This window comes from Lentzea sp. NPDC004782 (assembly GCF_040609115.1).
Lineage (GTDB): Bacteria > Actinomycetota > Actinomycetes > Mycobacteriales > Pseudonocardiaceae > Lentzea.
In genome coordinates, this window is record NZ_JBEXJN010000054.1 from 1 (window position 1) to 57,671 (window position 57,671).

The window sequence follows — 57,671 nt, forward strand, 5'->3', positions numbered from 1 at the left end:
GGTGAGGCGGTCCACGCCTACCTCCTGCCGGAAGTGCTGATCGGACGACGGATCGGCGACTGGCCGTGAAGGTGCCGCCGGTCAGGTCGCCGGCGGCAGGCGGCATCCGCGGGCTCTGGCGGCGCGTGTTCGATCACCACGTGCCGCGGCCGAAGATCTGGTACGCGGTGGCGAACCCGATGCTGTTCTCGACGACCGGGTTGATCTTGCCCGGCATGACGGTCGAGCCCGGTCGCACCACGGGCAGCCGGATCTCACCGAACCAGGCCCGCAGTCCTTTCAGACGCAAAGGTCACCACCGGAGATGACCGGTGCCGGTCTCGGCGAGTGAGGCTTCCTACCCGGTCCGGTACGGACCAGCGGCACTGCGACCGGTGCGCACGACCGCCAACACTCGACAGCGTGAGCACCATCGACCGAGCGACCTCAGACCAGCCCCGCACGCGTCAACCTGCTGTGGACGACCTGAAGACGGTGCTCGTCGCATGGGTCATCGGTGGTCACGCGCTGCTGGGCTACTCCGCCGTCGGCGGCTGGCCCTACGACGAGGTCCGGGAGACCACGCTGACCCCGCAGGTCGAGCTGGCCCTGATGGCGGCGCTGGGCCCGTCCGGGTTGTTCTTCATGGGAACGTTCTTCTTCCTGGCAGGTCTGTTCACTCCCGGATCGCTGCACCGGCGCGGGCCGCGGCGCTTCGCCCGCGAGCGGACGGTGAGGCTGGGTGTGCCGTTCGTCGTCTCCGCCGTCGTGCTGTGGCCGGCGAGCATGCTGCTGGCCTACCGGTCAGCGGGCCACGACGTGGGGTACTGGTGGGTGCTGACCCAGCGCGACCACGTGCTCGACAGCGGGTCGCTGTGGTTCGCCGAGGTCCTGCTGCTGTTCTCGCTCGGGTACGCGGCGTGGGCGCGCTACGGGCACCGGTTGCCGGTGTGGCGAGACCACTGGTTGCCGGTCGCAGTGGTGGTGATCGCGGTGACCACCTTTCTGGTCCGGCTGGCGTTCCCGGCGCGCAGCGGTCAGCCGGGGGACCTGCACCTGTGGCAGTGGCCCCAGCTGGCCGGGATGTTCGTGCTCGGGCTGCTCGCGGCGGACACGGGCATCGTCGGCCGGGTTCCGGAGGCACTCGCCCGCCGGTCCAAGAGCATCACGGCAGCCGTGCTCGTGTTGATCGCCGTCGTGGCCCTCGGCGTGATCGTGGTGCGCGGTGGCATGCCCGATGTCACCCCTTTCCTCGGAGGACCGCACTGGCAGGCTTTGGCCTTGGCGGTCGCTGAGGCCGTACTCGTGGTGTTCGGCTCGGTGGCGCTGCTCGGTGTGGCGCAACGCCTGCCGGGCCGGTGGAGGCTCTCCCGGTCCACCCGCCGGGCAGCCTTCGCAGCCTTCGTTCTTCAAGGCCCTGTGCTGGTGGCCACGTCGGTCGCGCTCAGGCCGCTGGCGCTGCCCGCCGAGGCCAAGGCCCTGGTGGCTGCGGTTGTGGGGATCGTGGCCTCGTTCGGCATCGGCCACGTGCTGGTGACCAGGACACCGTTGCGGCAGGTCCTCGGTGGTTGAGCCCTTCGGGGTGGTCTCCGGTTACCTCGTCGCGGGGGCGGGTAGTCGCTGGGCATGGGCTCCGACTCCGATGCCGCGCCTACGCCCGAACCCTCGCCTTCGCCGTCAGGTGGTCCCCGCCTTGGGTGACCTGTCGGGACTGCGGCTCGGCGAGCTGCTGCAGGAGGTGACGGATCGGCTCAACCAGATCGCCTACCGCCAGGACAAGCTTCAGGCGTTGCTGGACGCGGTCATCGCGGTGGGCTCCGGGCTGGAGCTCGATTCGACGCTCAAGCGGATCGTGGAGGCCGCGACCGAGCTGGCCGACGCCCGGTACGGGGCGCTCGGAGTGCTGGGGCCGGACGGCAGGCTGTCCAACTTCGTCTACGTGGGCATCGACGAACAGACCAGGCAGCAGATGGGGCCGCTGCCGACCGGACACGGGTTGCTCGGGCAGCTGATCGCCGACCCGCGGCCGTTGCGGCTCACCGACCTCGCCACCCACCCGTCCTCGGTCGGTTTCCCGGAACACCATCCGCCGATGCGCAACTTCCTCGGCGTTCCCGTCCGTGTGCGCGGTGCCGCCTTCGGCAACCTCTACCTGACCGACAAGCGCTCGGCCACGGAGTTCACGGCCGATGACGAGGTCGTGGTGCTGGCGTTGGCGGCGGCCGGGGTGGCGGTGGAGAACGCCCGGCTGTTCGCCGACGCCACCCTGCGGCAACGGCGGCTGGAGGCCACCAGCGAGGTCATCACCGAGTTGCTGTCCGGTGCGGACCAGCAGCACGCGTTGCGGCTGATCTGCCGCAGGGCCGTCGAGCTCGCCGACGCCGACTGCGCCCTGGTGCTGGTGCGCGACGAGCAGGACGACTGCGTCCGCGTCGATGCCAGCGACCTGGACTCCATACCGCGCGGCAGCGTGATTCCCTTGACCAACCCGGTCGTCGGCCAGGTCTTCAGCTCGGCGACTCCGGTGCTGGAAGCGGACCTGGACCAGAGCGCACATCCCGTGCTGACCCGGCTCTTGCCGGGTTACCGGCACGCACTCGGCGTACCGATGCGTTCCGGACAGGACGTGGTCGGGGTCCTGCTGGCCGTGCGGCGCAAAGGCCGCACTCCCTACTCGCCGGAGCAGGTGCCGACCCTGGCGTCCTTCGCCGACCAGGCATCTCTGGCGCTGGAGCTGGCCGAGAAACGCCAGGCCGCCGAGGAACTGGCGGTCTTCTCCGACCGCGACCGGATCGCCCGGGACCTGCACGACCACGTCATCCAGCGGCTGCTCGCCGCCGGCATGAAACTGCAGGGCAGCCTCCGGCAGCTGCGAGGTCACCCCGCAGAGCGCCGCGTCAACCAGACCGTCACCGAACTCGACGGCGTCATCAGCGAACTCCGCATGGCGATCTTCAACCTGAACACTCCCCCCGACGAGGCCGCGACGAGCCTGCGCCACCGCCTGCTCGACATCGCCACCTCACAGGCCGGCGAGCTGACCTCGACGGTCAAGATGTCCGGGCCGGTCGACACCCTCGTCCCCGACGACATCGCCGCACACGCCGAGGCGGTCCTGCGCGAGGCGCTGTCCAACGCCGTGCGCCACGGCTTGGCCACCAAGGCGACGGTCACCGTCGACGCGACCACCGACCGCTTCACCCTCGACGTCGTCGACAACGGCGTCGGCATCGACCTGGGCGCGGCACGCAGCGGGCTCCGCAACCTGGAACGCCGTGCCGCCGAATCGGGCGGTCACCTCACCGTCGAACCCGTTCCGCACGGCGGCACCCGCTTGAGATGGCAGGTCCCGCTGAACTGAGCGGATGTGCCGTCGCGCCCGGGATCCTCCACTGGACCATTCGCATGAATGACTGGCGGTCGGAGTGAGTCAGGACGGGGTTTCTGGTTCGCTGTTCGCAGTCGAATGACCGTGAGCGCCTGTCCGGGCCCGACTTCATCAGGGGATCCGGATGACGTTCTCCCTGGTCGGTGAGGTGTCACCCATGGGCGAGCTGGACCACGACGATTTCCAGGTCACCGTGCGCTCATCGCGGTGCGATGATGTACAGGTCATCGGGGTGTGCGGTGAACTGGACCACGACAGCCTCGAACCCCTGCGCAACGCGCTCGATGATGCACCGGCGGCTGGGCTGAGCAGGACAGTGGTCGATCTGCGTGACGTGACGTTCTTCGGTTCCAGCGGTCTCAACCTGCTCATCCACGCCCACCAGCAGGCCGCCTGCCGCGGTGGTGCCATCGCACTCGTGGCCACTCACCGCGCGGTGCTGCGATCACTGGGCGTCACAGGAGTCGACCGGGTGATCGGCTGCTACTCGTCGTTGAGCGACGCCGTCGCGGCCTTGCGGCGGACTCCCAGCCGCATGCTCCACGAAAGCGACGACTGACGCCGACCCGTCGAGCAGCACGACCTGTGGTCTCCGCGTTGGCCGGCGAGTGCCCGCCAGGACTCGGGGACGTAGGTCATCCGGGATGCGGGACGTTCGCCTGGTGGGTCGCCGGCGATGCTTCGTGATCCTTGGTGGTGCCTGGCCGGTCCCCGCCTTCGTGGTTCTGGCCTGCAGTTCAGCCAGAACCACCCGAAGGAGCCGTGGACCGTGCCTTCCCTTCCTGAACTACCTGCGAAGCTCGGGAACGATCACGTTCCGGGCCACGGTGCACTGCTCGGTGTCCGGCGGTTCCTGACCGAGGAGACGGTCGGCGACCACGGGCGGACGCTGCACCAGATCGACTCCGGAGCCTGGGAGTCGTTCTACCGCGACCGGTGGAGCTACGACCGCGTCGTGCGATCGACCCACGGCGTGAACTGCACCGGGTCGTGCTCCTGGAACGTGTTCGTCAAGGACGACCTGATCACCTGGGAGCACCAGGCGACCGACTACCCGACCACGGGTCCGGACAGCCCTGACTACGAACCTCGGGGCTGCCCCCGTGGCGCGTCGTTCTCCTGGTACGAGTACTCGCCCTCCCGCGTGCGGCATCCCTACGTGCGCGGCTCGCTGATCACGATGTTCCGCGCCGGTCTCGCGCGGTTCGGGGACCCGGTCGCGGCGTGGGCCGACATCGTCGAGGACCCCCGCAAGGCGGCTGTCTACAAAGGACAGCGAGGCCGCGGCGGGTTCGTGCGCGCCTCGTGGGACGAGGTGACGACCATGGTCGCCGCCGCACACGTGTACACGACCAAGAACTACGGACCTGATCGTGTCGTCGGGTTCTCCCCGATCCCTGCGATGTCGATGGCGTCCTTCGCGGCCGGCACTCGCTACCACGCGCTGCTGGGCGGCACGTTGCTGTCGTTCTACGACTGGTACGCCGACCTGCCGATCGCCTCGCCCCAGGTGTGGGGCGACCAGACCGACGTCCCCGAGGCCGCGGACTGGTGGAACGCCACCTACCTCGTCATGTGGGGCTCGAACATCCCGGTCACCCGCACGCCGGACGCACATTTCCTCGCCGAGGCCCGCTACCGCGGCACGAAGGTCGTCGCGGTCAGCCCCGACTACGCCGACAACGTCAAGTTCGCCGACGACTGGCTGGCCCCGCACCCCGGCACCGACGGGGCGCTGGCGATGGCCATGGGGCACGTGGTGCTGACCGAGTTCTTCGCGAAGCGGCAGGTGCCGTACTTCACCGACTACGTGCGGTCCTACACGGACCTGCCGTTCCTGGTCACGTTGCGGGAGCGCGAGCCGGGCGTGTACGTCGCCGACCGTTTCCTCACCGCCGCCGACCTCGGCGACGAGGACACCGGCGCTCAGCACAAGACGGTGCTGCTCGACGACGCGTCCGGCGAGCCGGTGGTGCCGGGCGGGTCGCTCGGGTTCCGGTACTCCCCCGAGGGCGAGGGCCGGTGGAACCTCGACCTCGGCGACGTCGTGCCCGCGCTCGGCGTGCTCGGCCACGGCAGCGGATCCGTCGAGATCGACCTCGCGCGGTTCGACATCGGCGAGACCGAGGGCGGGACGACCATCCGCCGCGGTGTCCCGGTCCTGCGCGTCGGCGACCAGCTCGTCACCGGCGTCTTCGACCTGGTGATGGCCCAGTACGGCGTGCGTCGCGGCGACCTCCCCGGCGAGTGGCCCTCCGGCTACGACGACGCGGAGTCCCCGCACACCCCGGCCTGGCAGGAGCGGATCACCGGTGTCCCGGCGGCTTTGGCGGCGAAGATCGGGCGCGAGTTCGCCCGCAACGCCGAACGCAGCCGCGGCCGGTCCCTGATCGCGCTGGGAGCCGGGGCGAACCAGTGGTTCCACTCGGACATGACCTACCGGGCGTTCATCGCGCTGGTGACACTCACCGGCTGTCAGGGCGTCAACGGCGGCGGCTGGGCGCACTACGTCGGTCAGGAGAAGGCCAGGCCGATCACCGGGCAGCAGCACCTGAGCTTCGCCTTCGACTGGCAGCGCCCGATGCGCCACCAGGCCGGCACGCCGTTCTGGTACCTGCACACCGACCAGTGGCGCTACGAGAAGGTGCCCGCCGACGAGCTGGCGTCCCCGCTGGGGCAGGGCCTGCTGGCGGGCATGACGTTCGCCGACACCGTCGCGGCCGCCCAGCGGATGGGCTGGTCACCTGGCCACCCGGCGTTCAACCGCAACCCGCTCGACCTCACCGACGAAGCCGCCGCGGCGGGTGTGAGCACGGCCGAGCACATCGTCGCCGAACTGCGCGCCGGACGCCTCAAGGCCGTCGCGGACGATCCCGACGACCCCGCGAACTTCCCCCGCTGCCTCACGTTGTGGCGGGCCAACCTGCTCGGTTCCTCGGGCAAGGGCAACGAGTTCTTCATGAAGCACCTGCTCGGCGTGGACTCCCTCGCCTCGGCGGACGAGTGCGGGCCGGACGAACGGCCCCGGGACGTGACGTGGCGGGACGAGGCGCCGACCGGGAAGCTCGACCTGCTCACCGCGATCGACTTCCGGATGACCAACACCGGCCTGCACGCCGACGTCGTGCTGCCCGCCGCGACCTGGTACGAGAAGCACGACATCTCCACCACCGACATGCACCCGTTCGTGCACGCGTTCTCCCCCGCGGTCGCCCCGCCCGCCGAGGTGCACACCGACTACGACGCCTTCCTGTCGATCGCCGACAAGGTCAGCGAGCTGGCCGTCACGCATCTCGGGACCCGCCGCGACGTGCTGGCCGCGCCGCTGCAGCACGACACCCCCGACGAGCTGGCGACGCCGTCGGGCCGGGTGCGGGACTGGAAGCGCGGCGAGTGCGAGCCCGTGCCGGGCGTGACGATGCCGAAGCTGGTCGAGGTCGAACGCGACTACACCCTCATCGGCGCGAAGATGCGCGCGGTCGGCCCGCTGCTGGACAAGCTCGGCACGACGACCAAGGGCATCACGGTCGACGTCACCGCGGAGCTCGAGTACCTGCGCCACCAGAACGGTGTCGTGACCGGCGGCCCGTTCGCCGGCCGCCCGTCACTGTCCACAGCGGACCGGATGTGCGAGGCGATCCTCGCCCTGTCCGGCACGACCAACGGCCGGGTGGCGCACGAAGGCTTCCAGCAGCTGGAGAAGCGCACCGGGCAGCGGTTCACCGATCTGGTCGAGGGCCACGAGACCGACCACGTCACCTACGCGGCCACGCAGGAGGCGCCGCAGCCGGTGATCACCAGCCCGGAGTGGTCCGGTTCGGAGAAGGGCGGGCGCCGGTACTCGCCGTTCACCATCAACGTCGAGCGCCTCAAGCCCTGGCACACCCTCACCGGCAGGCAGCACTTCTTCGTCGAGCACGACTGGGTGGCCGAGCTCGGCGAGCACCTGCCCGGCTACCGGCCGCCGCTGAACATGGCCCGGCACTTCGGCAAGCCCGGCGACGTGGCCGACGGCGGCGTGACGGTCCGGTTCCTCACCCCGCACGCGAAGTGGTCGATCCACTCGATGTACCACGACAACGAGCTGATGCTCGCGCTCTCGCGCGGTGGTCCGGTGATCTGGATGAGCGTCGAGGACGCGGCCAAGACCGGTGTGGCCGACAACGACTGGGTCGAGGCCGTCAACCGCAACGGCGTGATCGTGGCCCGCGCGGTGGTCAGCCACCGGATGCCCGAGGGCACGGTGTTCCAGTACCACTCGCCGGAACGCACGGTGAACGTGCCCAAGACCGAGAAAGCCGGTCGCGGCAAGGGAAAGCGCGGCGGTTACCACAACTCGATGACGCGGCTGCTCGTCAAGCCGACGCACCTCGCGGGTGGCCACGCCCAGATGACCTACGCCTTCAACTACTACGGCCCCATCGGCAGCCAGCGCGACGAGATCACCGTCATCCGCCGCCGCACGCAGGAAGTGGAGTACTGACATGCGGATCCGCGCACAAGTCGCCATGGTGATGAACCTCGACAAATGCATCGGCTGCCACACCTGTTCGGTGACCTGCAAGCAGACCTGGACCAACCGCGAGGGCACCGAGTACGTCTGGTTCAACAACGTCGAGACCAAGCCCGGCATCGGCTATCCCAAGCACTACGAGGACCAGGAGCGCTGGAAGGGCGGCTGGAAGCTGGACGCCAAGGGGCGGCTGGTGTTGCGCTCCGGTGGCCGGGTCAAGCGGCTGTCCCGGATCTTCGCCAACCCCGACCTGCCGACGCTGGAGGACTACTACGAGCCGGCGACGTTCGACAAGGACGTCCTCGTGTCCGCACCGGCCGGGCTGGCCGACACCCCGGTCAAACAGCCCCGTTCCGCCCTCACCGGCGAACCGATCAGCCTGGAGTGGGGCGCCAACTGGGAGGACGGTCTCGGCGGTGCCCACGAGCGCGGCGCCACCGACCCGAACATCACCGCGATGGCCCCCGACGCGGCGGCGCGGGTGAAGTTCGAGTTCGAGAAGACGTTCATGTTCCACCTGCCGCGCATCTGCGAGCACTGCCTCAACCCCGCCTGTGTCTCGGCGTGCCCGTCGGGCGCGATGTACAAGCGTGAGGAGGACGGCATCGTCCTGGTCGACCAGGACCGCTGCCGCGGCTGGCGGATGTGCGTGACGGCCTGCCCGTACAAGAAGGTCTACGTCAACCACGCCACCGGCAAGGCGGAGAAGTGCACCTTCTGCTTCCCGCGCATCGAAGCCGGTCAGCCCACCATCTGCTCGGAGACCTGCGTGGGCCGGCTGCGCTACCTCGGCCTGGTCTTCTACGACGAGGACGCCGTGCTCGCCGCGGCCTCCGTGCAGGACGAACAGGCACTACTTGCGGCACAACGGAAGGTGTTCCTGGACCCGCACGACCCCGAGACCGTGCGGCTGGCCACCGAGGCCGGTCTGCCGCAGGAGTGGGTGCTCGCCGCGCAGGCGTCTCCGGTGTGGCGGCTGATCAGCGACTACCAGATCGCGCTGCCCCTGCACCCGGAGTACCGCACCCTGCCGATGGTCTGGTACGTCCCGCCGCTCTCCCCCGTGCTGGACGCCGTCGGCGCCGCGGGCCTGGACGACACCGACGCCGACGACGTCTTCCACACCATCCGCAACCTGCGGATCCCCGTGGAGTACCTCGCCGAGCTGTTCACCGCCGGCGACGCCGACGCCGTGGCCGGTGTGCTGATGAAGCTGGCCGCGATGCGCTCCTACATGCGGGCCAGGACCCTCGACGGCACCGTCGCCGAGGAGCTGTGCGAGGCCGTGGGCATGACGGGCCAGGAGATCGAGGCCATGTACCGGCTGCTCGCCATCGCCAAGTACGACGAGCGCTACGTCGTTCCCACCGCCTACGCCAAGGACGCCGCCGCCCTGGAGGCACAGGCGGCATCCACTTCGGACTGTTCGCTGGACTGCGCCGGCGGTCCGGGGATGACCGGGGCCACCGCCGAGCAGTTCCACCTCGTGGCCGACGGTGCCCGGGTCCGCCCCGGGCGCACGAGTCTGGTCTCCCGCCGCGACGACGGCAGGATCGGCCTGTCCATCGACCCGAGCAGGAGGCGACCGTGACCGAACAGTCCACTGTGGCCGGTGCCGACCGGACCCGCCTGTTCGACCTCTGCGCCGCGCTGCTCACCTACCCGGACGCACGCCTTCTCGCGGCAGCGGACGAGTTGCGCGCGGCTGTCGCCCAGATCAGCCACGACGAGGTGCGGACGCGGCTCGCGGCGTTCCTCGACTGGTTCCTGACCACCGGCGCGGTCGAGGTCGAGACCCACTACGTGCAGACCTTCGACCTGCGCCGCCGCTCCGGGCTGTACCTGACGTACTACCTGCACGGCGACACCCGCAAGCGCGGCATCGCCCTGCTCACCCTCAAACAGCGCTACCGCGCCCACGGCTTGCGTCTGGCCGACGGCGAGCTGCCCGACCTGCTGCCGGTCGTGCTGGAGTTCGCCGCCATCGCGGGTCCCGGCGACGGCGAGGCGCCGCTGCGCCAGCACCGCCGCGGTGTGGAGCTGCTGCGCGCGGCCCTGCGGGAGAACGGGTCTCCCTACCGCCACCTGCTCGACGCGGTCGTCACCGCACTGCCCCCGCTGACCGAGACCGACCGCGAGGCGATCCGAGCCCTCGCCGAGGACGGCCCGCCCGTCGAGTCCGTCGGCCTGGCGCCCTACGGCACGGACGTCGACGCCATCGGCTTCGGCCCGTCCCTCAGCACCGAACCGTGCCCGACGCTGGAGAGCGCCCGATGAACACTCTCATCTGGATCGTCGTCCCCTACGCCTGCCTGGCGGTGTTCCTCGTCGGCCACGTGTGGCGGTGGCGGCACGACCAGTTCGGCTGGACCACCCGCACCAGCCAGCTCCTCGAAAGCCGTCTCCTGCGGCTGGGCTCGCCGCTGTTCCACCTCGGCGCGTTCGGCGTCATCGCCGGCCACGCCCTGGGCCTGCTCGTGCCGGCCTCGCTGACCGAGCAGATCGGCGTTCCCGAGCACGTCTACCACGCAGCCGCGGTGTGGGGCGGCGCCATCACGGGCGTCGTGCTCGTCGCCGGTCTCGTCCTGCTGATCGCCCGCCGCGTCGTCAACGGCCGGGTCCGCCGCGTCACCACGAAGATGGACAAGGTGCTCTACGTGGCACTCGCGGCGATGGTGGTGCTCGGCATGACCGCCACCGTCGGGACGAACCTGCTGGGCGACGGCTACGACTACCGCGAGACGATCGCCGTCTGGTTCCGCGGCATCTTCTGGTTCTCGCCCCAGACCGACCTGATGACCACAGCGCCGCTGGTCTACCAACTGCACGCGATCGGCGGCTTCCTGTTCCTCGCGCTGTGGCCGTTCACCCGGCTCGTGCACGTGTGGTCGGCACCGATCGCCTACCTGTGGCGCCCCTACGTCGTCTACCGCGCCCGCCGCGGGTCACCCGCCGCCGCTGCTCCGGCCCCGGCCACCGTGCGGGACCGCGGCCTGCACCACCTCCGACACTGACCACTCTCACCGAATGGCCACACCGTGACCGCTCCCACCGCGCTGGCGCTGATCGGCAAGACCGTCGGCGACGTACTGGTGCGACACCCGAAGACCTCGCCGATCGACACCTCCGTCGGCCAGGCCCGCGCCTGCTTCACCGACGACCACGTCCACCTGCTCCTGCTCACCGAGTCCGGACGCCTCATCGGCACCCTCGTGCGAACCGACCTGCGCGACGACCTCGACGACGCGGAACTCGCATTGCCGCACTCCCACATGTCGGGCCGCACGATCCCGGCGGACCTGCCGGCCGAACAAGCCCGCGAGCTCCTCGTGACGAGTGGGCAGCGCCGCCGCGCCGTGATCGACGACAACGGCACCCTGCTGGGCCTGCTCTGCCTCAAACGCCGCCTGACCGGATTCTGCAGCGACGCCGACGTCGCCGCGCGGGCAGCCGAACGCGCCGCGTTGGAGCAATTCAGGGGACGGTCCCCGTCGCCGCATCGGTAGGTCCCGGGCCCGGACGGCCGACCGGCAGCCATCCAGGCGGTGGGGTGCCGCAGACGCCGACGTGAGCCCTTGGCAGCGCGCTGCCAAGGGCTCACCAGGTCACCGCTGACCGGCCGCGCTCAGACCATGCCGCGCCAACGGGACGGGATCTCCTCCGGCTGGATCGTGCCGCCACCGCAGCTGTCCTGGTAGAACCACTCGCGGAAGCCGTCCGGGTCGGTGATCCGATTCTGGTAACCCCAGCCCCGCGCGCGGTCCTTCTCCGCCCTGGGGAAGGCCGCGCGGTTCTTGTGGCGGTCCAGGCAGATCTCGTAGTCCATCCGGTGCAGGTGCAGCAGGTACAGCAGAGGGTCGACGTTCCTGCGCTGGTCCAGTCGTTGGTGGAAGCCCAGGTTCCACAACGACGGGACCCGCGCGATCAGCGACTTCGAGTAGATCTCGTTGCGATACCAGTGCTTGCGCTGCGCCAGCACGGGCTGCCCCGGGTCGAACGCCGGTTCGCTGTCGGCGAGGTGCAGGACCTCGTACCCCTGGCAGGTGACGAAGTCCTCGTCGAAGTTGTCGAGGTAGTCGCCCAGGTCGCCGGTGCAGGGCTCCGGCGCGATGATCTCGTCGGCGTCGGCGAACAGCACCACGTCGTAGCGGTCGAGCAGGTCGTGCTGGTGGCGCTGGATGGTCTCCCGCTGCCACTCCGCGCCGAACACGGGCTGGTCGATCGCGATCCGGGTGAACCCGTACTCGTCGGCGAACCGGTCGGCGCCACCGTGGTCGAGCACGTGGATGTCCTGCGGTGCGAAGAACCGGCTGTAGTAACGCAACCAGATCGGCAGGAAGACCTCTTCGTCGCGCACCAACGTGAACACCGCGCGCGTCGGGCGTTCGGCGTGGCCGGCCGTGATCTTCCAGCGCTGCCGCGGGTCGTGGTAGTACGACGAGTCGTCGACGGCGCTGCTCAACGCTCGACCGGTCGCGGCCGAGACGATGGCGAACTCCCGCTCTGCCACCGGGATCACGCGCCACCGACCGGCCACCCCGTCGACGGCCAGCGTCATGTCCTCGGTCAGGCTCGCCCTGGTGTCGACGTTCGTCAGTTCCCACAGGTGTTCGCGACCGTCGACCCGGCTGAACCGCCACTGCTGGGACGCGTCGTTCGCGGAGCGGCGCCAGGTGTCGGCCAGCGCGCCGCCTGGAGCGGCCTCCAGGACCTGCCCCGTGCCGGCGTTCACCAGCTTGACCGGCCGGTCGTCCGGCACCGACGTCCTCATCAAATCTCCTTGTGGGTCGAGGGGCGGTCCGATCATCGAAGGGGAACGGTACCCGGACGGGTGCGTGGCCGGGCAATTCGGTCAGCCGCAACGAGTCTGCCGCACCGGGAGAAGCGGTGAACGCACGCACACCATGCGACGGGCCGAAAGTCCCGTCGATCGCGGGCAACAGGAACAGTCCGGCGCACGCCCTCGACGTGGAGGGCGGTCGGGGCCGTGCTCGGAACTGTCCGAACAGCACACAACGACCGAAGGTCACCAGCGGACAGGACCTCCGACCCCGCCGCGATGTCACGGGAACGCAGAAGTATCGACCCGGTGTACCACCGGTGGGCGAGCGGCAGCTCGGGAGCGAGACCACCGATCTCCGGGTGCCGTGGTCCGCGCGGCAGGAAAGGGCAGGCGATGCTGGGAGCGCGGGAGGCGGGGAGCGACCCGACGGGACTGCCGTCGATCATCCAGGGCGGGATGGGTGTCGGTGTGTCCGGTTGGAGGCTGGCCCGCGCGGTGGCGGTGACCGGGCACCTGGGTGTGGTGTCCGGGGTGGCGTTGGACACGGTGCTGGCGCGGCGACTGCAACGCGGCGACCCCGGTGGACACGTGCGCGCAGCGCTGGCCCGGTTTCCGGTCGCCGGGGTCGCGGAGCGGATCCTGGCGCGTTACTTCGTGGCCGGTGGTCTGCCGGCGGGCACCCCGTTCCGGCCGGTACCGCGGCTGGGGTTGCGCGCCAACCGCCACCGCGACGAGCTGACCGTGGCGGGCAACTTCGTCGAGGTGCACCTGGCCAAGCGCGGCCACTCGGGCCCGGTGGGTGTCAACTACCTGGAGAAGATCCAACTCGCCACCCCGGCCGCCGTGTACGGGGCGATGCTCGCCGGCGTGGACTACGTGCTGATGGGCGCCGGCATACCCGCCGGGATACCGGGACTGCTCGACGCGCTGGCCTGCGGCGAGCCGGGCGAGTTGGGTGTGACCGTGGCGGGCGCGACCGCCGGGGAACACCACACCGTCGTCTTCGAGCCCGCGTCCCTGACCGCCGGCGCACCACCCGCCCTGGTCCGGCCGAGGTTCCTGGCGATCGTCTCCTCCGCGGTGCTGGCCGCCTACCTCGCCCGCGACCCCGCCACCACGCCGGACGGGTACGTCCTGGAAGATCATGGCGCCGGCGGGCACAGCGCACCGCCACGCGGGAAGCTGTGCCTGGACGCCGCCGGTGAGCCGATCTACGGACCGCGTGACCACGTCGACCCGGCTCAGGTGGCGGCGCTCGGCCTGCCGTTCTGGCTCGCCGGCGGGCACGCCGACGCGGGCGCGCTGGCCGCGGCGCACGCTGTGGGCGCGGCCGGCATCCAGGTCGGCAGCGCCTTCGCCCTGTGCCGGGAGTCTGGCATCGATCCCGGCCTGCGCCGCCGGTTGATCGAGCACGCGCTGGCCGGTGCTCTCGCGGTGCGCAACGACCCGCGTGCCTCACCCACCGGTTTCCCCTTCAAGATGGTCCAGCTGGCCGGCACTCTGGCGGCGGACGACGTCTACACCGCCCGAACGCGGCTGTGCGACCTGGGGTACCTGCGTGTGCCGTACCGCACGCCCAACGGCGCCATCAGGTACCGGTGCCCGGCCGAACCCGTCGACACCTACCTCCGCAAGGGCGGCACGGCACAGGAGACGGAAGGCCACCGGTGCCTGTGCAACGGCTTGACGGCCACCGTGGGCCTGGCCCAGCACCGCGACGACGGCACCACCGAGCCGCCCCTGATCACCCTCGGCCAGGACCTCGGCTTCCTCCCGGACGTGACCGCCCGCGCCGGGACGGACTTCACCGCCGCTGACGTCATCACCCACCTCACCCGACCGCGCCAGCGCTGACGGCCGCGGGCGCCGTGCCGGTGCCGGCGACATCGCCCTCCTGGAACCGTCCGCGATCCACTGTGGACTTTCGCGGGCGGTGACCGGGCAACGCTGCGCGTCTCGCACCAGGCCCACCGGTACGACCGCACACCCACCTGCCCCCTGGGGATCCCGCGGGGCATGTGGGTGTTCGAGCGCTACGTGCCGTCGCCGATGTACTGGCGCGGAATGTTCAAGTGCTACGCCTGGCCGCTGGTGGTCTGACCACTGGTGCGGACACGACCGGAGTCGATCAGCACGGAGGCGGTCCGCTCGGCGTCCGCCACGCAGGCGGCCACGCCCACGCCGCGGTACGCCGCGCCGGTGAGGTGGATTCCGGGCAGTGCCCGCAGGGCGGTGTCGATCCTCCCGAGTCGTCCACTGTGGCCGACGGTGTACTGGGGCAGCCCGTGCGGCCACCGCTGCACGTGGCTGTGCAACGGTGGCGCCGACAACTCCAGTGCCGGGGCCAGTTCGCGGTGCACCCGCGCCACGAGTTCCTGGTCGTCGAACACCGTCCACCGGGTGTCGCCGTGCCGGCCGACCGAGCAGCGGATCAGGACGACCGACGGATCGGCGAGATGCGACCACTTCGCGGGCAGCCACGTGCAGCCCACGATCAACCGGCCCTCGGCCGGCGGCACGAGGAAGCCGGTGCCGTCGAGCGGGCGGCGCACTGCCTGCTGGGGGTAGGCGAGGACGACGGAGGCGACATCGGCGTACGGGATCTCGTCCAGGGCGACGGCAGCGTCCGGGGCGAGCGGGGCCAGGAGACGGGCGGCAGCGGGTGCGGGCACCGCCAGCACGACGGCGTCCACGTCCAGCGGCCCACCGGGGTCGAGGTGCACCCGGTAGCCGTGTGCGAGGGGTTCCACGGCGATGGCGGCGGTGCCGAGGCGGACGTCGTCCAGGGTCGCAGCCAACGCGTCGACCAGCCCGCTCATGCCGGTCTCCAGGGTGGCGAACGCGGGGCCGGAGCTCGCCCCGTTCGCCCTGCGGCGCAGCGCGAGATGCAGGCTGCGGGACTCGCGCGCGAGTCCCTCGATGTCGGGCACCGTGCTGCGGGCGCTCAACCGGTCGGCCCGTCCGGCGTGGATCCCTCCCAGGAGGGGGTCGACCAAGCGGTCCAGGACCTGGTCGCCGAAGCGGGCTCGTACCAGTTCGGCGACCGTGGGATCGTCGGGCAGCGCGGTCGCGGGCAGCACCAGGTCGCCCGCGGCGCGGAGGAGCCCGGCCGGGGACAGCAACCGGGACTCCAGCAGTGGCCGGATCCGGTGCGGCAGCCCGAACTGCGCGCCTGCGGGCAGCCGTCGCAGTGACGACCGCGACCACAGGTACGCACCGGCCGACGCCGGCGTGACCAGCGCGGGGCGGAGGCCGAGCGAGTCGATCAACGCCCGCATCCCGGGGGTGCGCAGGAGGAATCCGTCCGGCCCGGTGTCGACCCGGTGGCCCGCCACTTCACGGGTGAGGACCTTGCCGCCGAGCCGCCCGCCGGCTTCCAGCAACACCACCTCGGGCGCGGGCCGACTGGCGTGGAGGAAGTACGCGGTGGCGAGGCCCGAGATCCCGCCGCCGATGATCGCGACCCGCTGCGGACCCGCCACGTCGATTCTCCTTTTCCTCGAACAGGGCCGATCCTCTGCCGACGAGCAGCGTCGCAGCAGGGCAGGAGGTCGGGGCCGGAGCGGGACCAAGGTCATCCGGGCTTCCGTGACCATCGGATCCTGTGCACCACCGACGACAGACCCAGGACTCCGGCAAGGGAAGCGTTGCTTTGACCGGACGACGGAGCCATGACGCTGATCGACTGCCGGGCCGGGGACGAGGTGCTGCTCCAGGTTCTTCACCCGCTCCTCCACCGGTCGGCACCTGTCCGATCACCATCACGGCCACCTGGTCCGACGGGAAGACCGGCAGGATCACGTTCACGCTGACGTCACGAGGATCGGCCTGCAGCGGGGCGCTCACTGGTTCGTCCCTCGAGGTTCGGGACGCATAGATGACGAAAGCGCGGGTACTGCCTGACTGACGTCGTCGCTCCGAGGAGGATGCAGTGGCCAACCGCAAGCCCGGCAAGCTCGTGAAGGCGGCACTCGAGAAGGCGGTGGACAAGGTCACCGAGATGGTGAACCCGCCGATACCGGGTGTCCCGAACAGCGAGTCGCCGTCGCTCGAAGAGCCGACCGAGCCGCGCGGCCCGTTGCCTCCCAAGCACGACCAGACCGGCCCCGAGACGGTGTCGCCCACGGGCGCGCCGACCGGTGCGCCGCAGACCACCAACGCTCAGCAGGGCGAGTTCCTCACCACCTCGGCGGGAGCCCGGCTGTACGACACCGACCACTCGCTGAAGGCCGGTGAGCGCGGCCCGACGTTGCTGCAGGACCACCACCTGCGCGAGAAGATCATGCACTTCGACCACGAGCGCATCCCGGAGCGCGTCGTGCACGCACGCGGCTACGGCGCTCACGGCGTGTTCGTCGGCTACGGCACGGCGGCGAACGTCTGCAAGGCCGCCTTCCTCGGCGACGGCGTCGAGACGCCGGTGTTCGTGCGGTTCTCGACCGTGCTGGGCTCGCGCGGCTCGGCCGACACCGTGCGCGACACCCGCGGGTTCGCGACGAAGTTCTACACGCAGGAAGGCAACTTCGACCTCGTCGGCAACAACATCCCGGTCTTCTTCATCCAGGACGGCATCAAGTTCCCGGACATCATCCACGCCGGCAAGCCGCACCCGGACCGGGAGATCCCGCAGGCGCAGAGCGCGCATGACACGTTCTGGGACTTCGTCTCCACGCACACCGAGGCCACCCACCACGTCATGTGGAACATGTCCGACCGCGGCATCCCGCGCTCCTACCGGACGATGGAGGGCTTCGGCGTCCACACGTTCCGGCTGGTCAACGCGGACGGCGAGACCGCGCTCGCGAAGTTCCACTGGAAGCCCAAGCTCGGTGTGCACTCCCTGGTGTGGGAGGAGGCGCAGATGATCAACGGCTTCGACCCGGACTTCCACCGCCGCGACCTCGCCGACGCCATCGAGTCCGGCGCCTACCCGCAGTGGGAGCTCGGCCTGCAGATCTTCCCCGACACGCCGCGACAGACGTTCGAGGGCATCGACCTGCTCGACCCGACGAAGATCGTGCCGGAGGAACTCGCGCCGGTGCAGCCGGTCGGGATGCTGACGCTGAACCGCAACACCACGAACTTCTTCGCCGAGACCGAGCAGGTGGCGTTCCACCTCGGCAACCTGGTGCCCGGCATCGACGTCACCGACGACCCGCTCTTCCAGTCCCGGCTGTTCTCCTACCTGGACACCCAGCTGACCAGGCTCGCCGGCCCGAACTTCAACCAGATCCCGATCAACCGCCCGCACGTGCCGGTCAACGACATGTTCCGCGACGGGTACCACCAGCACGCGGTGCACGCGGGCGTCGCGCCGTACCGGCCGAACACGCTGGACGGCGGCAACCCGTTCGTGGCGAAGGCGCAGGACCGGCCGTTCGCCGAGGTGGCGCAACCGGTGGCGAAGTCGGTGAAGGTGCGGCAGGCGCCCGCGTCGTTCGCCGACCACTACACGCAGCCGCGGCTGTTCTGGCTGAGCCTCTCGCCGGTCGAGAAGGAACACCTGGTGCGCGCGTTCACCTTCGAGCTCGGCAAGTGCTACGAGCAGGCCATCAAGGAACGGCAGCTGCGGGTGCTGGCCAACGTCGACACGGTGCTGTGCGCGGAGGTCGCCCGCGGCCTCGGCCTGCCGGCGCCCACCGCCACCGTGCGCCCGAAGAAGGTCATGCCCAGCCCGGCGCTGTCCCAGGTCGGGCAGACCTGGCCGACCGACGGCCGACTGATCGGCATCGTGGTGGACCCGGCCTCGCTGGACGGTGTGCGGACCGTGCGGGAGACCGTCCTCGCCGGTGGCATGGTGCCGTTGCTGATCGCCCCGACCGGTGGCCCGATCGGCGACTCCGGTCTCGTCGCCCAGCGCACGTTCCTGACGGCGCGCTCGATCGAGTTCGACGCCCTGCTGGTAGCGGGCTCCCCGCCGCCCGGCCCGGACGCGACGCCCGCGAGGGACGCGAAGGCGGGAGCACCGGGCGAGGCGGTCGACCCGCGCGTTCTGCTGATGGTCGAGGAGTGCTACCGCCACGCGAAGGCGATCGGTGCGTGGGGCAACGGCCGGCTGGCGGTGGAGACCGCCGGTGTCGCCGCCGCTGCGGGGATCGTGACCGGGGACGACGCGACGAAGGTGTTCGCCGAGCTCATGACCCTGCTCGGCGCCCACCGGGTGTGGGACCGCTTCCCGGCGACGATCGCATGACCAGCGCGCTCACCGAGGAGGAGCTGACGTTCCTGCGCTGGATGTTCGACCTGGCCCGCGCCGGTGACGGTGAGCGGCTCGCCGAAGCGGTCGACGCGGGCGTCCCGGTGAACCTCACGAACAGCGCGGGCGACACGTTGCTGATCCTCGCGGCCTACCACGACCACCCGGACACCGTCGCCGCGTTGCTGGAGCGCGGCGCGGACACCGGGCGGGTCAACGACCGCGGGCAGACGGCGCTCGGGGCGGCGGTGTTCCGCCGTTCCGAGCGGTCCGTGCGGTTGCTGCTGGCGGCGGGTGCGGATCCGGCGCTCGGGGCTCGGTCGGCGTTGGACGTGGCGCGGTTCTTCGAGCTGCCGGAGATGTTGGTGCTGCTGGAGGCGTCGGTTGCTCCGCGGGTCGGCGGCGCCGGTCCCAGGTGAAGATCACCGCGCGGTACCGCGCTGGTGCGGCGAACGCAGCGACCACGGCCAGGACGGAGACACCGATCACCGCACGGCTACGGGGCGTGCGGTGATCGGCCGTCCTCAGCCGATGCCGACGACGGACTTGGCCGTCGTCCAGTCGGTCGCGATCGCGTTCTGCGCATCGACGAGGGCGACCTGGCCGTTGCACACGGCCCTCTTCAGGGCGTTCTCGATCGAGTCCTTGTTGGCGGCGGTCCGGTCGCCGTAGTGCGGCTCGGGCCACAGGTTGCGCGGGTCACGGGGCGCGCCACCGAGCTCGAGCGGGATCAGGTGGTCCTCTTCGTAGTCGGCGGTGCTGGTGTCGTCGTAGCCGTACTCCGCGATCTGCTTCACCTTCAGCGCGTTGGTGTAGGAAGCCGGTGGCCGGACCGTGCGCGTCCAGCCGGACACGCAGATGGTCTGGTCGATCGTGTCCTGGGTGACGTCGGGGTTGGTGGCGCCGGGTGTGCAGGACGGGTCCGGCAGCGGCAGATAGTCGGTCGAGCAGGACAACGCCACCGCGTGCGGCGCGCTGGGCGCCGCGGACGCAGGGGTGGTGACCAGCGTCGCGGCACCGGTGCAGACGACTGCAGCCAACAGGAAAGATCGGGCACGCAGGGAGGAATGACGCATCAGGAGTTCCTTTGATCGACGGATCGAGCACGACGAGGGCCGGCCACGAAGGACGCGTGAGCACATGGCCAGATCGCACGGTAGGCAGGTCGAGACGTGCGCGAAACCGTTGGTAATTAACAAAAGCGTGGGCTCATGTGTGAATCCGGGATTCGTTCACGCGGTGTTTCGGGTGACTCGGCGAGTTCCCGTTTCGCGATTCACCACGCGTTCGGCAGCGCGCGGTACGGAGTCGATCGAGTCACGACTGTTCGCCTTGCGACCGGCGGCGGCTGTGTCGAGATCACCGGCGCTGACTGGAAGACCGTTGCGCCGCCGGACGTGCGGGCACCGCTGCCATCGGAGATGAGGTCGAGGCAGTGCCGGCGTGGTACATCGAGCCGCCGCTGTCCCTGGGGCTCGGCGGAGATGTCGATCAGGCCGAGAGGTGGAACCGGTCGGGCGGCCGACTCCGGCGACGTGAGGATCGGCTGTGCCGGGGCGCGGCGCCGCTTGCCGGTCGGTGACCGAGGCCGCTCGCCGAGAATGTCGATCCTGCGCGGCACAACGTGCGGCGCGAGCCGGGCCCGGCACCACTTCACCAGCTCGCGCGCCGGTATCCCGACGTGCAACACAACCCGCGCCACCGGTATCTTGTGCCGCTCGAAAAGCCATCGCCGCACGTGCCGTTGCCGGATCTGATTGCCGGCGTGAGGTCAGTGGTGTCGCAAGCGGACCCCAGCCACCTGGTCGTGTTCGACGTCGGCGGCGTGACCAGGCGTCCAGATCACCACCGCGTCACCCGGGCAGCGCTGGCAGCGGCGGCGGACCTGGACGTGGCGGCCTTGAACGGGCAGTTCGGCAGGTCGTTCGCTGGGCGTTCAGCCGATCACATCATGCGGCAGCGGCTGCTGGGGAACAACGAGTACCTGAGAGTGCTCCGCAGTAGCACCGCCCCGGACGCGCGGTGAGCCTCAGGTGAAGATGATCTGTCCGCCCGCGGCCAGATCGTAGAACTCGCCGACCGTGATCACATCCTGAACCTGGTCGATGAAGTCCTCTTTGGACAGACCGAACAGGTCCACGGACGCCTTGCAGGCGTACAGACCCGCCCCGGTGTCCGCGATCATCTCGATGAACTCGGGGATCGGCGGGATGTCCAGTCCGTCCATCTTGCGCGAGAGGTAATGCGTCATCACGGCGGACATGCCGGGCAGGCCGCCGGCCCAGGTCGCGAGGTGCAGGCCGGGGTTGCCGACGGTGGCGAGCTTGATGTGCTCGTGCCGGGCCTTGTGCACGGCGTCGAGCCCGAAGAAGGTGAAGAACAGGTTGGCCTCGATGCCTTCCGCGCGGGCGCCGTTGGCCATGATCAGCGCGGGGTAGATCCCCTCCAGGGAGCCCTTGGAGACGATGATGGAGACCTTCTCGATCTTGTCCGACATCAGCAGCGGTCCTTTCGTCCGAGGTCAGATGCAGCCGCGCGGTTTCGGGATGCCCGCGATGCGGGCGGCGAGCTTCGCCGGCCCCTTCGGGAACAACCGGTAGAGCTCCTTCACGCTGACGCCGGAGGTCTTGCCCAGGGCGCGGACGGTGGGGCCGGTGCCCTTCTCCGCGAACTCCGTGCGCATGAAGTTGATGACCTGCCAGTGCCGGTCGGTCAGGTCGCCGACGCCGGACTCCCGAGCGATCTCGGCCGCCATGTCCTCACGCCACTGGCCGGGGTCGGTGAAGAAGCCCTCGTCGTTCACCGACACCTCGGTTCCCGCATACACCTTTGTGGACATTCAGGTTCCCCTCACCGGGTTTCGAACCGCTTGCCGGCCGCGGGCATGGCGGTGGACACGCCGGGCAGGTCCCGGCCGGGCAGGAGGCTGTGCCAGTACAGCCAGGCGAACATCAGCTTGCCGAGGTGGTTGAGCCGGGACTCCTTGAGCAGCGGCAGTCCCACCGCCGACGGGTAGTGGCCGGGCAACGGCTCGGTCTCGTAGTTGAAGTCGATCAGCAGCGCCTTGCCGAAGCCGCTCTCGATGAAGCAGTTGGTGTGGCCGTCGAAACTCGCGTCGAGCTCCTCCCCCGCGAGGAACCGCACCACGTTGCGCGCCAGCACCTCTCCCTCGAAATGCGTCACCGAACCCGCCTTCGAGGTGGGGACCGCGGCGGCGTCGCCGATGACGAAGATGTTGTCCCTGACCTTGGACTGCAGGGTGTGCTCGTCGGCAGGCACGAAGCCGAGCGCGTCGCCGAGTCCCCAGGACCGCTCGACGCATTCGGCTCCTCCGTGCACCGGCACGACGACGGCCAGGTCGAAGGTGACCTCGCGCTCGTCGAACGAGATCAGCTTGCCGGCCGTGCCGTCGACCTCGCCGGTGTTGAACTCGGTCACCAGCTCGATGCCCTTGTCCTGCAGCATTCCGCCCAGCGTGCGGGCGGCGACGGGTTTGGTGAACGCGGCGTCGAGCGGGGTGACGCAGGTGAGCTGGACCTGGTCGCGGATGCCGCGCTCCTGGAAGTACCAGTCGGCCAGGAAGCAGAACTCCAGCGGCGCGACCGGGCACTTGATCGGCATGTCCACGACGTCGACCACCAGCCTGCCGCCGTCGAACTCCCGCAACGCCCGTGCGAGTGCGGTCGCACCCGCCAGGTCGTAGAAGCTGAAGACCGTCGACATCCAGCCGGGTCCGGTCAGGCCGTCGGTCTCCTCGGGCACGAGCCGGGCGCCGGTCGCGATGATCAGGACGTCGTAGTCCAGCGTGCCGCCGTCAGCGAGCTCGACGCGGTTGGCCTCGATGTCGACGCGGCCGGCACCGCTGTCGCGGTAGGTGATGCCTTCGTGCAGCTGGCGGCGCCGGGACCGCACGAGGTCGTCCTGGTGTGCGAGCCCGAACGGCACGAACAGCAGGCCGGGCTGGTAGACGTGGTCGTCGTCGCGGTCGACGACGGTGATCTCGCACTCCGCGCCCAGCTCGCGGCGCAGCCGGTTGGCCGCGAGGGTGCCGCCGGTACCACCACCGAGGATCACGATCCGCCTGGTCATGTCCTCGAGTCTTCGGCTCGGCGCGGCCGGTCCCCAGGGGCCTTCGTCCCCGCACACGCGGGCCCATCGACCGGGTTCCCCGACGGACACCCCGATCCACGATGGACTGGTGACCAGCAACGTTCCCGACGTACCGGACTCGCCGCTGCTGGACCGCATCCGGCGCGGCCTCATCGGTGACCACGAGGTTCTCGACGGACCTTACGGGCCGCGCAGGACCGTCTACGCGGACTACACCGCGTCGGGCCGGGCACTGGACTTCGTCGAGGACTTCATCCGCGCGCACGTGCTCCCCCGTTACGCCAACACCCACACCGAGAGCTCCGGGACGGGCTTGTACACGACGAGACTGCGCGAGCAGGCCCGGCGGCTCATCCGCGACTCGGTCGGCGGCACGGACGACGACCTCGTCATCTTCTGCGGCTCAGGTGCGACCGCGGCGATCAACAAGCTCATCGGGATTCTCGAGATCCGGCTTCCGGCGGGGTTGAACGAGAAGTACTCGCTGCTGGACCGGATCCCGCCCGACGACCGTCCGGTGGTGTTCGTCGGGCCGTACGAGCACCACTCCAACGAACTGCCGTGGCGTGAGTCGATCGCGGACGTCGTGGTCATCGGCGAGGACGTCCGCGGTCACATCGACGTCGCCGAGCTGCGCAGGCAGCTGGTGCGGTACTCCGGCCGTCCACTGCGGATCGGCAGCTTCTCCGCCGCCTCGAACGTCACGGGTGTGCTCACGAACACCGACAGCATCGCCGCGCTGCTGCACGACCACGGCGCGCTGTCGTTCTGGGACTACGCGGCGGCCGCGCCGTACGTGCCCATCCGCGTCAGCGAGAGCGCACCGGGCCGCGGCGACCACAAGGACGCGATCTTCCTGTCACCGCACAAGTTCGTCGGCGGCCCGCAAACCCCTGGTGTGCTCGTGGTGCGCCGGGAGCTGGTGGCCAACGCGGTGCCGACGGTGCCGGGCGGCGGCACCGTGGCGTTCGTCCGGCCCGACGGCCACCGCTACCTCGACGACCCGGTCGCCCGTGAGGAAGGCGGCACACCCGCCATCGTCGAGTCCGTCCGCGCCGGCCTGGTGTTCGCGCTCAAGGACGCCGTCGGCACCCGGCTGATCCAGGCACGCGAAGAACGCCTGTGGCGGCACGCCCACGCCGTCTGGGAGGACGAGCCCGGCATCGAGATCCTCGGCCACCACGACGCCGCACGGCTGTCCATCGTGTCTTTCCGCCTCCGTGCGGGCGAGCGGTTCCTGCACCACAACTTCGTGGTCGCCCTGCTCAACGACCTGTTCGGCATCCAGTCCCGCGGCGGTTGCTCGTGCGCCGGGCCGTACGGGCACCGGCTGCTCGCCATCGACACCGAGCACTCGCGCGGCTACGACCACGAGGTCGCCGTCGGCTGCGAGGGTGTCAAGCCGGGCTGGGTGCGGCTCAACTTCAACTACTTCATCACCGACGCCGTCCGCGACTACCTCGTCGAGGCGGTGCGGCTGATCGCCCGGCACGGCCACCGGCTGCTGACCGACTACACGTTCGACCCGCACACCGGACTGTGGCGGCACCGCGCCGCGGCTGCCGTCCCGCTGGGGCCACCCGATCTGCGCTCCGTCGCGACCGCACGCTCCTCCGTCACCTCAGCCCAGGCAGACGACGCAATCCTGGCCTCGCAACTGGACGACGCCCGGTGCCTGCTCGCCGCACGCGCCGACCTGATCGACGACGGACCCACCGGACTGTCCGAGGACTTCGAGGCACTGCGGTGGTTCGTCCTGCCGCCGGTCTGCCTGCTGGCGCCGTGACCGGGTCAGACCAGCGCCAGGAAGAGCTTCTCCAGCTCCACCCGCTACCTCCTCCAGTACCCCCCAGGGTACCCAGAGGCGGGAACAACCGGGCGGCGACAGGCGTTGGAACAGATACCCCCAGGGGTACCATGCGGGAGGCGCGACATGCGGGACAGCGGCGAACCAACGGAGATCACGACGCGGTGCGGACGCCGCATCATCGTCAGCCACGCGGCGATCCCGTCCACATCCATCCGCTGGGTGACGGTGCGGGTCTCGTCCGGGCAGTCCGGCGACCACAGCGAGTGGATCAGCCTGAACCCCGCCGAAGCGGCTGAACTGGGTGCCGCCCTGATCGCACGCGCCACCGCCAACTGAAAGGAGACCGGCGTGGCCGCCGTCGAACTGACCAAGTCCAACTTCAACGAGATCGTGACACGGCCAGGCATCGTCCTGGTCGACTTCTGGGCGTCGTGGTGCGGCCCGTGCCGGATGTTCGCCCCTGTCTTCGAACAGGCAGCGGTCCGGCACGGCGACATCACCTTCGGCAAGGTGAACACCGAGACCGAAACGGAGCTGGCACGGGCATTCGGCATCTCGTCGATCCCGACCCTGATGGCCATCCGCGACAGCGTCGTCGTGTACGCGCAGCCCGGCGCACTGCCCGCGGCCGCACTCGAGGACCTGATCACCGAGGTCAGCTCTCTCGACATGGACAAGGTGCGCGCCGAAGCCCAACCACGCCGCTGAGAGGAGCTACGACCGTGAAGTACGACCTGACCATCCGGCTCGACCTGCCCTACGAGGACGCCGTGCCCGCCGTCCGCGCGGCGTTGAAGGACCAGGGTTTCGGTGTGCTGACCGAGATCGACGTCCGGGCGACGATGCGGGAGAAGCTCGACGCCGACGTCGAGCCGTACGTGATTCTCGGCGCGTGCAACCCGCCGCTGGCGCACCGGGCGCTGGAGGTCGACCGGACGATCGGCCTGCTGCTGCCGTGCAACGTCGTTGTCCGCGCTGACAACGGAGGCACGCTCGTGCAGGCACTCGACCCGGACGTGATGACCGAGATGACCGGGCGGGAGGAGCTGCGCCCGGTCGCCGAGGAGGCGGGCACCCGGCTCCGGGCCGCGCTGGACTCGCTGGCCTCGGCGGGCTGATGGTGCATGAACCGCCACGGATTCGAGACCGCTTCCGTTCTTGAGGAAGATGGTCGTCATCATGTCGAAGCGTTACCCGCCCGAGGTTCGCGAGAAGGCCGCGCGCCCGGTCCTTGAACGTCTCGATCGGTACGAGTCTCCGTATGCCGCCGCACTGCCGCCGGCCACCATCGGCCCGTGATGTCACCGATGCCTACTCGTTGATCAGTCCTCGCGGACTGATCAACGAGTACCGACCGCCTCGTCGAGGAAACCGCCGGACTGGTGGCGCCACAGCTTCGCGTACGTCCCGCCGACGTCGAGCAGTTCCGCGTGGGTACCTTGTTCGACGATCCGGCCGCGGTCGAGCACGATCAGCCGATCCATCCGCACGACCGTGCTCAGCCGGTGTGCCACGACGATCGCGGTGCGGCCCTCCATGAGCCGCCACAGTGCCTCTTGGACCAGCACCTCGCTCTCCGAGTCCAGCGCGCTGGTCGCCTCGTCCAGCAGCAGGATCGGCGCGTCACGCAGGATGGCGCGGGCCAGCGCGACCCGCTGCCGCTGTCCGCCGGACAGTTTGATGCCGCGTTCGCCGACCATCGTGTCGAACCCGTCGGGCAGCGTGTCCGCGAACTCCGTCACGTGCGCGGCATGCGCGGCGCGGCAGATCTCGGCGTCGGTCGCGTCTGGCCGTGCGAACGCGATGTTCTCGCGCAGCGTCCGGTGGAACATGGCCGGGTCCTGGGGCACGTACCCGATCAGGCCGCGCAGGTCGGCCTGACTCAGGCGGGCGATGTCCTGGCCGCCGATGAGGACGCGGCCCCGATCGACGTCCATCAGCCGCAGGAGCAGCCGGGTGAGCGTGGTCTTGCCGCCACCGGAGCGGCCGACGAGCCCTATCCGGGTGCCCGCCGGGATGTCCAGGTCGAGCCCGTCGAACAACGGCTCGCCGCCGCCGTGGGTGAACACGACGTTGTCGAACTGGACGCGGGAGTCCTTCACGCGCAACGGTTCCGGGTGCTTCGGGTCGAGCACGGTCGGCGGGTCGAGCAGCAGTTCGGTGAACTGGGCTGCCTCGGTGAGCGCGCTCTCCACCTGCCGGTAGATCTGGTTGAACTCGAACATGATCCGCGTCGCGTTCCCGAAGTAGGCGAACGTCACCACGATCGCCTCCACGCCGAGCCCATCGCTGACCCCGATCGCCACCACGAGGCCGAGCACGTTGGTGAGCACGGACAGCGGCGCGATCACGGTGTCGATGCGCAGGTTGTTGTAGTCCCACGACCGCAGTGCCAATGTTCGCTGCTTGGCGGCACGGGTCCGGTGCTCCGCGCCCTCGCGCCGCTCGGCGGCGAACGCCCGCACCGTCTCCATGTTCGTGAGCGTGTCCGAGACGTGGCCCGACACCTCGGCGATGGCGGCCTCGCGCTGGTCGACCAGCCGCTGGCGGTGGCGGATCAGCGGCGCGACCACACATCCCGTGACCAGAATCAGGCCGACCAGCACCGCGACGAGCATCGGGTGGTAGCTCCACAGCACGACAGAGGCGAAACCCAGCGGGATGAGGTTGGCGAAGATCTTGAACGCCAGCGCGTCCACGAAGTCCTCGAAGCGGAACGCGAAGCTCAGCACGCGCTTGGTGAGCGATCCGGCGAAGTTGTCGTGGAAGAACGCCGCGTCCTTTCCCAACAGCTCGTCCATCGCGAGGGCGGACAGGTTCTCGATCCCGCGGCCGTCCACGCGGTTGAGGCAGTGCAGTCCGATGCGCCACAACAGTTCCGAGAGCAACATGAAACCGGCGAAGGCCAGCACGTAGGGCAGGACGGAGACGAGGCTCGTGCCGCCACCGCCCGCAAGCTTTCCCACGAGTCCGCCCACCGCCAACGGCGCGAGATAGAGCTGACATGTCACACCCAGCGCTGGCAACACGAGTGCGCCCACGGAGATGAATCCGTGGCGCCGCAGTTCCTTTCCGTACAGGCGCAGAGCGAGTGGCACCGCGTTCTTGCGGACAGGCCTTTCCGAACCTGGCACGACCCTCCGACCCCCTCAGGACACCTCGGCTTCCTCATGTTGCCGCAGAGGGTCGGGTGGCAGCGATCGAATATCACCGCGTGGACGCGCCCGGCGGAGTGCCTCCCGACGATACGGTCGCGATCTTCTGCGAGGTGGCGGAGCCGCGATGCGAGTCGTTGTGTCGACACGTCGGCCACCGGCCGGAGAAGGCGGCGCCGGGGCAAAGCCGGGCGCCGCCGAAAGGACGCCCACCGCGCCGCGTCCGGGCACCACCGTGACCGTGCTGGCGTTCAGCGGGATCGTGGTCTCGCTGATGCAGTCTCTCGTGATCCGCTGATCGCCGAGCTGCCGCAGCTCCTGAACGCCTCAGCGGCGAACACCGCCTGGGCCATCACCGCCACGCTGCTCGCCGCCGCCACCCCGGTCATGGGACGCCTAGGCGACATGTGCGGCAAGCGGCGAATGCTGCTCGTCAGCCTGGCCCTGCTGGTCACGGGGCTCAGTGCTGTGCGGCCTGAGCGACTCCCTGGTCCCGTTCGTCGCAGGATTTTCGGGAGACTGCGCCGTTGCGCGAACGCGCCGTGCCGACCCGCCAGCTCGACGATCTCGCGCCACCGGAAACCGCTGAACTTCGACCGGCTGATGATCGGCGCGACCTCCGGCTTCACCGCGTTCGAACCGCTGAACGACGACGGCGGCAACAACTTCTACATCAACGGCAAGCTGTACGACATGACGCCGACTTTCACGGAACCGGCCGTACTCGGCACAGTCGAAGAATGGACGCTCACCAACACGAGCGGCCGGAACCACCCGTTCCACCTCCACACCGCACCGTTCCAGGTCCTCAGCGTGAACGGCGCCGCCCAACCTCGCTCCGACCACATGGACGGCGTGACCGTTCCCTACGCGGTCAACGGAGTAGCCGGAAAGGTGGTGATCCGGATGCGCTTCACCGACTTCACCGGGCCATGGATGTTCCACTGCCACATCGCCGGCCACGAGGACAACGGAATGATGGGTCCGTGCCCGTTGCTGCCGCTGGTGGCACCGGCTGAGCAACGCGGTCAGGACCTTGCCGTCGGCGTCGGGTGAGGGAATCCCTCCGATGTACCGGCGGCAAGGCTGATCGCCTACGACCCGCCGGACACAACTCGCCACTTTTGTGAACACTGAAGCGACTGTGAACACGGTTGAACTGACGACCACTCGAGCTGTGGTTGCCTCCTCCAGTGGCCACGACGACTCTCCGAGCCGGGCGACGACGGCCTTCGACTCCTCGCAGTCCAAACTGGACTCGCTCGGCGCACGTACGGTCGTTGCGCAACCGGTCGCCCGCTCCTCGCGCGGCTGGACGGTGGACTGCCGCGACAGCACCCGGAACACGACCTCCTCCACCCCGCTGAGCAGCGAAGTTGCGAGGGGTGCAGGCGGGATCCGAGCTGAGTCGGCACCCTGTCGAGATACATTGCTCACCTTTGTTCCTGTGCCAGAAGGGATCGTTAACACAATTCGGCCGCACAGTCGAAGCGCAAATTGTGAATTCGACTGCGCAGCGGCCGGCAAGCCTCACTTCGGGCAATTGACAGGTGTTTGTGCGCAGATAACCTGATCCACCTGGGACAGTCCGCGATCACGCGGCTGTGCCGTGGCCGCACCGACCAGGCCCAGAGGGGGGCGCCGGTCGGCGCCAGACAGCACGCTCGGGGGGTCGGTGAAGTTCAGGCTGTTGGGTTCGATCGAGGCTGAGGCGTCGGGCCGGTCGATTCCGCTGGGACCGCCGCGGCAGCGAGGCATTCTCGCGGTGCTGGCGGCCGACGCCGGGCGGCTGGTGCTGATGGACACCCTCGTCGACCGGGTCTGGGGCGACGCGGCACCGGCCCAGGTGCGGGACTCGTTGTACACCTACGTCGCCCGGTTGCGCCGCGCCCTCGCCGGCTCCGACGGTCAGGCCGTCCTGGTCCGGCGCACGCGCGGGTACGTGCTCGACGTCGCACCGGAAGCCGTGGACCTGCACCAGTTCCGGGACCTGGTGGGCCGGGCGCGGCAGCCTCACCTGGACGTGCACCAGCGGATCGAACTGCTGCGGTCCGCGCTGGCGCAGTGGAGCGGCACCCCGCTGGCGGCGATGCCGGGCGAGTGGGCCGACGCGGTCCGGCAGGTGTGGCAGGGGCAGCGCATCGACGCCGCCGTGGAGTGGGCGGAGGCCGAGCTCTCGGTCTCCGGACCGACCGCGGTGATCGACACGCTGACCGGGATGCTCATCCAGCACCCGCTGCACGAACCACTGGTCGGCGCGCTGATGAGGGCGATGCACGCGGCGGGTCGCACCGGCGAGGCACTCGACATCTACGCGAGGCTGCGCGCCGAGCTCGCCGAGCAGCTGGGCATCGATCCCTCGGCGCCGCTGCAGCTGGTGCACCGGGAGCTGCTGCGCCCGGAGGCGGGCCTGCCCGCTGCCATGAGAGTCGTGCCGACGCAGTTGCCCGCCGACGTGGACCCGTTCCTCGGCAGGAGCTCCGAGCTGTCGGAGCTGCGCGACCAGCTCGCCGGGGTGCGCGCCGGCGCGCCCGGCCGGGTCGTCTCGATGATCACCGGCGCCGCCGGGACCGGCAAGACGACCCTGGCCGTCCACTTCGGACACCAGACGCGCGACCAGTTCCCCGACGGACAGCTGTACGTCGACCTCGGGTCGCCGATGAGCACCGGCGACGCGCTCGGGTCGATGCTGCGGGCGATGGGCGTGACCAGCCGGGGCATTCCGTCCAACCTGGACGAACGGGCCGGCCTCTACCGCACCCTGCTAGGCCGGCGTCGCATGCTCGTCGTGCTGGACGGCGCGTCGTCGGTCAAGCAGGTCCGCCCGCTGCTGCCGGGCACCGCGTCCTGCCTGGTGCTGGTGATCAGCCGGGACGACCTGCCCGGGCTCGAGGCCCGTCGCGTCGAGCTCGGCCCGCGGCCCGCGTCCGGGCAGGAGGAGCCGGGTCCCGCCGAGGTCGCGGATCCGCCGACCGGGTGCCCGCCGCTGTACGAGCGGGACGAGCAGCTGGCGGCGTTGCGCAGGCTGGCCGCGGCGGCGGTGGCCGGCAGGGGCTCGACGGCACTGATCCGCGGGACGGCCGGATCCGGTAGGACGGCGCTGCTCGACGCCTGGGCCGGTGCGCTGCCGGCCGGCGAAATGCGGGTGGTGCGGGCGACGGCGGGAGCGGCTGAGCAGGACTTCGCGTTCGCCGTCGCCCGGCAGCTCCTGGAGCCACTGGTGGGAGCGGCGGAGACGGCGCGAGCGACGGCGGCCGGAACCGAGCCCTCGCACGAGACGATGCACGACCTGTACCGGCTTGTGGTGAGGGCGTGCGAGGACGGGCCGCTGGCGCTGGTCGTCGACGACGCGCAGTGGGCCGACGCGCTGTCGTCGCAGTGGCTCGACCACCTGGCGAGGAGGATCGGAGGCCTGCCGGTCCTGGTGGTGGTCGCCGCCCGGTCGGACGGCGTTGCGGCGGAGCGGCCCGCAGGCCACGTCATCGCGTTGCCCCGGCTCTCGCCCGCCGCGGTGACCAGCTGGGTGCGGCGGGAACGGCCCGACGCGGACGCGGAGTTCTGCGGGGCGTGTGCCGCCGCGGCCGAGGGAAACCCGGCGCTGCTGGCCGAACTCCTGCAGGTGCTGCGCGAACACGACGTCGACCCGGTGGCCGGCCAGGTACCGCGGGTGGCGGAGTTCGCGGACCGGCTGCGGGCCGTCGCCGTCGTGCGTCGACTGTCCACACAGGACGAAGCTACCCGCCGTCTCGCGCGGGCACTGGTGGTGCTGGGCGACGGCGCCGACTGGCCGCTGGCCGCGGCGCTGAGCGGACTGGGCGACGCCGAAACCCGGGACCACGCCGGCAGGCTGGCGCGGATCGGCGTGCTCGCTCCCGGTGGCGCGGCGCGGTTGCGTGATCCGTCGATCGGCTCGGCACTCACCGAGACCGCCATGACCCCGGTCGAGCTGGCCGCCTTGCACGCCCGCGCCGCGGAACTGCTGTACGCCGAGAGCGCGCCACCTGAGCAGGTGGCGGCACATCTTCTCCTCGCCGACCCCGGCCCCGGCCACTGGCGGGTGGAGGTCCTGCGCGAAGCCGCCGGGGTGGCCCGCAGGCGGGGCCTCCCGGGAACGGGCGCGACCTACCTGCGGCGCGCCCTGCGGGAGCCGGCCTCCGTGAAGCAGCGCGACGACCTGATCCTGGAGCTGGGCGCGGACGAGGTGCTGTCCGACCCGGACACGGCGGCGCGGCGGCTGGCGCTGGCCCTGCCGGGACCGGCGGACCCACTGGCGCTGGGCCGGACCGCGAGCCTGCTCGCGGACGCCCTGCTCGCGGCCGGACGGCACGAACAGGCGCTGGACGCGCTCGAGCGCGCGGTGGCCGACCTGGCTCCGCTGGCGGGCTCCGACGGGCTCGTCCGGGAACTGTGGTGGCGCCTGCAGGCGCAGGTCGTGCACATCGGCTACGAACGACCGGCGACCATTCCCGCGGCCCGTGTCTGGGCCGACCGGCTGCGTGCCCTGCGCATCGCGGGCGACACCCCCGGAGAGCGGACCGTGCTGCTGGCGCTGGCGAAGCCCGCCATGTTCGGCGAGGGTGACGCCACGTCGGTGAACGACCTGCTCGACCGCGGGCTGCGCGGAGAGCTGGCCTCGGACGTGCGGGCCATCCCCGCACTGGCCATCGCGGGTGTCGGGTACATGCTCACCGATCGGCTCGACGACGCGGCTCTGCGGTACGGCCAGATGCGGGACCTGGCCGACCGGTGGGGCGCGACCGGGGCGTCGGCCCTGGCCCTGGCGGGGCTGGCCCACGAGGCCTGGCGGAGGGGCGAGCGGATCGCCCTCACCCAGCGGTTCGACGACGCGCTGTGCGCCGACCTGCGGGCCCGGCTGTCACTGGTGACCGTCGCGACCGAGTCGCTGGTCGAACTCGGTGATCCGGACGCGGCCGCCGAGGTCCTCCGCCGGTACGCGACGGGACCCGCCGACGACTCGGTGCACTGGGCACCGGTGCTGATCGGCGCGAGCCGGGTGCAGGTGGAACGAGGAGACCCCGGCGGCGCGCTGGCACTCCTGCTGACCTACGGCCGGTACGAACACCATTCCGGGCTCGGCACCCCGGCCACGAGCCCGTGGCGGTTCCGGGCCGCACGGATCAGCGCCGACCTCGGCCAGCGGGAACAGGCACGGCAGCTCGCCGCCGAAGGGCTGGAGGGGGCGTACCGGTGGGGCACCGCCAGGGTGATCGGCGCCGGTCTGCGCTGCCTCGGCGCCGTCACCGGCGGCGCCGAGGGCCGTGCGCTGCTGGCCGAGGCGGTGACCGTGCTCAGCTCCTCCCCCGCCCGACTGGAACTGGCCTGGGCCACCTACGAATGGGGACTCGCGACCCGGCAGGTGGGCGAGCACCGCGTCGGCCTGGACATCCTCGGTGACGCCCTGAGAATGGCCGAGAGCAGCGGTGCCCTGCTGCTGGCCGGACGGGTGCGCGCCGAACTGACGGCCGCGGGAGTGCTCCCGCGCCACCTTCCCGCCTGACCCGCGCCGCCCGGCGACCGACCTCGCCGGGTGCCCGCGAAGATCGTGCGCAGACAGGTCACGGACGTGTGGAGCGACTCCCGCACCCGTGCGGGCGGAGCCTGCCCACGGCAGACCGCCGGCGGATCTGCCTGGGGCTACCGGTCGTCGGCGTCGACGTGGCGGAGGTGAGCCCGCCCCACGACCGCGCTGACCTCACCGTGGCACTGGCCAACCGCGTGGTGACAGAGGCGCTGTCCGCGATCGCTCGCCGACCGGCCGGGGGCGGGCTGAGATCAGTTCGGCCCCGTTCAGCTGCACGTTCCGGTAGCTGCAAGATATCGACAAGGTTTTGCCCCAGTCCGGTCCCGAATCCTTCCGTCGACGCACCTGCTGCACAGTCGACGTCCGGGAGGACACGTGGAAGAGTTCATGATCAGCCGGCGAGCGGGCCTCAAGGCTCTCGGAGCGGCCATCGGCGCGGCAGCCCTCGGTACCACGCTGGTCACCGCGGCGAGTGCGGCTCCTGGCACCCGGAAACTGGCGATGAACACCAACGACCGCCTCGCCTACATCCGCAGGCTGGACATCGGCGCCCACCCGACGGCCCTCCGCGCCGGCCTGGGCGACGGCGACCCGGTCCCGGAGAAGGGGCCGGCGGCCGCCATCGACAAGGGCAGCCTCGTGTCGTTCACCAGAGATGTCAGCGGCCAACACCGCAGCGACGCGCTCAACTCGTGTTTGCTCGCCCAGCTCAACTCCGACAAGCTGTTCAACCGCTTCGACCCGGGCCAGCTGATGGACTGGTACCGGAACTACACGAACGTGCTGTCCAACATCGGCTGGGTCATCCAGGACTTCGAGTTCGAGCACTACCAGGCGAGCGGCTCGACCATGTCCGTCAGCTCCGCGGTCTTCGAAATCCTCAGCGCGGTGCTGTCCGGCAATGATCTGAAGCTGGTCTCCGCCGCGCTCAATTCGCTGGCGAAGCTCGAGAAGAGCAACTCCCCCTGGTACCAGGTGTGGGACTCGAGCAGTCACGACCAGGCGAACAGCAACTTCCAGCTGAGCCACTGCAACGACAACGGCGACAAGGCCAACACCCTGGAGATGACGCTGTCCGGCTACTCCCTGAGGACGAAGAGCAGCGCCACGCGGTTCCTGTGGGTCGACTACGAAAGCTCGTCCACGGACCTGATGTTCTCCAGCCAGGCCTGCACCCTCGACGAGGACATCTACAGCCAGGTCCGCAAGGAGATCATCAAGAAACTCGGCAAGAACGCCACGACGTTCGTCGCCAACCTCGAGGTCTGAGCGGGGACAGCACACCTGGCGTCACGCTTGGCGCCACAGACAACGGCCGCGAGTGGCCGTGATCGGGCTTCCACCGAGGGCGCGCCCCCTCGGTGGAAGCCCGTGGCGTTTCGGTCGTCGGTCGTCGTTCGAGTCCGTGCGGCGCACGTTTGCATTCCCCAGGCGTCACACAGCTGCCTCGCCGGATGTGCACGCACGAACGCACACCCGGCGAGGCCTTTTGTTCAGCGATTTTCCCGCAACAACGAAAGATCAGCCTTCGACCATGCCGACGCCCGCCGAGATCGGCCAGTGGTCGCTTCCCGAGGCTTTCTCGACAACGACGTTGTAGTCGGCGAGGTTGGCGGGAGCGTCGTTGGTCACGACGTAATCGAGGACCGAGCCGCCTTGATGCGTCGCGAACTTGGACCAGATCGTAGTGGACCCGCCCGGAGCGATCAGGCTCTTGGGCTCCCGGTTGAGGTCGCCGGCGAAGACCCAGTGCGCCGACTGACCGCTGGCGTCGATCGCGTCCATCATGTGGTCCGCGTCGTTCCCGCCCAGCGGGATACCGTTGAAACCCTCAGGCCGGGCATGCCCTGTCCAGAAGAATGTCGTGGCGTCCAGCCGTACGCCCATCATCGGGCGGTTGGCTGCCGGCGTCACCCCACTCGCCAGTGGCACCGGCGGAATGACCCGGAAGTCTGCGGCGGCGACTCGTGCACGCGTCACGAACGCGACGTTCAGGTGCCCGTCTCCCTTCAGCCCCAGGTAGTAGATGTAGTACGTCGGACTGCGGCGACTGGCTGCCCAGGCGTATTCGGCGACACTGTACGGCGTGCCGGTCCACAGCGCGTTGACGACGAACGAACTGATGGGACCGGTGCCAGTGGTGCCGTCCGGCACCAGACCCACCTCCTGCAGCGCCATGACCTCGATCTTGGGAGCGCCCCACCGGTCCTTCAGCTGCAGGAGCCGGGTGATCTGGAACCAGATGTTCTCGCCGAGTTGGCTGCTGCCCTGCATGTTCCAGGACGCGATGCCGTGATTGCTCGGAAGCGCCTGAGCCCCGGCCGGCTGCAGTACGGACAACCCGGCCGCCATCAGGGCCACGGCCAGGAGCTGAACGATCCTGGCTCGGGCGCCCAATCGACGCTGTCGAGACAACCCGAACAAATTCGACATTCTCTCACCCTCTGTCACGAGATGCGCGCCCTGCGAGGCACGGCTCATCGAGGGCGAGCTTCACGCCCCGGACTGGGCGAAACCTTGTCGTTTTCCAAACGCCCAGGGACTGGTCCTGCCGCACACATCGCGGCAGGACCGGCACCGAGTTCAGCGGGACCGCCCCGGTCGGCTGTCCGACCAGCAACGCCGGCAGGCCGGTGGTCCCGTCACCCGAGCCCTGCCGATCCACCGATTCCTCGGCCGCCAACGGCTGCGCGGCCGCGGCAGACCTCTCAGCAGGACGAGCAACGCTCCACAAAGGATGATCAGGTGAGCCGGGGCGGTCGATCGGGTGCACACGGTGGAACAACTCCGTCTTCTCCGGTCATCGCCGAGGGCCGGCTCCACGATCATCGACCGGCGGCACGTTCCCGTCAGTCCATACGCGACGATCACCGGCGCGGTCACGTCGTCGTCTTGACGCAGTAGACCGTGCGTTCGATCTCCGACACGGGCATCGTCCGGCCGGACGACTCCAAGAACCGCTCGGTGAACTCCCGCGGCCCCAGCTGCTCGACCTCCGCCCACCCGTACGGCGTGAGGAAGCCTGCCACTTCGCCCGGCAGCAGCCCGAACTTCCACAGGCGCCGCTTGACCACGAACTCGCGGTGAGCCGCCTCGCCACCGAACATCGCGGTTCCGTCGAGGAAGTCCTTGCGCACGAACGTGAACACGAGCTCGCTACCCGCCGGCGCCCGGGCGAGGAAGTCGAAGGTCTCGCGCACGGCGGCCTCGGTCAGGTACTGCGTGACCGCCTCCCACACGAAGAACACCGGCTGATCGGTGCGATACCCGTGCTCTGCCAGGACGTCGGCGATCCGCTGCCGCTCGAAGTCGATCGGCACCAGCGTGACACCGGCCGGAACCTCGCCGAGAACAGCTCGCAACCGCTCCCGCTTGCTCGCCACGTTCGCGGGAAGATCGACCTCGAACACCCGGCGTTCACCGGCGCGGCACCCCCGCGTGTCGAACCCGGCGCCGAGCACGACGACCGTGCCCGCACCGCTCGCGCCGAGCCGCTCGTCGATGTAGCGCTTGCGGCACAACATGCCGGCCCACAGGCCGGGAATCTTCTTCTCCGTGGCGGCGATCAGCAGGGTGCGCATCGGCCGCCACCGAGCGGCGGCCACGGCGAGCCGTCCGGCGGCGGGCAGGATCCGCGCCGCGTAGTCGTCCCGCACCAACGGGTGTTCGTCGAACTGGTCCACAGCGGCGATGACCATCGGACCGACAGCAGTGCCCGCGACGGCGTTGCCCACTCGAAGCTCCTCGAAATCGGCGTTGTACTGACATCGCCGACCAGGCTTCCCGGCACACCTGCGGAGGATCCTACAACCCGCACCGCCGCCGGGTCAGGCCGTTTCGGCGGTGTGCCTTGGGGGAGGTCGGCTTCAAGCGGGCCGACACCCGGATGGGAGGCGCTCGTGAGGCCGCACCCTGCCTGAGCACTCCTTCCAGCACAGCCATGATCACTCTCACGGGTGGCACCCCAGCGCTGCAGCTCCCTGAGCAGGTACGGCCGCGAATGCCTCGACGGCCTGGGGGCGATCAGCGCGTCCAGTCGGCCGAGATCTGCCGCCGCGCCGTCGCCGGAGTGAAGGTCCAGCCGTAGTTCCAGCGAAGAACAACGACAAGGGATTGATCTTTGTCTGGTGCGCCTCCGACCTCGGCGCCTGTTCGGCGTCTACCGGGGTGAGGGCTAGTGGCTCCGGATGCACGCACAGTTCGCCGCTCGCGCGTGCCGTTTGCGCCGTCGACTCGGGTGCGGTCAGCTTCGCAGGTACGTCAGGACGGCGAGTACCCGGCGGTGGCCGTCGGTCTCGGGGAGGTCGAGTTTGGTGAAGATGTGGCCGATGTGCTTGGCCACCGCGGCGTCGCTGATTCCGAGCGTTCGGGCGATGGACGGGTTGTTGTGTCCTTCGGCCATCTGCCCGAGCACCTCCCGTTCCCGCGCGGTCAACCGGTCGAGTGGGTTGGTCGTGCGTGCGCGGTTCAGCAACTGCCGCACCACGTCGGGGTCGATGACGGTCTCGCCGGCCGCGACCCGCGACACCGCGTCGGAGAAGTCGGCGATCTCGCCGATGCGGTCCTTGAGCAGGTAGCCGACTCCGGCCCGCCCGGACGGGCCGAGCAGTTCAGCGGCGTACGCGGTGGCCGCGTACTGCGACAGCACGAGGACCGCCGCGCTCGGGTCGCCGGCGCGCAGCGCCACCGCGGCACGCAGCCCTTCGTCGGTGAAACTGGGCGGCATGCGGACGTCGGTGATGACCAGGTCGGGTCGGTGCTCTCGGGCGGCCGCCATCATCGAGTCACCGTCGCCGACCGCCGCCACCAGGGTGTGGCCCAGTCCTTCGAGCAGGCTGACGAGTCCGGCCCGCATGAGCGTGGCGTCTTCGGCAAGCACTATTCGCAGCGACACGGCAGATCGATCCGCACTGTGGTGGGTCCTCCTTGTGGGCTGGTGATCTCCAGGGTGCCCGCCACGACGGCCACTCGGTCAGCCAGCCCCCGCATGCCCGTGCCCAGCGACGGTTCAGCGCCGCCCCTGCCGTCATCGACGATCGTCAGCGCCAGCCGTTGCTCGGCGAGTCTGCCACTGATCCGGATACGGGTGGCTGCAGCGTGTCGTACCGCGTTGGTCAGGGCCTCCGAGACCACGAAGTAGGCGGTGGATTCGATCTCGGGCGGCAGCCGGCCGGGCAGGTCGAGGTCGACCTCGACCGGAATCGGACACCGTTCGGCGAGTTCGCGCACCGCCTCGGCCAGCCCGAAATCGGTGAGGATCTGAGGATGGATGCCGCGGATCTGGTCCCGGAGGGTCGTGAGTGCCAGCCGAGCCTGCTCGTGGGCCTCGCCGACGAGCTGACCGGCGCGTCCGTCTGCGTCGGCCAGCTGCCGCTCGGCCAGGCCCAGCTTCATCGTCAGGAGCACCAGATGTTGCTGCGCGCCGTCGTGCAGGTCTCGCTCGATCCGACGGCGCTCGGCCTCGAACGAGTTGACCAACCGGTTGCGTGACCAGGCCAGCTCCTCGACCTGACGGTTCATCTCGGTGCCGGTGGGCGCGAGCAGCCACTTGGCGAAGGCTGCCTGGGCACCACCGAGCACGCTGATCCCGTACAGAGCGACCACCGTCGCGGGAACCCCGGCCAGACCGGCGACGGCGCACGCCTGCCCGACTGTCTCGACCGTCCAGGTGCCCATCGCGATATGGACGTTCGCGTCCAACTTGACCAAGAGCGGCAGCGCCAGCAGGAGGAGGCAGATGAACAGGACGAACACCGCGGCGAGGTCGAGGAGCGCAAGCACCGACAGCAGGCATGCGCAATAGCCGAGTTCGCGCCAGGTGGCAGCCTCGGTCACCCGCAGCCGCACCCGCGCCCAGCCGCCGCTCGGGGGCGCGGGTGCGTGCGGGTCGGGGACCGCCAGCGGCTCCAGGAAGCCGAGCCGGAGGCGCTCCACTGCCCCGATCGGTATGCCGACGAGCAGCAGCAGCGGCGGAAACAGCAGCAGCGGCGCGATGGCCAGCCAGGTGATCGAGACGACCGCCACGCCGCTGACCACGTAGGCCAGGCTGCGCCATGGCCATCGCGACAGGACGAATCGGACGGGGCTGCCCGCCATCGCCCGCCACACGCTCGTCGCCACGGTCACGACCCTACGGCGCAGCAGCCGGAGAAGCGGTGTCAGCCCGCACCGATGACGTCCAGCAGCGTGGTGGCGGGCTCGAGCGCCGAGAGTGCACTGGCTCCTGTCATGAGCAGCAGCAGGCATGCGGTCAGGGCCGCGATGACGCCGAGTGCACCCTGCATGAATCTGACGCGGGTGGCGCCCCGGTCGCCGGTGCTGCGCCGCTTCCAGAAATGGGCGCTCACCAGGCCGGTCGCCACCATGAGCGTGGCGGAAACCGCCACCATGACCCAGTGGTATCGCTCGACCTCGCCGAGAAGTACCGCCAGCGCGGGAGAACCGGCGTGCGGGTTGGCCGATTCCGTCAGCCCTTCGCGCATCTCACCCAAAACCTGTGCGAGTGTTGCGTCAGGGGTTCTACCGGGTAGCAGCCCCAGCAACGCGACCAGCGGTACGGCCGTCGCCTGGATGTTCAACATCAACACTCCCACGGCGAGAACCGTCAACACCGCTGCGGCCGTGGCGGCCGCCGCGTACCAGGGCCGGGCTCGCAGGTATCTCCGCCACAGCGCGGTGGTGAGCAAGGCGAAGACAACGACCGACAACGCGCTGATCGCCACCTTGATCGCATGCCATTGGAACCAGTAGTCGACCAGCGTCGTCAGGCGGGCGGGGAACACCGGAGTTCCGCTCCGCCAATACTCGACGAGAGCACTGCCGAAGGCGTCCTGCAGTTTCGCGTAGTCGTAAGCCCCGAAGGCCGGCCTCAGGAGGGCGGCGGGGGCGAGCACGAATGCCGCCACCAAAGCCGCGGCGGCCGCCAGCAGCAACCCGATCACGGACCTCGAATGCAGTCGACCAGTTTCGCGGTTGGCACACGGTGTCGATTCGGCGGCACCAGTTGTCGTGATCGGTCGAAATCGCATGGGACGACGGTAGAGAAGGGCCGCTCGGAGCGCGATGACGCAGGAGCTAGCACAACCGGGTGAGGCTGCACTACCCGTGCGGTACAGCTGGCTCTACCTCAGGTCGAGCAGCCGGGAGGAGCCTCACCTCCCGGCTGTCCCGGATTGGGCGCAACAGTCTCTCGTTGCGAGCTGAGGAAGCGGACAGCGGCGGTGACTGGTCGTTGTTCAGCCGGTCGCACCCGGCCCGGTGCCCGCCACGTTCGTCGCGGTGACCGTGAACGTGTAGGCCGTGCCGGCCGCCAGCCCGTCGATCACCGCGAACGTGTCCTTCTTCCGCAGCAACACCTTCCGCCCGGTCACCACGCGCCCGTCGAGGCCGGTGGCCGTGATCGTGTACGCGACGACCGGGCTGCCGCCGTCCTCGGCGGGCGGCGAGAAGTACACCGTCGCCACCCTGTCGCCGAGGTTCACGTGCACGTTCTCCGGCGCGCCCGGCTTCGTCACGGTCCTGGCGACGGGCGTCACGGTCGTACTCGCCGCGATGCCCGGCCCTTTGGCGTTGTCGGCGATGACCCGCACGGTGTACGTGGTTCCGTTGCGCAGCCCCGAAACCTTGACGTAGCCGAGCTGGTCGATGTCGGCGACCGGCACCGTGACCCGCGGCCCGTCCGAGAGCTCCACCGTGTAGGCGGTGATCGCGGCGCCACCGTCGTCGACCGGCGGAGTCCAGGCCACGTAAGCGAATCCGTCGCCACCACAGGCCGACACCCGGTCGATCGCGGTGGGCACCGACTGCTTGACGACCGTCCGGCTGAGCACACCCCGGTACGACGGCTCGATGCCGGAGTTGTCCACAACAGACTCCGGTGCGTCCGCCGGCTTCGCGATGACCTTGTTGCCCTTGATCGTGGCTCCTGGCACCATCTTGTCCGGATCGCCCTGCTGCCAGTAGTTTCCGGTGATGCTCATCGGCCAGTACGAGCCGTCGTCGAGCTCGTGGTTCTTGCGCAGCCCGGCCCAGTCGTGCGGGTTGCCGACCAGCACGTTGCGGCTCACGGTGATGTCGCTGGAGCCGTTGTCGAGGTAGATGCCGTGGCCTGGCCCGCGCTGGTCGCGGATCACGTTGCCGGTGATCTCGGTGCCGCCGGTGCGGCCGTTGTTGTAGATGCCGGCGCCGTCCGAGAGCACCAGCATGTGGTCGAAGACGAGGTTGTCCGCGATCCGGTTGTCCCGGCTGATGTTGGGCTGACCGGGTTCCCCGACCTTGTCGAGCCAGCCGCCCCACCCGGTGGAGATGCCGCTGTAGGCCGTGTGGTCGATCTGGTTGTGCGCGATCGTCGTGTTCTGCGTGTACCCGTTGAAGACCGCGACCGCGCCGCGGAACTCGACCGGCAGCGCGTACAGGTGGTTGTTGGTCACGTCGATGTGGTGCGTGATGTCCCCGGCGTCGCTGGGCAACGGCTGGTCGACGTCACCGATCTGCAGCCCGTTGCCCGAGATGTCGGTGAACACGTTGCCCCGCACCGTCACCTGGCTCACCCCGTGCCCGAGATCGAGCCCCGCGGCTCCAAGATGCACGAAGTCGTTGTTCAGGAACCGAATACCGCGCGCGTGCTCCACCGACACGTTGCCCGGCGCCTTCGTCCACGCCCCGAACGGACAGGTGCCGCCGGCGATCCGGTGACACAGCCCCTGCTTGTCGTAGGCCCCCTGCCCGGTGAGGGAGATCGTCGCCTGGATCTCCGACAGGCCTTCACCGCTGCTGGGCCGCAACCACGTCGCGTACGCGAACCGCAGCCCGTCGAACGTGATGTCGTGGCTTCCCTTGATGTCCACCAGCTTCTCGGCGACCGGCACCTCGACATCCGCCTTCGCCACGTCCTCCCCGGCCCTGGGCAGGTAGTGGATCCGCCGCGCGGCCCGGTCGAAGTACCACTCGCCGGGCTGGTCGAGGAACTCGAACGCGTTCTCCACGTACGCCGGTTGCCGGTCGGCGTGCAGGTCCCCCGGCCCCACCTCGTGAATCGACCGCGTCGGATGATCGGGATCAGGCGGCCGCTTGGTCGAGTTGTCCCAGCACGGCTGCGCCATCGTGATGACCCGCCCGCTCACCGACCCGACCGGGCACCGCGCCTCGGTCCACGGCCCGAGTCCCTTCCACGACGACCACAACCCGTCGCCACCGGTGTAGACGAACTCGACGTCACCAGGATTCCGCCACGAGACCTCCCCCTCGTACCCGGTGGCCGTCGCCTTCACCGCAACCTGCCCCCTGGCCCGCTGCGCCCGCACCCCGTCGACGTACAGCTGCCGCGTGTTCCCCAACAGCTCTGGCGCCGGCGCCGACCACATCTTGCCGTCGTTGCGCCACCCGGTGACCCGCACCCCGCCGCTGACCACCGGCCGCTGTCCAGGCACAGCCCGGAACACGACATCGCGGTCCCGTTCGTCAAGCTCCAGCGGCGCGCTCAGCCGATACGTGCCACCACCGATCCACACAGTCATCGGAGCATTGCGAACTCTGGCCAGGTCACGCGCCTTTGCAAACGTCCGCACCGGACGCGTCCGCGACCCCGCCATCGCGTCGTTTCCTGACGGCGACACAAATATTTCCGCCTTCTCTGCGGCCACTGCCGGCGCGACCGCGCCGACCGCCAGAGCCAAGCCAACCACCAGAGCCGAAGCACGCATACCTCCGATGTCTAGGGCTCGCGGCTACGGCTGTCAACCTTCTGTGGACGAACGGCCAGCACTCGAGCTCGTCCGGCAGCCACTTCTGCCGGTTCGTGACTGTCGCCGGCGTCCTGCGCAGCCCCCGGCCGGCCGGACTCCGGCACCTCGCGGCGCGCCTCGTGGCGGTTCATACTGGATGTTTCTCGGCTCGTTCATCGAGGCTGGTGGATCACATGCGGATTCCGGGGCGTCGCCCGCGGCGAGGCGCGGACGTGGCAGGTGCGAAGGATTCCGCCGCCGCGCGTCTGGTCGCGCTGCGGTCCCTGCTGGAGGTGACCACCTGTGCGGTCGCACTCCAGCCCGCCGCCGAGCAGATCATCCGCGCCTGCGCGCTGCCTGGCGACGTCCCGGCGCAGGTGGCCCGCCGGGGCGGCCCGGTCGCGTCCGACTACTGCCGCCTGCACGGGTGGGCGATGGACCTCATCGGCGACGCCGACCGCGAGTCGCTGGAGTTCCGGGTGACCGAGCTGCTGCACTACCACGCCCAGATGATCGACACGTGCCTCAAGCTCGCCTTTCCGAAGTTCCGCAGCCCCAGGCTCGAACAGCGGCGGCTGGCGTTGCGCGGACTCGGCGAGCCGGCACGCACCCTGCGGGACGCCCAAGCGGCGCTTGCCCTGTGGATCGCCGACCTCGAACTGACCGACGGCGTACTGCCGCCACCCTGAACCGCCGGCCGCACGTCCCGGCGGTGATCGGCAGCTGTGGTGGACGACATCGCCGGCGTGCTGGAGATCAGCGGTGCACTGCGCGGCAACGGGATCCGGCCGTGGATCGGCGTCGAGCAGGTCCGCCCCGGCACCTGATGATTCCGCGCCAGCTCATTTACGTGCGGTTCGAGGACCGTCTACGGCCAGCCACGTCCATCCCCTTTACTGGACGCCATGACCCGAACACTGCTCGCCGTGCACGCACATCCTGACGACGAGTCGACGTCCACCGGTGGCATCCTGGCCCACTACGCCTCGCTCGGAACCCGTATCGTGCTCGTGACCTGCACGAACGGCGAACTCGGCGACGCACCGGACGGCGCCAAGCCGTTCACACCCGCACACGATCCCGCACGGGTCGCATCGCACCGGCTCGGCGAGCTGCAGGCGGCGTGCCGCGTCCTCGGCGTGACCGACATCGAGCTGCTCGGGTACCACGACTCAGGCATCGCGGCGTGGGAGAAGCCTCGCGGCGCCTTCGTGGACACGCCGGTGTCCGCCGCCGCCGACCGGGTGGCAAGACTGATCGAGCACTACGAGCCGCAGGTCGTGGTGACCTACGACGCCGAGAACACCGCGCAGCACCGGGACCACCTGCACGCCGCACAAGTGGCTTCGGCGGCGTTCGACCTGTCCGGAGTGGCGGCCAAGCTGTACTACAAGGCACACGGCCGGGCGTACTGGGAACGCCTGATCCGGGTGGCCGCCTCGGTCGGCGTCCACCGGGACATGCCCGCCGGACTCGACGACGTCGACCGCCGCATCACCACGACCGTCGACACCCGCGCCGTCGTCGACCGCAAGCGCGCCGCGCTGCACTGCCACGCCTCCCAGCTCGACTCGTCCATCGCGGGCAAGCTGCCACCGGCCGAGTTCGCCGAGGCGCTCGGTGTCGAGGACTTCATCCGGGCACGGGACACCACGGGATCACCCGTCCCGGAAACCGACCTCTTCGCCGGCCTCGGGTTTCGCTGAAGATCGTCGCAGCCGGCGGATGACCGGCGACACCAGGACCGGCCGGGCGCTGTTGATCAGCGGGGTTGCCGGACCAGTGGCCGTGTGCCGGTGGGAGCTCGACCTCCCGTCGCGGGAGAACGAGGGCCGAGAGTCACTTGCGGGAGCCGACCGCGAACGCGACCCGCTTCGCGACGGACACCGCGTGGTCGGCGAACCGCTCGTAGTAACGGCCCAGCAGCGTGAGGTCCATCGCCGTCTCGACATCCCACCGGTGCTCGACGACCAACGTGCCGTACAGCGACGTGAGCAGGGTGTCCATCTCGTCGTCGGCTCTTTCCAGGGCTGCTGCCGCATCGGCGTTTCCGGTCGTGATGGCCTCCTGGGCGGCTGCGGCCAGCCGGGCCGCCACCGCGCCCATCTCGACGATCGTCGGGCGCACCTCCGACGGGACGACCGGCCGGGGATGCCGCTGCCCCACCAGTTCGGCGACATGGCGGGCCAGCGTGGCCATCCGCCTGAGGTCGGCGCTCGTCCGCAGACCCGCGATGATCGTGCGGAGATCACCTGCCACGGGCTGCTGGCGGGCGATCAGCGCGAGGGCCTGCTGGTCGATCCGGTGGTGCACCTCGGCCAGTTCCTCGTCGTCGCCGATCACCTCGGCCGCCCCGGCGAGCGAGACGTCGAGCAGGGCGGTGGTGGCGCGGGTCATCGCGTCCCGGGTGCGCTGGGCCAGCTCGGCCAGCTGCCGGTTGAACCCGGCCAGTTCCGCGTCGAACGCCTCACGCATGACGATCACCTCTCCGGAATCCGGTCAGCCGAACATCTCGGCCCGGCGGGGACGCAGGGTGTCGTCCCACTCGTACGACAGGTTGTTCTCCAAGCCGACGACGCCGGGCAGCGCGCGGACGAAGTACGCGGCGAGGTCCACGTCGCTGCGCCGCTCCAGCAGTCCTCGCAGCGTCACCACGCCGTCGTGCACCGTGATGTCCACTGTGGCCGGGTTGAGCCAGGTCGAGCTGCCGAAGACCTCGTCCTGGATCTCGGCCCGCAACGCCTCGTCGTCCTTCACGAACACCTTGAGCAGGTCCCGCCGCGACAGCACGCCGACCAGAGCACCCTCCACGTCGACCACGAACAACCTGCGCACGCCGGCCTTGGCCAGTTCTATCGCCGCGGTGCTCGCGGAGGCGTCCATGCGGATGGTGCGGACCGGTGTGGTCATCACCTCACGCGCGGTGCCGCCGAGGGCCCTCCGCCAGCGCCGTTTCGCCGCCCTGCTCGACAGAATCGCGGGCCTGGTCCTGGTTCCACCGCGGAACTCCTCCTTCGCCAGCAGGTCGGCCTCGGAGACCACGCCCACGGCGTAATCCCCTTCGACGACCGGCACTGCGCTGATGCCGTGCTCCTCCATCAGCAGCGCCAGATCCTTGAACGGCGTCTCCGGGCTCGCGGTGATCACCTCGCTGGTCATCAGCGAGGCGACGGAAAGCCGGCGCATGGCGTTCTCCTCCCGCCGGGTGGTTGGTGCAGGACACCCTCCAGGCTTCTCCGGGATCGCCTCGCCCCACAGGGACCTTCGTCGCCACGGCGGTGAGCCACTGTGCTCGTCACTCGTCGTCGCCCCTTGAGCTGCAGCGAAATCATGTCCGGCGTGGTGTCACCCGGTAGGGCTGCACGACTCCGGTCCGCCACGCCGCCGGGTCGGGTTCGACCTCCGGATCGCTGAAGTAGACCTCCCAGGCATCACCGGCGATGTCACCGCCACATGCCCGCACCCACGACGCCAGCGCGCGGTACGCCGACCCCATGGCCTCGTAGGGCCCGAGGTGCACCGTCCTGGCGGCCGGGCCACCGGGAAGTACCGAGGGGTGCACCCCGTCCGCGCGGTCGATCGCGACGCCGACCGGGTACCCAGCCTCCACCCGGAAACGACCGTCCTCCAACCGGTGGTAACGAGCGAACGGCGCGCCCGTCGGCTCGATGCCGCAGCCCGCGAGGACGGCGGCGATGTCGTTGTACGTCTTCGTCAGCCACGGACCGATCTCAGGTACCGCCAGCGTCGCCTCGGCGACCGCTGTCGGCTGCTCGGAGAGGATCTGGGGCCGGATGTCGTATCGCTGCGTCATCACGTCAGGGTCCGTCGCCGTCCGTCCGCGCCGACAGGGTCGTGCGTTCGGAGCCGTGCGGCACCCCGGAGCGCCTCTGGCAGGGACCTTCGCCTCTCCCACGATCGGCAAGGTGAGGGTGGCGGCTCCGCTCGGGACCGCCACTCGTCGTCACCGTGCGGCGCTTGCCTCTCGCACCGAGGCGTCGCCGGCCGAGATCGCGGCGGTGGCCGCGCACTACCCGGTGTTCCGCGTCGTGGCGCGGTGATCAGCGGCTGCCGGGGCGAACACCTCGTCCAGCCAGTCGAAGACGTGGTGGACCGGGGCGCGATCGTACTCGGCCTGCCCGATCAGAAGCAGCAGCGGGCAGGCGATCCGGGCCGGGCCGAACACGAACGTCCTGAGCGTGGCCAGCAATGTCGGCGGTGACGTGACACCCCACCGCCACAGGTGGGAGTCGATCAGGATCATCTTGGCCCGCATCCGCCGGCGCTGATGCCGAAGGCCGCCGGGGTGTCCGGGTCGACATCGGGCCGGGAGAGCACGTGGTCGACGAGCAGCACCTGGTACCCGCGTCCGACCGCGGCCGGACCGATGTAGAGGCAGAGGTCCTCGACGAACGTGTCCCCGCCGCCCACCATGATCAACGTCGGTCGCCGGGTGCCGGAGTCGTCGGGGCGCTTGTCGTGGTGGATGAAGGGCTCCTTCATCCACCACAGGTTCAGGAAGGGTCCCTTCATCGACAACGCTCGCCGCGTGGGCACGTTCTCATCGGGCATATCGGGCGGGCTGGACTTTGCCGGGGCCCTGGCCCGCTGCTCCTGGCGCACGCCCAGGTCGGTCCACTCCCGGACCCAGCTGTCCGGATCACCGTCGGAGATCCGCGTGGCGGCGAAGAAGCACTCGCCCGGCTCGCTGCCCCCGTGCACCGAAACCGCCGTGCCGGAACCTGTAACGGACATCCGCGCCCCGGACCGGTCGAAAGCCACGAGCCGGACAGGACCTGCGCCACTGTGCCTCGCCGGCCTCCAGGCCGAGTGTGAGGAGATGCAGACCTACGACGTTCACCCGCGAACCCGGTCCGACCAGCCCACGGCGGTCGTCGAGGCGACCCTGCCCGTGCCGGAGCTCGGGCCCTGGTTGGGGAAGACCTATCAAGCCGTCGCCGACGTTCTCGCCCGCCAGGGAATCGAACCGGCCGGACCGCCTTACGCCCGCTATCACCTGCTCGGCGACGACCGGTTCCAGGTGGAGGCAGGATTCCCGGTCAGCACTGCGGTCGCGCCCGACGGCGAGGTGCGGCCCTCGACGCTGCCCGGCGGATCGGTCGCCGAAACAACGCACATCGGGCCCTACGACGCGATGCAGCCGGCCTACGAGGCGACCACCGCCTGGATTCTGGAGCAGGGCGGTGAACCCGTCGGAGACCCCTGGGAGATCTACCTCAGCGACCCCGGGCAGCAACCCGATCCCAGCACCTGGCGCACGGTGATCATCCAGCCGTACCGGCCCGCCTGATCCGTTCGCTTCCGCCTCTCATCGACCACGGCCCTCCTCGTCCGGAACATCGACCCCTCCCAGGGCATCTGATCCTGATTCAGATTTCCACACGGTCGGTGGTCAACCGATCGGTCATGCGCAACAGCCACAGCGCGGCGAAGGCGCGGGAGACCGCACGGTCGCGATCCTGCCGGACGGCGACCGGTGGACCACCTGTATCTACTGACCTGCACGGACGCATTTCTCGGCACGTACAGGATCATGGGTCGGCAAGTGTTATGCGCCCTAGCATGTCCTTGAGGTGTCCTTCCGGTGCGGCGTGCGCGTAATAGCCGTGATAGAGGTCGGTGAGCACTCGCACAACCCCGTCGGGGGCGAGCACGGAATTATCGCGGATGCCTCGCCACAGCAGGGTCATCGGCACCAGGCCGCCGGGATTCACGAGGTCAGGCATGAAGTAATTGTTCAGCGACGTCACCGGCCGCGCGCCCCACCGTTCGTAGAAGGCCACTCGTCGCGCCAGAAGAGGATCACGTCCAGGTGTCCGGAGCGGATCCTCCACCTCGAGCACGACCCCGTGCACCGACCGCTCAGCCCGGAGCTGGGTTGCGACCGAGGAGAGCATGGCGGTACCTGTCCCGGCACCGCGCGCTGAAGGCAATACAGCCAGGTATTCGAGGTAGGCCGCCTCGGCCGACGGCAGGTGCAGCGCCGTGGCGAACCCGATCAGGTGCCCATCGGCCGAGTGGGCGGTCCACAGCCACGTACTGTTGCGACGGGACACCGTGTCGTGCGCACTGCGTTCGCCGGGCGGGAACGCCTCCTCCCATATCGACTTGATTCGTCGGTAATCAACCTGCGGCACGCTTCGCCAGTCGCGTCGGCGTATCGACGGCAGGTCGGATTCGCTACCACGGTTATTCATGTTGCGTCAGCAACTCCTTGCGAGTGGGAGTGACACGACTGTCGCCACCGACGACATCATGGTGCCCAAACAGGGCAATCACTCCAACCGCCTACCGTATGACGGGCCACGTGATCGGAGAAGTTGCCGGCAACGGGCGGCAGCCGACTATTATCACTTCCAGCGAGGTTCGCGGTATTTCGCAAATCTGCGGATCTGGATGATCGGCATCTTCTTGACATCGTTCACGGCACGAGTGCCCGCAGGGCCTGTAACGTTCCGTCGCGCCATCGCGAAGTGGAAGAGGCCGTCGCCGGATCGCCCGCTGTATTAGGTGCAGATGGACGGCATTGGTCGAGCACGGCAGAGTCGTCACACGTGACGCGTTGCTGCCGAATGAGTGGACTCACAGTGACGAGGTGTACGGAGTGAGCGTCACCAGCAGCGGTAACGAGGTGGGTGGCACCGTCACGGGATCGGTCGTCCAGGCCAACTCGGTGATGGGCGGAGTGCACTTCCACCACGTCGACCACTCCTGGGTGACGCCGCAGCAGTTGCCCGGAGCGTTCCCGTACTTCGTGGGGCGCACGTCCGAGCTTTCCAGGTTGACCGCGGTACTCGACGACGTCGCGTCAGATGTGACGACGCTCGTCATCTCCGCGATCAGCGGGACGGCGGGCGTGGGTAAGACGACCTTGGCCGTCCACTGGGCGCACCAAGCGGTGGGGCGATTCCCGGACGGGCAGCTGTACGTGAACCTGCGGGGATTCGACCCGACCGGTGTGCCCATGCAACCGGCCGAAGCGATCCGCGGGTTCCTCGACGCGTTCCAGATCGCCCCCGATCGAATCCCCACCGGTTTCGACGCCCAGGTCGCCCTGTACCGGAGCTTGCTGGCCGGGCGACGGGTGTTGGTGGTGCTCGACAACGCGCACAGTTCGGAGCAGGTGCGCCCGCTGCTGCCCGGCAACCCGACGTGCGTGGTGCTCATCACGAGCCGGGACCAGCTCACCAGCCTGATCGCCAGGGACGGTGCGCAGCCGATGACCCTGAAGGTCCTGTCCGACGAGGAGGCGGTCGAGCTGCTGACTCGACGCCTCGGCGCGCGACGTGTCGAATCCGACCCCTACGCCGTTCAGGAGCTCATCAAGCTCTGTGCCCGACTGCCACTCGCCCTGGGGTTGGTCACGGCACACGCGGCCACGCACCCGGACCTGCCGCTGACGACCCTGGCCGAGGAGCTGCAGGACGAGCGGTTGCGGCTCGACATCCTCGATGCCGGCGACAGCTACAGCGGCGCCCGCGCGGTCTTCTCCTGGTCCTACCGCGCCCTTACCGCCGGCGCAGCCACGTTGTTCCGCCTGCTCGGAATTCACCCCGGCCCCACCATCAGCTTGCCCGCGGCGGCCGCGCTGCTCGGTGTTCCCGTGCCGGAAGTACGAGCGACGCTGGCCGAACTCACCCGTGCCCACCTGCTGGAGCAGCCGACCCCCGGGCGTTACCAGTTCCACGACTTGCTGCGCAGCTATGCCGCTGAGCTGGCCGCCGCGGAAGAGACGGGTGCGCGGCGTCAAGCCGCGGTCCGCCGAATGCTCGACTTCTACCTGCAGACCTGTTCGGCCGCCGATCGCCGGATCGCCCCTCAGCGGCAGCGCATCGATCTGCAGCAGCCGACTCCGGGCGTGCAACCACTCGACATCGTCGACGAGAAACGGGCACTGGACTGGTTCGTCGCCGAGCACGCCACGTTGCCGGTCGTCATCGACCAAGCGATCCGGCACGGATTCGACGTCCACGCCTGGCAGCTGGCCTGGACGCTCGCAACCTACTTCGAACGCCAGGGGCATTGGCAGGACTGGGTGGCGACCCAGCAGGCCGCGTTGTCCGCCGCAACGCGCCTGGAAGACCGCGGCGCCCAGGCCCAGGCCCACCGCTTCCTCAGCCGTGCCGCCATCCGTTTGGGACGCTACGACGAGGCGGTGCCCCACCTCGAGCACGCCCTGGATCTCTACCAGAACACGGGGAAACTGGTGGGTCAGGCGCGCACGCACATAGCTTTCAGCTGGGTGCGCGAGTTGCAGGAGCGCTACGCCGAGGCACTCGACCATGCCGCCCGGGCCCTGGACCTGTTCCGAACCGCCGGGAACCGGGCAGGAGAAGCCCGCGCGCTCGACCAACTCGGCTGGGAGCAGGCGCTGCTCGGCGACTACCCGCGAGGCCGCGCCAACTGCGAGGCAGCCCTGGCCCTGTTCCGGAAACTGGAGCACCGACCAGGACTGGCCGACACCCTCGACAGCCTCGGCTACATCCACCATCACCTCGACGACCACGCACAAGCCATTCACCACTACGAGCAGTCCATCGCCCTGTCAAGCCAGCTGGGTGACTACTACACCGAGGCCACAACCTGGGCGCGCATGGGCGACACCTACCTCGTCGCGGGCGAACACTCCACCGCCGAACGGATGTGGCACCAGGCGGTCGCCCTGCTCGACCGGCTCTCCCACCCCGATGCCCAGGATGTACGGGCGAAGCTCGCCGCGCTGAAGACGAGCCCGCCGTCAACCACCGAGACGTGATCGTGAGGGATTGGCACAAATGCCGGTCCGGAGGAAACCGCCTACGCGGCCAATCGGATCTGTTTCCCCGGCGGGGCGCGGAACCGGGGACGGAACGCCGATCCGAGGTGGTGTGGCGAATCACCGGGTGACGGTGGCGGCGCGACGGGCCGTTCGCCGAGATCTGTCCTCAGTGGACGTGCGGTCCGGGGAAGGGACTTGGGCCCCGCAGGGTGAGGGTGAAGGACCCTGCTCCGCGGTGTGGTGACGTGGCCAGCATGAACGGATGGCCAGTCTCCGCGACCTCCTGCAGCGCTACCGGCCGGTGGGCACACCGGGGGCGGCCGCACGCCCGGGAGTGCCCGCGGACCGCGCAGCCGAGGTGGCGACCGAGCTCGAACCGGTGCTCGCACTGCTCGCCGGCACGGAGGACGAGATGCGGCACCTGCGCGAGGAGGCGCGCGCGGAGGCTCACCGCATCCGGCAGGAGGCCGCTCGGCAGGCGGACGACCTCGTCGCCGCGGCGCACGACCGCGCTTCCGAGGTGCGTGCGCAGGCGGCCGCGAACGCCAGGGCTGCGGCCTCGCCGGACGGTGAGCTGATCGTCGAGGCCGCGAGAGAAAACGCACGCCGCCTGCGGGAACGTGCCGCGGTGATGCTGCCCGAGTACGTCGGCCGCGCTGTCGCGACGGCGTTGAGCACCGGTCAGGTCGCGCGATGAGCGCGGCGTGGATCGCGGGAGGAGTGCGGGCACGAGCCTTGTTGCGGCGCCGCGCCGGCGCGGTCCGAGCACGTGAGATCGCCGGGTGTTCGTCAGTGGCGGAGGCCGTGCAGCTGCTCGTCGCCGGTCCCTACCAGCGGGACGTGCGGGCGGGCCAGTCGCTGGAGGAGGCCGAGCACGGTGTCGCGGCGACGTTGCTGTGGCACCTGCGGGTGCTCGCCGGGTGGCAGCCGCGGGCGGGCGCCGAGCTGGTGCGGCTGCTCGCCGGGTGGTTCGAGATGGCGAACGTCGTGGAACACCTGCGTGTGCTGGCCGGAGAGGCTCCGGGCAGGGCCTTCCAGCTCGGCACGCTCGCCACGGCGTGGCCGCGGCTCGCGGCCACGTCGTCGGTCGCAGAGCTGCGGCAGGCTCTCGCGGCGTCGCCTTGGGGTGATCCGGGAGCCGACGACCCTCGCCGGATCGTGTCCGCGGTCCAGCTCGGCTGGGCGGCGCGGGTCGCCGGTGGTGTGCCGCAGGCACGGTTCTGGGCCGCCGGAGGCGCGGCGTTGCTGGTGGCGCGCGAGCACTTCCTGCTCGGTCACCCGGTGGCCGTCCCGGCGCTGCTCGGAGACGCCGGAGGGCGTGGGTTCGCCGAGTTCGTCACGCGGCTGCCCGGTGAGGCGGGGTGGGCGCTCGAGGACGTCGGCGACCCCGCGGACCTGTGGCAGGCCGAGGAACGCTGGTGGGCGCGCGTTGAGAGCGACGCGCGAACGTTGTTGCGCGGACGGGGTTTCGGTCCTGGTGCGGTGGTGGGGTGCGCCGCCCTGCTGGCGGTCGACGCTCGCCGGGTGCGGGCCGCGCTCGAGTGCGCCGCACGCGGCGGCAGTGAACTGGAGGCGTTCGATGCCATCACATGAGGTCATGACGCCGGTCCGGATGGAACGGATCGCCGTCGTCGCACCGGAGAACGCGCTGCGCGACGCTCTGGCCGTGGTCGCGCACGCGGGTGTGGTCGACGTCGACCGCGCTGATGACTCGCTGGAGGCGGTCGTGGGCGGCGCGGTCCGCCGGGAGTCGGCCGCTGCCGTCGCGGGGTGGTGTCCCGCGGAGGAACGGCCCGGCCTGGCCGCGAAGCTCGCCGGGGTGGGTGCCGCCGCGGTGCCGTTGCCCGTACCGCGCGGCGTGGATCCGCCTTCCCTGCTGCGTTCGGACGGAGCGGTGCGCCGGTCGTTCACGCCGCTCGTGAGCACGTACGGCACGGTGCCGTATCAGGACGTCGATCCGACGGTGCTCGCGGGTGCCGCCTATGTGCTGATGTTCGGGATGATGTTCGGCGACGCCGGGCAGGGGCTGCTGCTGGTCGCCGCGGCCCTTCTCCTGCGCGTGGGATGGCCGGAACGCTTGGCGCGCTGGCGATCCGCCTGGCCGTTCGTGCTGGGCGCCGGTGCCGCCAGCACCCTGTTCGGGGTGCTGTACGGGGAGTTCTTCGGGCCTACGGCCGTCGTTCCCGTGCTGTGGCTGAACCCGCTGGACGACCCGGTCCAGCTGCTGGGAGCGGGTGTCGCGGCCGGGGCGGTGCTGCTGGCCGCGGCCTACGCCGTGGCGATCGTCAACCGGTGGCGCGAGGGCGGAACGCGCCTCGCGGTGTACGCGTCGTCGGGCGTCGCCGGAGCCGCGTTGTTCCTCGGCATCGCCGGGATCGCGGGCGGCCTGCTGCTCAGCGCGGATCTGCTCGTCGTGTCCAGTGCCGCGATCGCGGTGGTGGGCCTGGTGCTCGCCGGCCTCGGGTTCGCCGCGGCCTCCGGTGGTGGTGCCGCGGGCTGGGTGCAGGCCGCCGTGGAGCTGTTCGACATCGTGATCAGGACCGGGTCGAACCTGGTGTCGTTCGCCCGGCTCGCGGCGTTCGGCCTGGTGCACGCCGCGATCGGCTCGGTCGTGTGGCTCGGGACGACCGCGCTGGCCGGCCGCGGCGGCGTCACGGGCATCGGCGCGGCGGTACTGCTCTTCCTGCTGGGCAACGCACTCGCGTTCTCCCTCGAGGCGTTGGTCGCCGCCATCCAGGCGTTGCGCCTGGAGTTCTACGAACTGTTCTCGCGGGTCTTCGAGATCGAGGGCCGGCCGTTCCGCCCGTGGCACGGGGAGGCTCGATGATGGTCTGGTTGGCAGGATTGCCGGTGCTTGTCGCGGTGTGCGCGGGTGCTGTGTTGTTGATGCGCCGCAAGGGCCGCGCGGTGCTCACCGTGTTCGCGGGCCTCAACGGGGTGTTGCTCGTCGGCGCGCTGGTCGTGCTGGTCATGGCCCTGCAGAGCGGTGAGGCGGCCGCGGCCGCCGCCCAGTCCCCCGCTCCCGCGGCGAACTGGGCGGCGCTCCTCGGGGCGGCGATCTCGGTCGCCGGGTCGTCGATCGGGGCGGCGATCGCGGTCGCCTACACCGGCGCGGCCGCGCTGGCCGCACTCAGCGAACGGCCGGAGCTGTTCGGCCGCGCGATGGTGATCGTGGGTCTGGCAGAGGGCATCGCGATCTACGGGCTGATCGTCGCGGTGATCCTCATCGGGAAGGCGTGAGCCGTGGGCGCCGTTGCCGTGATCGGTGCCGGGGTCGCCGACTGGGCGCTCGCCGGGGTGCGGGTGCGTGAAGCGACCGAACCCGCGTCCGTGCACCAGGCCTGGAACAGCCTCGGCGACGACGTGTCCGTGGTGCTGCTCACCGACGCCGCTGCCGCGGTGCTCAACGCCGAACTCGCGGTGACCGACTGGCCGCTCGTGGTGGTGATCCCGTCGTGACCGCCCAGCAGCAGGAGGCACTGGCGCCGGTGCGGGCCGCGTTGCTGGCCGGGGCGCGTGCCGAGGCCGAACGCGAACTCTCCGCCGCACGACTCGACGCGGACGCGACGCTCGCGAGCGCTCGTGCCAAGGCGAACTCGATCCTCGCCGCGGCCGCCGAAGAAGGCCGTGCGGACGCGGTGGCGTCGATCGCCGCCGGACACGAGAAGGCGCGCCGTGCGGCCCGCTCGATCGGGCTGGCCGCGCAACGCGAGATCTACGAGGAACTCCTCGAGCGCGTCACCGCCGCGGTCGCGCGTGCGTTCACGGAACCAGATCGGCGTGCACAGCTCGTGGCGGCCGTCCACGCCCAACTCGGTGCCGACGCGATCGTGCGGGACGCTCCGGGCGGAGGCGTGACCGGTGAGGTCGCCGGCCGGTTGGTGGATCTCGGTGTGCGGGCGGTGGCAGCCCGCGCGGTCGACGCGCTCGGCGACGAGGTGCGTGCGCTGTGGGCGCCGTGACCTCCGGACGGGTCGTCCGGGTGTCGGGTCCGCTGGTCGAGGTCGAGGACGTCGGCCCGGTCGCGATGCACGACCTGGTCGCTTTGGGACCCGACGCGATACCGGGCGAGGTCGTCGCCATCGAGGACGGCCGGGTGAGCGTGCAGGCCTACGAGTACACCGGTGGCCTGGCACCGGGTGCAGCCGCCGTGGCCGCGGGCAGGCCGCTGTCCGTCCGGCTCGGTCCCGGACTGCTCGGCCGAGTCTTCGACGGCCTGCTGCGGTCGTTGTCCGCCGCGCCTGTCTTCCTGACTCCCGGCGCCACCGCCGACGAATCGGACCGCAAGTGGCGGTTCGAACCGAGGGTGCGCGTCGGTGACCAGGTCGGTGCCGGGCAGGTGCTCGGTGTCGTGACCGACGCCGGACCGCTCGAACACCGGGTGCTGGTACCTCAGGGCGCCGGCGGCCCGGTCGAGGCGCTGGCAGACGGCAAGTGCGGAGCGGACACCGCGGTCGCCGTGGTCGGCGGCACCGACGTGCGCCTGTTCTCCGGGTGGCCGGTCCGAACGCCCCGGCCGTGCCGGTCCCGCCTCACCGACGTGACGCCCCTGCGCACCGGGCAACGCGTGCTGGACCTGCTCTACCCTCTGGCACGAGGTGGGGCCGCCGCGGTGCCGGGTGGCTTCGGCACCGGAAAAACCGTTCTCCTGCAACAGCTCGCGAAGTGGTGCGATGCGGACGTCATCGTCTACGTCGGCTGCGGTGAACGCGGTAACGAGCTGGCCGAGGTGGTCGCCGAGCTGTTCGAGCTCACCGACCCCCGCACCGGCGGCCGGTTGGCCGACCGCAGCGTGGTCGTGGCCAACACCTCGAACATGCCGATGATGGCGCGCGAGGCGAGCATCTACACCGGCGTCGCCGTCGCGGAGTACTACCGCGACATGGGCTACCACGCGGTCGTCATCGCCGACTCCACCTCGCGCTGGGCGGAGGCGTTGCGGGAGTTCGCGTCCCGCACCGGTGCGTTGCCCGCGGAAGAGGGTTATCCCGCCGATCTGGCCTCGGCGCTGGCGGCGTTCTACGAACGCGCGGGCTGCGTGGAGACGCTCGGCGGAGCGACCGGGTCGGTCACGATCATCGGAGCGGTCTCCCCACCGGGTGGTGACATGACCGAACCCGTCACCGCGCACACCGAGCGATTCGTCCGGGCCCGGTGGACGCTCGACCGTGACCTCGCCTACGCCAGGCACTACCCCGCGGTCTCCTGGTCGGGCTCGTTCTCCCGCGACGCACCGGCGGTCGGAGAGCACCACGTCCGTGCGGGCGACCACGGATGGCCCGCACGGCGGGCCCGGGTGATGACCGCGCTGGCCGAGGCGGATCGGCTCGGCGCCCTCGCGGAACTGGTCGGCGCGGCCGCCCTGTCCGGACCCGAGCGGGTCGCGTTGCTCACCGGACGGCTGCTGCGCGACGGAGTCCTCCAGCAAAGCGCTCTGTCCACTGTGGATGCGGCAGGAGGCGACGAGAAGGCGCGCGCACTCGTGGAAGCCGTTCTGGCGGTCGCGGACGAGTGTCGTGAGCTGGTGACCGCGGGCGTGGCCGCCGACTTGCTCGAGGAGTTCGACTTCACCGCGCTGGTGCGGCTGCGCGAAGAGGCGGCACCGGACGACGTGACGTTGATCAGCAGGCGACGCGACGAGGTGCTCGCCGGGTTGCGGAGGTTGCGATGACGGTCGAGTTCACCGACGTGCGG

General features: G+C 70.1%; 54 protein-coding genes (1 of these 54 running past the window's edge). 33 read left to right on the forward strand and 21 right to left on the reverse strand.

Annotated elements, in window-relative coordinates:
* Positions 1–133 precede the first annotated feature (133 nt).
* Positions 134–289, reverse strand: coding sequence for a hypothetical protein (locus ABZV40_RS36120; protein WP_355452241.1), 156 nt, complete (start codon positions 287–289; stop codon positions 134–136).
* 113 nt (positions 290–402) lie between these two features.
* Here ABZV40_RS36120 and ABZV40_RS36125 point away from each other — a divergent pair, with 113 nt between their 5' ends.
* The 8 genes from ABZV40_RS36125 to ABZV40_RS36160 all read left to right on the forward strand — a co-directional run bounded on the left by ABZV40_RS36125 (position 403) and on the right by ABZV40_RS36160 (position 11,386).
* On the forward strand, positions 403–1,551 hold the full coding sequence (locus tag ABZV40_RS36125) for an acyltransferase (RefSeq protein ID WP_355452244.1): 1,149 nt from the start codon (positions 403–405) through the stop codon (positions 1,549–1,551).
* Between the two features lie 121 nt (positions 1,552–1,672).
* A complete protein-coding gene (locus tag ABZV40_RS36130; RefSeq protein ID WP_355452247.1) occupies positions 1,673–3,340 on the forward strand; it encodes a GAF domain-containing protein in 1,668 nt (555 codons plus the stop codon).
* Between the two features lie 151 nt (positions 3,341–3,491).
* On the forward strand, positions 3,492–3,926 hold the full coding sequence (locus ABZV40_RS36135; protein WP_355452250.1) for an STAS domain-containing protein: 435 nt from the start codon (positions 3,492–3,494) through the stop codon (positions 3,924–3,926).
* 210 nt (positions 3,927–4,136) lie between these two features.
* Positions 4,137–7,850 (forward strand): nitrate reductase subunit alpha, encoded by a 3,714-nt coding sequence (locus ABZV40_RS36140; protein WP_355452253.1) that lies wholly within the window; start codon positions 4,137–4,139, stop codon positions 7,848–7,850.
* A gap of 1 nt (position 7,851) precedes the next feature.
* Positions 7,852–9,471, forward strand: coding sequence for a nitrate reductase subunit beta (gene narH, locus ABZV40_RS36145; RefSeq protein WP_355452256.1), 1,620 nt, complete (start codon positions 7,852–7,854; stop codon positions 9,469–9,471).
* Positions 9,468–10,157, forward strand: coding sequence for a nitrate reductase molybdenum cofactor assembly chaperone (narJ, locus tag ABZV40_RS36150; RefSeq protein ID WP_355452259.1), 690 nt, complete (start codon positions 9,468–9,470; stop codon positions 10,155–10,157). Before narH ends, narJ begins: the two co-directional genes overlap by 4 nt.
* Complete coding sequence (gene narI, locus ABZV40_RS36155) at positions 10,154–10,894, forward strand: respiratory nitrate reductase subunit gamma (protein WP_355452262.1); 741 nt, start codon at positions 10,154–10,156, stop codon at positions 10,892–10,894. Before narJ ends, narI begins: the two co-directional genes overlap by 4 nt.
* A gap of 24 nt (positions 10,895–10,918) precedes the next feature.
* Positions 10,919–11,386: a CBS domain-containing protein gene (locus ABZV40_RS36160; protein ID WP_355452265.1), complete on the forward strand. Its 468-nt coding sequence runs from the start codon at positions 10,919–10,921 to the stop codon at positions 11,384–11,386.
* Positions 11,387–11,505: 119 nt separating this feature from the next.
* On the opposite strand, the gene ABZV40_RS36165 is transcribed toward ABZV40_RS36160, so the two are convergent.
* Positions 11,506–12,651, reverse strand: coding sequence for a glycosyltransferase family 2 protein (locus tag ABZV40_RS36165; RefSeq protein ID WP_355452268.1), 1,146 nt, complete (start codon positions 12,649–12,651; stop codon positions 11,506–11,508).
* Positions 12,652–13,056: 405 nt separating this feature from the next.
* Between ABZV40_RS36165 and ABZV40_RS36170 the strand changes: the two genes are divergently transcribed.
* Complete coding sequence (locus tag ABZV40_RS36170) at positions 13,057–14,517, forward strand: nitronate monooxygenase (RefSeq protein WP_355452271.1); 1,461 nt, start codon at positions 13,057–13,059, stop codon at positions 14,515–14,517.
* Between the two features lie 221 nt (positions 14,518–14,738).
* On the opposite strand, the gene hemG is transcribed toward ABZV40_RS36170, so the two are convergent.
* Positions 14,739–16,145: a protoporphyrinogen oxidase gene (gene hemG, locus ABZV40_RS36175; RefSeq protein ID WP_355452274.1), complete on the reverse strand. Its 1,407-nt coding sequence runs from the start codon at positions 16,143–16,145 to the stop codon at positions 14,739–14,741.
* A gap of 449 nt (positions 16,146–16,594) precedes the next feature.
* Between hemG and ABZV40_RS36180 the strand changes: the two genes are divergently transcribed.
* Both ABZV40_RS36180 and ABZV40_RS36185 read left to right on the forward strand, forming a co-directional pair.
* Entirely contained in the window at positions 16,595–18,856 is a 2,262-nt protein-coding gene (locus tag ABZV40_RS36180; protein ID WP_355452277.1) for a catalase, read from the forward strand.
* Complete coding sequence (locus tag ABZV40_RS36185; protein WP_355452280.1) at positions 18,853–19,278, forward strand: ankyrin repeat domain-containing protein; 426 nt, start codon at positions 18,853–18,855, stop codon at positions 19,276–19,278. Before ABZV40_RS36180 ends, ABZV40_RS36185 begins: the two co-directional genes overlap by 4 nt.
* A 105-nt stretch (positions 19,279–19,383) precedes the next feature.
* Here ABZV40_RS36185 and ABZV40_RS36190 read toward each other — a convergent pair whose 3' ends face one another.
* Both ABZV40_RS36190 and ABZV40_RS36195 read right to left on the reverse strand, forming a co-directional pair.
* The gene (locus tag ABZV40_RS36190; RefSeq protein ID WP_355452283.1) at positions 19,384–19,899 is read right to left on the reverse strand and encodes a hypothetical protein; all 516 of its coding nucleotides are present in this window, start codon (positions 19,897–19,899) and stop codon (positions 19,384–19,386) included.
* Positions 19,900–20,135: 236 nt separating this feature from the next.
* Complete coding sequence (locus ABZV40_RS36195; protein WP_355452286.1) at positions 20,136–20,561, reverse strand: hypothetical protein; 426 nt, start codon at positions 20,559–20,561, stop codon at positions 20,136–20,138.
* 63 nt (positions 20,562–20,624) lie between these two features.
* Here ABZV40_RS36195 and ABZV40_RS36200 point away from each other — a divergent pair, with 63 nt between their 5' ends.
* Positions 20,625–20,885, forward strand: coding sequence for a hypothetical protein (locus tag ABZV40_RS36200; RefSeq protein WP_355452289.1), 261 nt, complete (start codon positions 20,625–20,627; stop codon positions 20,883–20,885).
* Positions 20,886–20,888: 3 nt separating this feature from the next.
* On the opposite strand, the gene ABZV40_RS36205 is transcribed toward ABZV40_RS36200, so the two are convergent.
* The 3 genes from ABZV40_RS36205 to ABZV40_RS36215 are packed head-to-tail and all read right to left on the reverse strand — an operon-like array spanning position 20,889 to position 22,948.
* The gene (locus ABZV40_RS36205) at positions 20,889–21,356 is read right to left on the reverse strand and encodes a DsrE/DsrF/DrsH-like family protein (protein WP_355452292.1); all 468 of its coding nucleotides are present in this window, start codon (positions 21,354–21,356) and stop codon (positions 20,889–20,891) included.
* Positions 21,357–21,380: 24 nt separating this feature from the next.
* On the reverse strand, positions 21,381–21,698 hold the full coding sequence (locus ABZV40_RS36210) for a TusE/DsrC/DsvC family sulfur relay protein (RefSeq protein ID WP_355452295.1): 318 nt from the start codon (positions 21,696–21,698) through the stop codon (positions 21,381–21,383).
* Positions 21,699–21,709: 11 nt separating this feature from the next.
* On the reverse strand, positions 21,710–22,948 hold the full coding sequence (locus ABZV40_RS36215; RefSeq protein WP_355452298.1) for an FAD/NAD(P)-binding oxidoreductase: 1,239 nt from the start codon (positions 22,946–22,948) through the stop codon (positions 21,710–21,712).
* A gap of 109 nt (positions 22,949–23,057) precedes the next feature.
* Here ABZV40_RS36215 and ABZV40_RS36220 point away from each other — a divergent pair, with 109 nt between their 5' ends.
* The 5 genes from ABZV40_RS36220 to ABZV40_RS36240 all read left to right on the forward strand — a co-directional run bounded on the left by ABZV40_RS36220 (position 23,058) and on the right by ABZV40_RS36240 (position 26,078).
* A complete protein-coding gene (locus tag ABZV40_RS36220; RefSeq protein ID WP_355452301.1) occupies positions 23,058–24,755 on the forward strand; it encodes an aminotransferase class V-fold PLP-dependent enzyme in 1,698 nt (565 codons plus the stop codon).
* 147 nt (positions 24,756–24,902) lie between these two features.
* Positions 24,903–25,115, forward strand: a complete 213-nt coding sequence (locus tag ABZV40_RS36225) for a hypothetical protein (RefSeq protein WP_355452304.1) — start codon at positions 24,903–24,905, stop codon at positions 25,113–25,115.
* A 12-nt stretch (positions 25,116–25,127) separates the two neighbouring features.
* Positions 25,128–25,487, forward strand: a complete 360-nt coding sequence (trxA, locus tag ABZV40_RS36230) for a thioredoxin (protein ID WP_355452307.1) — start codon at positions 25,128–25,130, stop codon at positions 25,485–25,487.
* A gap of 14 nt (positions 25,488–25,501) precedes the next feature.
* The gene (locus ABZV40_RS36235; RefSeq protein WP_355452310.1) at positions 25,502–25,897 is read left to right on the forward strand and encodes a DUF302 domain-containing protein; all 396 of its coding nucleotides are present in this window, start codon (positions 25,502–25,504) and stop codon (positions 25,895–25,897) included.
* Between the two features lie 49 nt (positions 25,898–25,946).
* Positions 25,947–26,078 (forward strand): hypothetical protein, encoded by a 132-nt coding sequence (locus ABZV40_RS36240; RefSeq protein WP_355452313.1) that lies wholly within the window; start codon positions 25,947–25,949, stop codon positions 26,076–26,078.
* A 41-nt stretch (positions 26,079–26,119) separates the two neighbouring features.
* On the opposite strand, the gene ABZV40_RS36245 is transcribed toward ABZV40_RS36240, so the two are convergent.
* Positions 26,120–27,913, reverse strand: a complete 1,794-nt coding sequence (locus ABZV40_RS36245) for an ABC transporter ATP-binding protein (protein ID WP_355452316.1) — start codon at positions 27,911–27,913, stop codon at positions 26,120–26,122.
* A gap of 148 nt (positions 27,914–28,061) precedes the next feature.
* On the opposite strand from ABZV40_RS36245, the gene ABZV40_RS36250 reads away from it, so the two are divergent.
* The 4 genes from ABZV40_RS36250 to ABZV40_RS36265 all read left to right on the forward strand — a co-directional run bounded on the left by ABZV40_RS36250 (position 28,062) and on the right by ABZV40_RS36265 (position 34,745).
* Positions 28,062–28,232, forward strand: coding sequence for a hypothetical protein (locus tag ABZV40_RS36250; protein ID WP_355452319.1), 171 nt, complete (start codon positions 28,062–28,064; stop codon positions 28,230–28,232).
* Between the two features lie 305 nt (positions 28,233–28,537).
* Entirely contained in the window at positions 28,538–28,990 is a 453-nt protein-coding gene (locus ABZV40_RS36255; RefSeq protein WP_355452322.1) for a multicopper oxidase domain-containing protein, read from the forward strand.
* 619 nt (positions 28,991–29,609) lie between these two features.
* The gene (locus ABZV40_RS36260) at positions 29,610–33,452 is read left to right on the forward strand and encodes a BTAD domain-containing putative transcriptional regulator (RefSeq protein ID WP_355452325.1); all 3,843 of its coding nucleotides are present in this window, start codon (positions 29,610–29,612) and stop codon (positions 33,450–33,452) included.
* Positions 33,453–33,863: 411 nt separating this feature from the next.
* The gene (locus ABZV40_RS36265) at positions 33,864–34,745 is read left to right on the forward strand and encodes a hypothetical protein (protein ID WP_355452328.1); all 882 of its coding nucleotides are present in this window, start codon (positions 33,864–33,866) and stop codon (positions 34,743–34,745) included.
* Between the two features lie 252 nt (positions 34,746–34,997).
* Here the strand turns inward: ABZV40_RS36265 and ABZV40_RS36270 are convergent, their stop codons facing one another.
* The 6 genes from ABZV40_RS36270 to ABZV40_RS36295 form a co-directional block, all read right to left on the reverse strand.
* Positions 34,998–35,909 (reverse strand): endonuclease/exonuclease/phosphatase family protein, encoded by a 912-nt coding sequence (locus ABZV40_RS36270; RefSeq protein WP_355452331.1) that lies wholly within the window; start codon positions 35,907–35,909, stop codon positions 34,998–35,000.
* A 446-nt stretch (positions 35,910–36,355) separates the two neighbouring features.
* Entirely contained in the window at positions 36,356–37,210 is an 855-nt protein-coding gene (locus tag ABZV40_RS36275) for an SAM-dependent methyltransferase (protein WP_355452334.1), read from the reverse strand.
* A 509-nt stretch (positions 37,211–37,719) separates the two neighbouring features.
* Positions 37,720–38,364: a response regulator transcription factor gene (locus tag ABZV40_RS36280; RefSeq protein WP_355452408.1), complete on the reverse strand. Its 645-nt coding sequence runs from the start codon at positions 38,362–38,364 to the stop codon at positions 37,720–37,722.
* Positions 38,355–39,596, reverse strand: coding sequence for a sensor histidine kinase (locus ABZV40_RS36285; RefSeq protein WP_355452337.1), 1,242 nt, complete (start codon positions 39,594–39,596; stop codon positions 38,355–38,357). The genes ABZV40_RS36280 and ABZV40_RS36285 overlap by 10 nt, the downstream gene beginning before the upstream one ends.
* 38 nt (positions 39,597–39,634) lie before the next feature.
* Positions 39,635–40,417: a hypothetical protein gene (locus tag ABZV40_RS36290; protein ID WP_355452340.1), complete on the reverse strand. Its 783-nt coding sequence runs from the start codon at positions 40,415–40,417 to the stop codon at positions 39,635–39,637.
* Between the two features lie 294 nt (positions 40,418–40,711).
* Entirely contained in the window at positions 40,712–42,991 is a 2,280-nt protein-coding gene (locus tag ABZV40_RS36295) for a fibronectin type III domain-containing protein (RefSeq protein ID WP_355452343.1), read from the reverse strand.
* Between the two features lie 440 nt (positions 42,992–43,431).
* Between ABZV40_RS36295 and ABZV40_RS36300 the strand changes: the two genes are divergently transcribed.
* Positions 43,432–43,887, forward strand: a complete 456-nt coding sequence (locus ABZV40_RS36300; protein WP_355452346.1) for a hypothetical protein — start codon at positions 43,432–43,434, stop codon at positions 43,885–43,887.
* Between the two features lie 216 nt (positions 43,888–44,103).
* Entirely contained in the window at positions 44,104–44,904 is an 801-nt protein-coding gene (locus ABZV40_RS36305) for a PIG-L family deacetylase (protein ID WP_355452349.1), read from the forward strand.
* Between the two features lie 133 nt (positions 44,905–45,037).
* Here the strand turns inward: ABZV40_RS36305 and phoU are convergent, their stop codons facing one another.
* From phoU to ABZV40_RS36330, 5 genes are all read right to left on the reverse strand, one after another.
* The gene (gene phoU / locus ABZV40_RS36310; RefSeq protein ID WP_355452352.1) at positions 45,038–45,673 is read right to left on the reverse strand and encodes a phosphate signaling complex protein PhoU; all 636 of its coding nucleotides are present in this window, start codon (positions 45,671–45,673) and stop codon (positions 45,038–45,040) included.
* A 24-nt stretch (positions 45,674–45,697) separates the two neighbouring features.
* Entirely contained in the window at positions 45,698–46,384 is a 687-nt protein-coding gene (locus ABZV40_RS36315) for a CBS domain-containing protein (protein ID WP_355452355.1), read from the reverse strand.
* Positions 46,385–46,526: 142 nt separating this feature from the next.
* The gene (locus ABZV40_RS36320) at positions 46,527–47,012 is read right to left on the reverse strand and encodes a GyrI-like domain-containing protein (RefSeq protein WP_355452357.1); all 486 of its coding nucleotides are present in this window, start codon (positions 47,010–47,012) and stop codon (positions 46,527–46,529) included.
* A gap of 216 nt (positions 47,013–47,228) precedes the next feature.
* Positions 47,229–47,474, reverse strand: coding sequence for a hypothetical protein (locus tag ABZV40_RS36325; protein WP_355452360.1), 246 nt, complete (start codon positions 47,472–47,474; stop codon positions 47,229–47,231).
* Positions 47,459–47,980 carry a hypothetical protein gene (locus ABZV40_RS36330; RefSeq protein ID WP_355452363.1) on the reverse strand — a complete coding sequence of 174 codons (522 nt, stop codon included), beginning with the start codon at positions 47,978–47,980 and terminating at the stop codon, positions 47,459–47,461. The genes ABZV40_RS36325 and ABZV40_RS36330 overlap by 16 nt, the downstream gene beginning before the upstream one ends.
* A gap of 58 nt (positions 47,981–48,038) precedes the next feature.
* On the opposite strand from ABZV40_RS36330, the gene ABZV40_RS36335 reads away from it, so the two are divergent.
* A complete protein-coding gene (locus ABZV40_RS36335; RefSeq protein ID WP_355452366.1) occupies positions 48,039–48,509 on the forward strand; it encodes a GyrI-like domain-containing protein in 471 nt (156 codons plus the stop codon).
* 241 nt (positions 48,510–48,750) lie between these two features.
* Here the strand turns inward: ABZV40_RS36335 and ABZV40_RS36340 are convergent, their stop codons facing one another.
* On the reverse strand, positions 48,751–49,416 hold the full coding sequence (locus ABZV40_RS36340) for a GNAT family N-acetyltransferase (RefSeq protein ID WP_355452369.1): 666 nt from the start codon (positions 49,414–49,416) through the stop codon (positions 48,751–48,753).
* 407 nt (positions 49,417–49,823) lie between these two features.
* On the opposite strand from ABZV40_RS36340, the gene ABZV40_RS36345 reads away from it, so the two are divergent.
* The 9 genes from ABZV40_RS36345 to ABZV40_RS36385 form a co-directional block, all read left to right on the forward strand.
* Positions 49,824–51,974 carry a tetratricopeptide repeat protein gene (locus ABZV40_RS36345; RefSeq protein ID WP_355452372.1) on the forward strand — a complete coding sequence of 717 codons (2,151 nt, stop codon included), beginning with the start codon at positions 49,824–49,826 and terminating at the stop codon, positions 51,972–51,974.
* A 265-nt stretch (positions 51,975–52,239) separates the two neighbouring features.
* Positions 52,240–52,674 (forward strand): hypothetical protein, encoded by a 435-nt coding sequence (locus ABZV40_RS36350; RefSeq protein ID WP_355452375.1) that lies wholly within the window; start codon positions 52,240–52,242, stop codon positions 52,672–52,674.
* Positions 52,671–53,570, forward strand: a complete 900-nt coding sequence (locus ABZV40_RS36355; protein WP_355452378.1) for a hypothetical protein — start codon at positions 52,671–52,673, stop codon at positions 53,568–53,570. The genes ABZV40_RS36350 and ABZV40_RS36355 overlap by 4 nt, the downstream gene beginning before the upstream one ends.
* A complete protein-coding gene (locus tag ABZV40_RS36360) occupies positions 53,557–54,804 on the forward strand; it encodes a V-type ATPase 116kDa subunit family protein (protein ID WP_355452381.1) in 1,248 nt (415 codons plus the stop codon). The genes ABZV40_RS36355 and ABZV40_RS36360 overlap by 14 nt, the downstream gene beginning before the upstream one ends.
* The gene (locus ABZV40_RS36365; RefSeq protein WP_355452384.1) at positions 54,801–55,217 is read left to right on the forward strand and encodes an ATP synthase subunit C; all 417 of its coding nucleotides are present in this window, start codon (positions 54,801–54,803) and stop codon (positions 55,215–55,217) included. Before ABZV40_RS36360 ends, ABZV40_RS36365 begins: the two co-directional genes overlap by 4 nt.
* Before the next feature lie 3 nt (positions 55,218–55,220).
* Positions 55,221–55,436: a V-type ATP synthase subunit F gene (locus ABZV40_RS36370; RefSeq protein WP_355452387.1), complete on the forward strand. Its 216-nt coding sequence runs from the start codon at positions 55,221–55,223 to the stop codon at positions 55,434–55,436.
* Positions 55,433–55,939 (forward strand): hypothetical protein, encoded by a 507-nt coding sequence (locus ABZV40_RS36375; RefSeq protein WP_355452390.1) that lies wholly within the window; start codon positions 55,433–55,435, stop codon positions 55,937–55,939. The genes ABZV40_RS36370 and ABZV40_RS36375 overlap by 4 nt, the downstream gene beginning before the upstream one ends.
* Complete coding sequence (locus ABZV40_RS36380) at positions 55,927–57,648, forward strand: V-type ATP synthase subunit A (RefSeq protein ID WP_355452393.1); 1,722 nt, start codon at positions 55,927–55,929, stop codon at positions 57,646–57,648. The genes ABZV40_RS36375 and ABZV40_RS36380 overlap by 13 nt, the downstream gene beginning before the upstream one ends.
* Positions 57,645–57,671, forward strand: the beginning of a protein-coding gene (locus tag ABZV40_RS36385; RefSeq protein WP_355452396.1) for a V-type ATP synthase subunit B. 1,329 nt of this gene lie beyond the right edge of the window; the window shows 27 of its 1,356 coding nt (coding positions 1–27); its start codon is at positions 57,645–57,647; the stop codon falls past the right edge of the window. Before ABZV40_RS36380 ends, ABZV40_RS36385 begins: the two co-directional genes overlap by 4 nt.

Coding starts and splice junctions, on each gene's coding strand:
- phoU (WP_355452352.1), bottom strand. CDS start 45,673: ATGCGTGAGGCGTTCGACGCGGAACTGGCCGGGTTCAACCGGCAGCTG.
- ABZV40_RS36170 (WP_355452271.1), top strand. CDS start 13,057: ATGCTGGGAGCGCGGGAGGCGGGGAGCGACCCGACGGGACTGCCGTCG.
- ABZV40_RS36210 (WP_355452295.1), bottom strand. CDS start 21,698: ATGTCCACAAAGGTGTATGCGGGAACCGAGGTGTCGGTGAACGACGAG.
- ABZV40_RS36265 (WP_355452328.1), top strand. CDS start 33,864: ATGATCAGCCGGCGAGCGGGCCTCAAGGCTCTCGGAGCGGCCATCGGC.
- ABZV40_RS36165 (WP_355452268.1), bottom strand. CDS start 12,651: ATGAGGACGTCGGTGCCGGACGACCGGCCGGTCAAGCTGGTGAACGCC.
- ABZV40_RS36315 (WP_355452355.1), bottom strand. CDS start 46,384: ATGCGCCGGCTTTCCGTCGCCTCGCTGATGACCAGCGAGGTGATCACC.
- ABZV40_RS36350 (WP_355452375.1), top strand. CDS start 52,240: ATGGCCAGTCTCCGCGACCTCCTGCAGCGCTACCGGCCGGTGGGCACA.
- ABZV40_RS36320 (WP_355452357.1), bottom strand. CDS start 47,012: ATGACGCAGCGATACGACATCCGGCCCCAGATCCTCTCCGAGCAGCCG.
- ABZV40_RS36185 (WP_355452280.1), top strand. CDS start 18,853: ATGACCAGCGCGCTCACCGAGGAGGAGCTGACGTTCCTGCGCTGGATG.
- ABZV40_RS36360 (WP_355452381.1), top strand. CDS start 53,557: ATGCCATCACATGAGGTCATGACGCCGGTCCGGATGGAACGGATCGCC.
- ABZV40_RS36225 (WP_355452304.1), top strand. CDS start 24,903: ATGCGGGACAGCGGCGAACCAACGGAGATCACGACGCGGTGCGGACGC.
- ABZV40_RS36250 (WP_355452319.1), top strand. CDS start 28,062: ATGCGAGTCGTTGTGTCGACACGTCGGCCACCGGCCGGAGAAGGCGGC.
- ABZV40_RS36365 (WP_355452384.1), top strand. CDS start 54,801: ATGATGGTCTGGTTGGCAGGATTGCCGGTGCTTGTCGCGGTGTGCGCG.
- ABZV40_RS36215 (WP_355452298.1), bottom strand. CDS start 22,948: ATGACCAGGCGGATCGTGATCCTCGGTGGTGGTACCGGCGGCACCCTC.
- narI (WP_355452262.1), top strand. CDS start 10,154: ATGAACACTCTCATCTGGATCGTCGTCCCCTACGCCTGCCTGGCGGTG.
- ABZV40_RS36135 (WP_355452250.1), top strand. CDS start 3,492: ATGACGTTCTCCCTGGTCGGTGAGGTGTCACCCATGGGCGAGCTGGAC.
- ABZV40_RS36325 (WP_355452360.1), bottom strand. CDS start 47,474: ATGCGGGCCAAGATGATCCTGATCGACTCCCACCTGTGGCGGTGGGGT.
- ABZV40_RS36305 (WP_355452349.1), top strand. CDS start 44,104: ATGACCCGAACACTGCTCGCCGTGCACGCACATCCTGACGACGAGTCG.
- ABZV40_RS36240 (WP_355452313.1), top strand. CDS start 25,947: ATGGTCGTCATCATGTCGAAGCGTTACCCGCCCGAGGTTCGCGAGAAG.
- ABZV40_RS36205 (WP_355452292.1), bottom strand. CDS start 21,356: ATGTCGGACAAGATCGAGAAGGTCTCCATCATCGTCTCCAAGGGCTCC.
- ABZV40_RS36355 (WP_355452378.1), top strand. CDS start 52,671: ATGAGCGCGGCGTGGATCGCGGGAGGAGTGCGGGCACGAGCCTTGTTG.
- ABZV40_RS36295 (WP_355452343.1), bottom strand. CDS start 42,991: ATGACTGTGTGGATCGGTGGTGGCACGTATCGGCTGAGCGCGCCGCTG.
- narH (WP_355452256.1), top strand. CDS start 7,852: ATGCGGATCCGCGCACAAGTCGCCATGGTGATGAACCTCGACAAATGC.
- ABZV40_RS36335 (WP_355452366.1), top strand. CDS start 48,039: ATGCAGACCTACGACGTTCACCCGCGAACCCGGTCCGACCAGCCCACG.
- ABZV40_RS36340 (WP_355452369.1), bottom strand. CDS start 49,416: ATGAATAACCGTGGTAGCGAATCCGACCTGCCGTCGATACGCCGACGC.
- ABZV40_RS36255 (WP_355452322.1), top strand. CDS start 28,538: ATGATCGGCGCGACCTCCGGCTTCACCGCGTTCGAACCGCTGAACGAC.
- ABZV40_RS36270 (WP_355452331.1), bottom strand. CDS start 35,909: ATGTCGAATTTGTTCGGGTTGTCTCGACAGCGTCGATTGGGCGCCCGA.